Here is a 54,008-nt window from a genome sequence, read left to right as displayed (position 1 = left end):
CTTTCGTCCTATCGTCACCGGAAGATCTCTGGTTCCACGCCAAGGATACCCCCGGAGCCCACGTGGTGTTGAGGCTTCCGGGTAAAACGCCCCTTCCGGGTGACGCGCTCGAGTTTGCATCGTCCCTGGCGGCTTTTTACAGCCGATCCTCCGAGTCGCTGACCGTCGCAGTGGACTATACGAGACGGAAGAACGTGAGGCCCATCCCCGGGACTATCTCGGAGGTCGTCTATTCCAGGGCCCGTACCCTCATGATCTCTCCCCGTCTTTGGTCAAGACTTCTCCAAGAAAAGTCTTCAGCTCCCGGTGAAGAAAAGCCCTGAATAGCAGGGGTTTCCCACTCCTGGGATGGTCAAAACCAAGTACCCAAGAATGAAGAAAGATACAGACAAAGCCGAAGGGGGCTTTCATCCTGGGAGCATAAAGCTTATCCCCCACAGGGTACAGCCTATGTGTCTCATGTGAACCCTGATCTGGTGGGTCCTTCCCGTCACAAGGCTACACCTGACCAGGGAAAATCCCCTCCTGCTCCAGATCACGGAGTAGTCGGTGACAGCGCTTTTCCCCGAGGAGGATATGGCCATCCTGTAGCGGTTCCTGGGGTTTCTCCCGATAGGCAGGTCTATTCTTCCAAGGGGTATTTTGGGAACACCCCACACCAGGGCCAGGTACTCCTTTCTAACCCGCCGTTCCTGGAAAGCCCTGGCAAGTATGTCGAGGGAGCGGTCGTTACGGGCAACCACCATCAGCCCCGACGTCGACGCATCTAACCGGTGGACTATTCCAGGTCGACCGGAGGCACCCGATCCCGCTATCTCCGGGAATTTATGCAGCAGTCCATGGACCAGGGTCCCCTTCCAATGACCGGGAGAAGGGTGGACAATGAGGCCGGAAGGCTTGTCCACGACCAGGATGTCTTCATCCTCCCAGACCACCCCGAAGTTCACCGGTTCCGGTATGATTTCCTTAACAGACCGTGGTTCCAGGGATACACTGATGGCCATGCCACTACGAACTAGCAGCGAGGATCGGGCCCTCTTGCCCTGTTCGATCCGCACCTTTCCGTCCCTGATGAGAGCCTGGACCTGGGACCTCGTCCTGTCGAGTTTCCATGTCAAGAAGACATCGAGCCTTTCGCCATCCAGGTCCTCACCTACGACCAGCGAAAGGATCTCTTCTTCTCCCATGCCCCTTTCACCCTGCTCCTTTGATTAACCGGCGTCGTTCATCCGACCGAGGACACCCCGGCACCTGTCGCAGACCCCTTGTTCCGATACTTCCGGAGCCCACCTCCAGCATCTTGGGCACTTTTCTCCCGAAGCTTTTCTGATGTTAAATTCCATGCCCGTCTCGGGGTCCTTCCACGAGAAACCGCCTTCTGCGAAGGCTTCCACAACGCGCAACGAGGACACTATCGACAGGGTAGTCCACTCATCCTCCGGCAGAAGCACCATCGGATCCTCCCCGGTTTTGCCCTTTAGCACCTCCACCCGGGCATCGAGCGAATGACCAATGATACCGGACGACCTTGCCGATTCGAGGGCTCTCGATATGACCCCCCTTTGATCGAGAATCTTCTCCCAGCGGCGGTCCAGTTCTTCGTCGAGGAGTGATTCGTCCACGGCGGGCCAATGGGAAAGAAAAACACTCTCGGGGAGGGAGGGGTCCAAGTTTCTCATTTCCTGCCATACCTCCTCCGAGGTGAAGCTCAGCACCGGGGACAGCATCTCCATCAAGGCGCGAAGGATGATCCATAGGGCAGTCTGGCAGCTTCTCCGCGCCCGTCCGTCACGATCCTCCGCGTAAAGCCGGTCCTTTCGGACATCCAGGTAGAGGGCGCTCAAATCGTTGACGCAGAAATGATGGATCATATAGGCGGGGGCGTGAAATTCGAACTCGTCGAAGCCCTTCGTCGCTTTCCTTATCAGCCGCTGCGTCCCGGAAAGGATCCAGCGCTCGAGTTCAGGCATCTTCGTGAAGGGCACCCTATCCTTACCCGGATCGAAGTCATTGAGGTTGCCCAGTAGGAAGCGGGCGGTGTTCCTGATCCTTCGGTAGGACTCCACGAGGTTGGACAGTATCTGGTCCGATATCCTTATATCGTTCCTGTAATCGGTGGAAGCTACCCAAAGGCGCAGGATATCGGCGCCGTACTTATCGATTATCTCCTGGGGAGCGATGACGTTTCCCAGGGATTTGGACATCTTCCTTCCCTCGCCATCGACGATGAAACCGTGGGTGAGGACCATATCGTAGGGAGCCCTGCCTCTCGTCGCCACCGAGGTCAGGAGAGAGGTCTGGAAATAACCCCTGTGCTGGTCGCTCCCCTCGAGGTAGAGGTCGGCGGGCCACTTGAGGTCCTTACGGGTGGCCAGCACCGCCGCGTGGCTGCAGCCGGAATCAAACCAGACGTCCATTATATCCGTCTCTTTCCTGAGTTGACGGCTCTCACAATGGGGGCAAAACGCCAGTTCTCCGAGGATCTCTTCCGGGGAAAGGCGCCACCAGCTGTTGGAACCCTTGATGCGGAAAAGGTCCTGGACCTTCCTGATCCTCGTGGGATCAGCCACTACACCCTTGCATCCCTCGCAATAGAAAGCGGGTATGGGGACTCCCCAGATTCTCTGTCGACTGATGCACCAGTCGGATCGCTCCTTGACCATGTTGGCGATCCTTTCCTTGCCCCATTCGGGTATCCACTTGACCTGGTCGATCTGATCGAGGGTATTATCCTTGAAAGCATTGACCGCGACGAACCACTGATCGGTAGCCCTGAAAATGACGGGCTTCTTGCACCTCCAGCAATGAGGGTATGAGTGGGTCATCCTGCCGCTGCCGAGAAGTCGGCCCCTCTCCCGAAGGACGGCCAGGACCTTTTCGGAGCCCTCGTCAAGGGAGAGGCCTCCCACGAGTTCCGTATCGGGCAGGAAGAAGCCCTTGTCATCGACGGGGTTGAGTATGTCAAGGCCATATCGGATGCCCGTCTCGAAGTCCTCCGCTCCGTGACCGGGGGCCGTATGGACGCAGCCGGTCCCCTGGTCGAGGCCAACATAATCGGCGAGGGCGAAAATGATATCCCTGTCGTCGTAGAAGGGGTGCAGGGCGCGGGCCTTGGCGAGATCTCGCCCCTTGACGGTGATGAGCGGTTCCCCGAACTCGAGGCCGGTCACGGATGAAACCTTCTTCCTGAGCGCCTGGGCCAAGATGTAGACCTTGCCATCGGGGGCGGGCACGAGAGAGTAATCGTAATCGGGATGGATCGCCACGGCGAGGCTTGCAGGGAGTGTCCAGGGCGTAGTGGTCCAGACGATGACATAGGCCTCCCTTCCGCCTATGGCCTCCTCCACCGCGCTGTTGCCCGAGGTTACCAGCGGGTAGGCCACGTAGACCGATGGCGAGGTTTCGTCTTCGTACTCTATCTCAGCCGCGGCGAGGGCCGTCTGGCAATCTATGCACCAGAAAACGGGTTTCCGGCCCTTGTACACAAGGCCCTTTTCCACCATGTCGGCGAAGACGCCGATCTGGGCCGCCTCGTACTCCGGCTTGAAGGTGATGTAGGGATTCTCCCAGTCTCCAAGCACCCCGAGCCTCTTGAACTCCGACCTCTGGATATCGATATACTTCTCGGCGTAAGCCATGCATTGCTTCCTTAATTCAACGGGGTCGATGGTCTCCTTCGACCGGCCGATCTCCTTGAGGACCCTGAGCTCGATGGGCAGACCGTGGGTGTCCCAACCCGGAACGTAGGGAGACTGAAAACCCTTCATCCATTTGTATTTTGGGACAAGATCCTTAAGGATCTTATTGAAAGCCGTCCCGATATGGATGTCCCCGTTGGCGTAGGGGGGCCCATCGTGAAGGACGAACTTTTTTGCCCCTTCCCTCTCGGCCATCAGTTTTTTGTAAATCCCCTTCTCTTCCCAGAAAGAAATGATGCCAGGTTCCCTCTTGACCAGGTTAGCCCGCATGGGGAAAGATGTATCGGGGAGGTTCAAGGTATTCTTGTAATCGGTCGACACGCGCTGGACGCCTCCTTCTTTATTCAAAAAGGCCGCCGGCATGACCTGGCGACCTTCCTGGTTCAGGGATACTTTGGCCAGGATGGCGGGTGACCAGGCTGGCCCTAGGTTGTTTCCGTAGCCGCCGCCTCTTTTTTGAATCGAGCGGCCTGGAAGAAATGCACGAAGAGGAGCACGGCCAAGCCGATGGAGTCCGATCTCATGCCCGGTACCAGGAGACCCAGGGCTCCGGCCAGGGCCAAGATCCTGACCCACAGGGGCATCCTGGTCTTGTAAAAGCCTATGGTGCCCATCCCCAGGAGGAACACGCCCAGCAACGCCGTCCCTATGGACATAATGAACGGGAGGGCCTCAAAGTCGACCAAAACGAGCATGGGGTTGTAGACATAGATATAGGGCACCAAGAAACCCGCCAGGGCCAGCTTGATGGCGACCCAACCCGTCCTCATGGGGTCCGCCCCGGCAATGCCCGCCCCGGCGTAGGCGGCCAGGGCCACCGGTGGGCTTAAATCCGCGGCGATGCCGAAGTAAAGCACGAACATGTAGGCCGCCATGGGCGCCACACCCAACTGCAGCAAGGCGGGAGCGGCCATCGTGCTGGTGACGATGAAGTTGGCCGTCGTAGGGAGGCCGGCGCCGAGCAGAATGCAGGCCACCATGGTCAACAGCAGCGATACGATCAGGATCCCGCCGGAGAGGGTGATGATGGCGCTGGCGATGCGGAGCCCCAACCCTGTCAGGGTGGCGGTCCCCACCACTATCCCCACGGTTCCGCAGGCACAGGCCACTCCGAGGGCGCCCCTGGCCCCCGAATCCAGGGCTTCGACGAATTTTGTGAAGGTAACCCTGGTCTCCCTGTTCAGGAAGGACACGACCAGGGTGGCCAGGATGCCGTAGTAGGCCGCCTTCAAAGGAGTGTAACCGGCAAGAAGGAAGTAGATTATCGCGCCCAGGGGGATCAGGAGATGCCCTTTCTTCTTCATCAACGGAATTATCTTGGGCAGTTTTTCCCGGGGAAGCCCTCTGAGGCCCAGCCTGGTCGCTTCGATGTGCACCTGTACCATGACCGCGAAGTAATAAAGCAAGGCCGGAACAACGGCGGCGAGGGCCACCTGGATATAGGGTATACCCAGGAACTCCGCCATGATGAACGCCGCAGCGCCCATGACGGGAGGCATGATCTGACCCCCCGTGGAAGCCACTGCCTCTACGGCCCCGGCAAAATAGGGTTCATAGCCGACGCTTTTCATGAGAGGGATGGTGAACATCCCCGTGGTGCAGACATTGGCCACCGACGACCCCGAAATGGTCCCCAGCAGTCCCGAACTCAATACGGCCACCTTCGCCGGTCCCCCGGTGGAACCCCCGGCAAGGGCTATGGAAAGGTCGATGATAAAACGCCCCATACCGGTTTGTTCCAGGAAGGACCCGAAAAGGATGAACATGAAGACAAAGGTCGAGGATACCCCCAGGGGAGTTCCAAACACTCCTTCGGTCCCCATGTACATGTGATTGATGATCCTGGTTATATTGAAACCCCTGTGGGCGAAAAGCGAGGGGAAATGCCTTCCGAAGTAACAATAAAAAAGAAAAAATATGGCGATCCCGGGCAACACGGGGTTGGATACCCTCCTGGTGGCTTCCAACAAAAGGAGGATACCCAGTAATCCCGCGGTAATATCCATGGTCGTCGGAAGACCAGCCCTCATCACGATCTCATTGAAAAAGATCACATGGTAAAAGACCACGTAAGCGGCCACCCCGCCCAGGACAAAATCGTACCAGGGAACGGCATCCTTGCGTGCTTTGCCCGAAACAGGGTAGAGCATGTAGACCATGAAAAGAACCAGGGCCAGGTGAACAGCCCTTTGCTTGATGGCTAGCATGAGGCCGAACCCGGAGGTATAGAAATGGAAGAGGGAGAGGACAACGGCCGCCAAAAGGACCAGTTTCGCCTCCCATCCCGAGAGGGTCCTGGTCCTCGCCTCGGTGTCGAAACGCCTTCTTAGTTCATCAAGGTCGATCTGCTCCTGTTCCGCCTCGGTGTTGTCCGCCTTGCCGAGGTCGATTTCATCGGTCTTGTCGGTCAAAAAAAACCCTCCCTGTCCTGTCGGCTTCTGTGGAAGCCTCTTTAAGGGGTGAAATTGCTGCGAATCAGGTCGATTCTACCACACCCTCACGATACGTCACAGATGCCGTGCTTTGGAAAGGGCCTCCCAAAAAGGCCTGACACCTACGGAGAAATCCAATCTTCTGGATGGGTAAATCCTGAAAAGTTCATGGATCACCTGTAACCTCCCGGGGAGAATGAGGATGTTCCTGCCGAACTTTTCGTCGCCTACCCTGTAGTAAAATCTTTCCCAAGCGCTTCTTCCACCCCGGAATCGGAACCACTGTCCGTCCACGATCAACTTGCCGTTTCTGGGAATTACGATAGGAAGGCCGGCGTTCTGCGAGACCACTCGCTCTTCCCAGGCCCAGATCTTTCCCCCCACTACCCTGTAATCGTCTTCAACGGGGGTTCTTTCAACGGAGTGGATGTACCTCGTGGTGAAAGAATACCCCACCGGTATGGGACTTGAATGCAACACTGCTTTGCCATCGGAAATTTCCAGGATCGAGACGGGTGTACAGGTCATGAACAGAAAAAGAGAAAATATAGTCGCGGCGAATGTTCGAGGTTTGATTTTCATCGTCTGCGCCTTCTCGGGAGATCGTGGTTTTATTCAACGGTGCCCTCCAGGAGGGACACAAAACGGCAGTACTCCCCCCATTCATCCCTGTAACGACCGCCTTCCTTGACCCTGGTCAGGAGCCTTTCCGTTCCGCCGGGGACAATCACGGGAATGACGATCCTTGCGTTCCGGGCCGTTTGCTCCATCAAGGCCGAAGGCACGGAGGTGGCGACCGCCGTCACGATGACACGGTCAAAAGGGGCTTCCTCGGGCAGTCCGAGCTTCCCATCCCTGTGATAAACCTTGACCTGGTAGCCGAGTTCGTCCAGGAGAAGCGAGGCTGACCTGGCCATTGAGGCGATCCGCTCAATGGTATGAACCTCCGCGCCCATCCAGGCGAGGATGGCCGCCTGGTAGCCCGAACCAGTGCCAATTTCAAGGACCTTCATACCGGCGTCGACCTCAAGCCGGGATGTCATCAGGGCCACCATATAGGGTTGTGATATGGTCTGGCCATTTTCCAGAGGGAGGGGGTTATCATCGAAAGCCCATTTCCTGAGCCTTTCGGGAACGAAAAGGTGGCGCGGGACGTTTCTGAACGCTTCAAGGATCTTCTCGTCCCTGATACCCCTGACCTCGATCTGGGAAAGGACCATCCTTTCCGCTCTGGCTTCCCAGTCCTCCAAGGAGTCCACCTCGAGACCGATCAAGGTTTTCGAAAAAAGAGCCTTAATCCTTGCTCTTACGGGACGAAACACGGTTGGCGGGCCTGAGGCGATTCGAACGCCTGACCTACGGCTTAGGAGGCCGTTGCTCTATCCTCTGAGCTACAGGCCCGTCATTGAACGTTCGTAATATTACCATGGGATCATTACAACTTCAATGATCCCCTTGCGCCGATCAGGGGCCGCAGCAGGACATGAATCTCTTCGTCTCTTCTCCCGTTCCGTCCCATTCCGCCAAGGTGCTTCTCACGTCGGTCTTCATCTGCTCCACCAGCAGGGAAACGGCGGGAAAAGCTTTTTCCCTCCTGAGCCTCCTGAAAAAGAAAAGCGAAACCTCTTTCCCGTATAGTTCACCCCTGAAGCCGGGGATGTAAGCCTCGCACCTGAGCTCCCCCACGCCGGGGAAGGTCGGGTTCAACCCGATGTTGACCGCCGCTGGGAGAGCATCGGAACCGAAGGCAACCCCTCCAGCGTAAACGCCCCTGGCGGGCATCAATTTAATGCCGGGGAGTGAAAGATTTATCGTCGGGAAACCGATCGTCCTGCCTCTTCCATCGCCGTGAACGACGACGCCCCTGATCATGAAGGGATGGCCAAGGTCCGTTGAGGCATCGGCCAAATCTCCCTTGATAACGCGCTCCCTGATGAGCCTGCTTCCAATCTTCCTCCCGGAAGGGGTGGCAAGATGAGGAACGACCTCGACCTTCCAACCTCGCCTGGAGGCGAGTTCTCTCAGGAGTACCGCGTCGCCGCGCCGATTCCTGCCGAAACGGAAATCCTCTCCCACGACAAGTCCCCTGATGAAAAGGTTGTCCTCCAGGAATCCAAGAAAATCATCGGGCTCCATCTCCGCCAAATCTTTGGAAAAATGCAACCTGACTATTTCCGGTATGCCCAGGCATTTCCCGAGGATGTCCTTTTCCGGCTCGGTGAAAAGGGGCAAAAAAGCTTTGCGGTCCAAAACGGACTGGGGATGGGGGAAAAAGGTCACCACGCACCAGGAATCGGAAATATTTTGCGAAAGGTTTTCCGCGGTCTTGAAGAGCCTCCTGTGTCCAAGGTGAAAACCGTCAAAGGATCCAACAACGGCTATCATTTTTTTACGGTCCTTCCAACGCCAGGTTGGTGACGGGCCTGGCCAAGCCGGCGCCGCCTCCGGATTCGATCCGCGCGAAAGACACTATTTTCTTTCCAAAGATAAGGACGAACTCCCCGGTCCGATATCTTCCCCAACCGCTTCGCGTCAGCTCCCCCACCCGCAAGGGACTCCCGGAGGCGATCGCCTCTTCCTCGTCACGGGAAGCCTGGTAGGATGTAAAACTGCTTGAAAGGAATGAAAGGGGAAGGATTCTCTCCTCGAGGGAAGTGGATTCCATCGAGGCCATATCATCGCTGGACAAGGCATCGGCCGCAAAAAAGGGGCCGAGGGATTCCCTCTGGAGGCTTAAAACAGTGGCTCCGCATCCGATAAATTCTCCAAGATCCCTTACGATGCTTCTGACGTAGGTACCCTGGTGGCAGTTTATCTTCAAGGGCACATCCCGCCCTTCCATTATGGGGCCGGTCCTCCGGAGGGACGTGATCAGCACCGGCCTCGCGGCCAGCTCCACATCGTAACCCTTCCTTGCCATCAAATGAGCCCTCCTGCCTTTGACCTTGACCGCCGAAAAAGCTGGTGGAACCTGGTCCCTGTGGCCGTAAAGGGAAAACAGGGCCCTGTCGACACCCTCCTCATCAACCTCGCCAATGTCACCAGCGGAAATAACCTCGCCGGAAAGGTCATCGGTGTCAGTCCTAATTCCCAGGCGCGCCGTGGCCAGGTAGGTCTTGGGCAGCATCATCACGAAACGGGAAGTTCTCGTGGCCCTTCCGATCAGCAGGACGAGAACCCCGGAAGCCCCCGAATCCAGGGTACCCCCATGCCCCACCCGCGTCTTGCCGCCCAGGATCTTTTTTGCCAGGTTGACGCATTGGGTACTTCTTGTGCCCGGCACCTTGTCAATGATCAGAAATCCCGATCTCATCCAGATCCTCCAGCCTCCTGATGAAAGCCTCGAGTGATCTTTCAGGGTTATCCTCCATCTTGCACCCCGACGCTCGCTCGTGACCGCCTCCACCCCAGAGGGCTGCTATCTTCCTGGCGTTCATGGGCTCTTTTGTCCGGATGCTGACGCGACAGTATCCCTCGTCCTCCTGGAAAAGGGCGGCGACCTGAACGCCGCTGACGGAGAGCAGGGTGTTTACCAGGTTCTCCGTGTCGTCCCTCCTAGCTCCAAGGGCGGCCAGATCCTCCCTCGACAGGTAGGTGACGCAGACCCGACCGTCCAGGTGAAGGCTGGCCCGGGAAAGCCCTCTTCCCCAAAGATGGATCCCCTCCAGGGAACGGTTTTCGTAAACCATCCGGAAGATCCTGGAAGGTTTGCCTCCTCGGCCCACCAGGTCCGCCGCGACCCTTAACGTCCTCTCATCCGTCGAAGGAAACCGGAAAAAACCCGTATCGGTGGCGATGGCCGTGAGCAGTGATTCGGCCACTTTCGTGGAGATCTCCCACTGTGCCGCGAGGAAAAGATCATGGACCATCAAGCCCACCGAAGACGCTCCTTCGTCGACCCAGTTCAGCGACCCGAACCTGCTATTGTCGCCATGATGGTCTATATTGATGACAACGGCCTTTTCGCCGGGGGATGGAAGTCCTTTCAGGGTCCTTTCGGGGTTGCTCGTATCCAACACGATTACGGCCAGGTAGGCTGAACGCACGCTGCTTTCGAGAGATGCCGCGGCGACATACCTTTCATGGAAGGGTAAAAACCCGTACACCCTGGGGAAAGGGTCGGGGCCGTACCACGAACACTTCTTGCCCATGGACGCGCCCTGGAGGAAAAGGGCGCTCCCGCAACCCAACGTATCGCCGTCGGGTTTTTCATGGGCCACGATGATCCACTCCGGCACACTTTCAAGGAGGCTGACCATCCCGTGAAGGTCCTTCAACAGCCGGCATCCTCCGTTTCTTCCTCTACTTCGGGGAGGTCCAGGCTGTCAAGTATATCCTCTATGGCCTGGGCCCGGTCCTCGGTAGCATCGTATATGAAATGGAGTTCCGGCACTTGCCTTAGCCGCATACTTTTCCCGAGCATGGACCTCATCACTCCCGCGGTCCTGTTGAGCGATACCTCGACATTCTCGCGGCTTCCCGGGGTAAGAGCCCTGAAATAAACCTTGGCGTGTGAAAGGTCTTTGCTGCAGGAGACCTCCGAAAGCACGGCCTCCTTTAAGGTATCATCCTTGATCCTCGTCCTTATCAGGTCCGAGATCCTGCGTAACAGTTCCCTGTTTATCCTTTCAATCCTGAAAGTCGTCATATCTTTTTACCTCTTTCTTCTCGCGTACCAGAAAGAAGTCCCCCTTTTCTTCCATTGAACGGACCAGGCGCATCAACGAGTCGATCCTTTCTTCAGCCCCGGAATGGGAAGACGACAGGGCGGAAAAGGCCAGGAAACCTTCCTGGCAGGACCCATCGGGTCCGAGATCCGCGGCGGAGACGTTGAACCTGCTCCGCGCCCTTCCCAGGATGGACCTCGTCACCTGCCTCCTGTCCTTCAGGCTGGTGGCTTCAGGTATTTTAAGGTGAACAAATAACATGCCGCAGAAGGCGGCCCGTTCCCTCATCTTTCCAGGGTTCTCCTTTCCTCTACCAGTTCAAAGGCTTCAACCGTATCCCCTTCCTGGAAATCCTGCTGGTTTGAGAAGCTCATGCCGCATTCATATCCCGCGGATACTTCCCTGGCATCGTCCTTGAACCTCCTGAGCGCGGAGAGGCTGCCTTCCCAAAAGACCACGCCATCCCTGATCAGCCTTACCTTCGCTCCCCGCTTGATCACCCCGTCGGTCACATAGCAGCCGGCTACCTTCCCGGCCTTGGGAACCTTGAAGATCGCCCGGATCTCGGCCTGTCCCAGGACATGCTCCCGGAGAGTAGGCGCCAGCATGCCCTCGAGGGCAGCATGAACATCCTCGATTACATCATAAATTATCCTGTAAAGCCTGATCTGGACCCCCTCGTCTTCCGCGATCCTCCTGGCGTTGGGGTCGGGCCTGACGTTGAAGCCGATGATAATGGCGTTCGAGGCTGAAGCAAGCATAACATCCGACTCGGAAATCCTTCCGACACCCTCATGGACGAACTGGATGCCCACCTCGCTGGTCTCGATCTTCTTCAATGAGGCCTTAAGGGCTTCCAGCGACCCCTGGACATCGCACTTGAGGACCACTGAGAGGACAGGGGTCTCCTCCATCTGCATGCGGTCGTACATTTCCTCGAGGGTGATCTTCTTCGGGGGGGCCGATCCCGCCCTTTTCCTGGCGGCCTCCCTGTCGCTGATCGCCTGGCGGGCTTCCTTTTCGTTTTTGGCCAGGGAGAACAATTCTCCCGGCTGGGGGACCGCCGAGAACCCCAGTATCTCCACCGCCGTGCTGGGACCGGCCTCATCGGTCTGGTTCCCGGCATCGTCGATCATGGCCCTGATCCTTCCCCAGGCTGAATCGGTCTGGACGACATCTCCCCTTCTCAGCGTGCCCTGTTGGACCAGGACGGTGGCCACCGGACCCTTGCCTTTATCGAGCCTCGCCTCGATCACGATCCCCTCGGGTGAGACCGTGGGATCGGCCTTGAGCTCAAGCAGATCGGCCACGATGAGGACCATCTCCAGGAGTTGATCTATTCCATGACCGGTTACAGCCGAAATATCCACGGCGATGGTGTCCCCGCCCCACTCCTCGGGGACAAGCCCGTGATCCGACAATTGTTGCCGGACGCGGTCGGGTCGGGCCTCGGGTTTATCGACCTTGTTGACCGCCACCACGATCGGTACACCCGAAGCCTTGGCATGATTAAGGGCCTCGATGGTCTGGGGTTTGACGCCGTCGTCGGCCGCAACCACCAGGATCACGATGTCCGTGGCCTGGGCCCCCCTGGCCCTCATAGCCGTGAAGGCTTCGTGCCCGGGCGTGTCCAGGAAGACGATCCTTCTTCCCTTGTGGACCACCGTGGAAGCGCCTATATGCTGGGTAATGCCTCCCGCCTCGGTCTCGGTGATCCTGGTTTTCCTGATATGGTCAAGAAGGGTGGTTTTTCCGTGGTCAACGTGTCCCATTACGGTTATTATGGGGGCTCTCTCCTGGAGATTTTCTCCCTTGAAAACCGGCTTCTTGGTTAAAACCGCGTGGTCCTCCAGAGCTTCTTCGTCGTCGGCCACGATCTCAAAACCGAGTTCGGCGGAGAGGACCTCGAGAATCTCATCGGTTACCGGCGAATCGGCCGGGATCATGTGACCCGAGGAGACGAGGATCCTGACGAGTTCACCGGCTTTCTTATCCAGCAGGGTCGCTACCTCGTTTATCGGGGCTCCCCTGGGGACGACCACCCTTTTTGGCGGTTTCTCATCCCCGGCAGGCTTCTCGCTTTTTTCGAGGAGGGCGTCTTCCACCAGCTGCGCCGTTTCCGATTCTATAGAGTTCATATGATTGTTGACCTCTATACCGAGGTCCTTCAGAAGATTCATCATTTCCTTGTTTGACTTTCCCAGCATCTTTGCCAGTTCATAGACCCTGATCTTACTCATATCTATCGACCTCCCCGGCCACAAGCTTCTCTATCTTGTCCGACAGTCCCCAACCGAGGGGCAGGCCTATGATCTGGGTCCGCCCCGTCGAAATCATACTCCCCAATTCTTCTCTGCCCAGAGATGGCAAGACCGCGATACGGCAAGCTCCTCTTCTCCTGTAACCTTCGATCATGGATCTCACGTTAGGAGAATGGTCGCCGGAAAGTATCACCAGGAGCCTGTTCCCTTTTTTGAGTTCAGTCCTGACGGCATCCTGCCCCGAGAAAAGCATACCCGCTTTCCTCGCGATCCCGAAAAGGCCGGGTAATTTTTCATTCAATGCCTTCGCCCCCCGGGGAATCGGAAGCACCGTTCTCCTTCAGCAGAATCATCAGCGATGCCACAAGTTCTTCAGGCACCTTGACCTTGAGGGACCGGGAAAGCTGCTTCCTTTTCAAGGCCCGTTCGAGGCACTCGAGTCTTCGGCAGATGTAAGCCCCCCTGCCGGGAGTCTTCCCTGGAAGGTCGACCACGACCTGGCCATCGGGGCGCCTGACGATCCTCAACAAATCCCTTTTAGGGAACTCTCCTCCGCAACCCGCGCAGGTCCTGGGTCTTTTTCTTTTTTCATGGCCGGCGCCGGCTCCCGTCACAACTCAGCCTCTTCGGGGTTGACCAGTTCATCGAAAAGGTCTTGGAGGGTCGGTAACTTTTCAGGTTCCAGGACCTTGATATCGATTTTCCACTTGGTAAGGCGCGCCGCCAACCTGACATTCTGTCCGGCTTTTCCTATGGCCAGGGAGAGATGATCGGGCCTGACGAAGACCTGGACCGATCTCTCCTGCTCCAGGACCGGTTCGACCTTCAGGACCCGGGCCGGCGACAGGGCATTCCTGATGAAAGCCAGGGGGTCGCTGCTCCATACGACCACGTCGATCCTTTCACCCCCGAGTTCCTTGCTTATGGATTTGATCCTGGCCCCGCCGCTGCCGATGCAGGCACCCACGGGATCCACGTTCTGGTCCAGGGTGGAAACGGCCACCTTGGCCCTCACGCCGGATTCCCTGACGATCTCCTTGATCTCGATGGTCCCCTCCCTCACCTCGGGTATCTCCAGTTCCAGGAGCCTCCTCAGCAGCCCGGGGTGACTCCGGGAGACGATTATCTTGGGTCCCCTCGTAGTTTGCCTCACCTCTACGAGATAAAACTTCATCCTGCTTCCCAGGGCATAGGATTCTCCCACGATCCTCTCCTCCCTGGGCAGGATGGCCTCCGTCCTGTCGTTGAGCCGAACCAGGACCTGTTCGTCCTCCGATTTGAAGACCACGCCATTGATGAGATCACCGATCTTGTCGGAGAACTCCTCGTAGATGATCTGCCTCTCGGCATCCTTCAGCCTTTGTATGATGACCTGCCTGGCGGTCTGGGCCGCTATACGGCCAAACTTTTCAGGCTCGACCTCCACCCGGACAATATCCCCAACCTCAAGGTCATTAAAACCCAGCCTGGCGGCGTCCTCAAGGGTCAGCTCCGTATCGGCGTCGCTGACCTCTTCAACGATTTGCCTGACTTCGTTGATGGATATCTCCCCGTTCTCGAGGGCCACGTATACCTCAACATTCTGGTTGCCTCCCCTGTACTTGCGGTAGGCCGATACCAGGGCCGCCTCCAGTCCCGAGGATATGACCTCCAAGGGCAGGTTTCTCTCCTGCGTTATCTGCTTCAGGGCTCGAAGGAAATCGCGTCCCAGCTGCATTACTGCTGCCCCCTTTTCTTCTTTCCCTTGACATCGGTCCTGGCCTGGCCAGGCATTTCAAAGACGAGATTAGATCTTGCCATGTCAACGAAGGGGATGTTGACCTGCCCCAATTCGTCGTCATCGAAGAGAACGACCTCTCCGGAGGTCGCCACGATGGTACCGGTCAGGTTCTTGCGGTCTTTGACGCTCTCCTTCAGCTTGATCCTCGCCCTCTTCCCCGCGAAGCGCTCGAAGTCGGACATCGTTATCAAGGGCCTCTCGACGCCGGGAGAACTCACCTGGAGGAAGTACCTCTCGGGAAGCCCCGGGTCGAAGTCGTCGAGCATTCTCCCGAGTTTCCTTGAAACGATCTCACAATCCTTCACGTTGATGCCCCCCAGGCTATCGATCAATACCCTGAGCACGGGACGGCCTTCTTCCAGGGCCAGTTCCGACAGGACGTACTCGTAACCGGTGGCCTCCACCAGTTCCCTGATGGAACCGTGCATCCTGCGCATGGTTTCCTTTTCAATCTGTCTTGCCATCTTCAAAACATCACCTGCCGCGAATCCTTTGCTTGGGAAACACCTTAAAAGCGGATAAAAAACAAAGAGCAGGATTTCCCTGCTCTTCGCCCGTCCGAACCTTTAAGGCGGTTCACCTCGAATAAGTATACCACGCCTTTGAATTCTTTTACAACAAAAGGAATGAGTCCTGGAGGATTGGGATCCTTCGACTTTATTCCATCCGGTAATTCGGGGCCTCCTTCGTAATTACGACATCATGGGGGTGGCTCTCCTTGACGCCGGCCCCGGTTATCCTGACAAAGGCAGCCTTCCTTCGCAGTTCCTCGATATCGGAGGCTCCTACGTAACCCATGCCGGACCTCAGGCCCCCTACGAGTTGATAGGTGATGGCGCTCATGGGCCCCTTGTAGGGCACGAGACCCTCGATTCCTTCGGGAACGAGTTTTTCCTCCGTCTGGCCTTCCTGGAAGTAACGGTCCTTGCTCTCCCCGATGCTCATGGCCCCGAGGGAACCCATTCCCCGATAACTCTTGAAGGATCGGCCCCGGTAGATGACCACCTCGCCGGGACTCTCGTCGGTGCCTGCGAAAAGCGATCCCACCATCACCGAATCGGCCCCGGCGGCGATGGCCTTGACCACATCGCCGGAATAGCGGATCCCGCCATCGGCGATGACGGTCTTTCCTCTGGAATGGGCCACGGCAGCGACTTTTATGATCGCCGAAAGTTGGGGAATCCCTATCCCGGCGATCACCCTGGTGGTGCAAATCGATCCGGGACCCACCCCGACCTTGGCGGCGTCGGCGCCCGCGTCGATCAGGGCCTCGGCCGCCTCCCCCGTGGCGATATTGCCCCCCACCAGGGCCACGTCGGGGAAGTTCCTCCTGATATGTCTTATGGTCTCCACGACGGACTTGGAGTGTCCGTGGGCCGTATCCACGACGAGGACATCGATGCCGGCCTCCACCAGGTTCCCTGCCCTTTCCAGGGCGCCCTCTCCGACCCCCAGGGCCGCCCCGACTCGGAGCCTGCCTCGGGAATCCTTGGAGGCCTTGGGAAAGTCCCTGGCCTTCTGGATATCCTTTATGGTGATCAGGCCTTTCAATATCCCCTCACGGTCGACGATGGGCAATTTTTCGATCTTATGCTTCATCAGGATCTTGGTCGCGCCTTCAAGATCGGTCCCTACGGGCGCCGTGACCAGGTTTTCATGGGTCATCACCCTGCTGATGGGCTGCTGGTAATCGGTGATGAACCGGAGATCGCGGTTGGTTATTATCCCTACCAGTTTCCGTCGGCCATCGACTATGGGAACTCCCGATATATGGTAATGGTCCATGAGTTCCACTGCGTCCCTGACAAGATCGTCGGGGTGGAGATAAAAGGGGTCCACTATGACCCCCGACTCGGAACGTTTTACCTTGTCCACCTCGGCTACCTGCTTTTCGCAATCCATATTGCGGTGGATGATGCCTATACCGCCTTCCCTGGCAAGGGCAATGGCCATGCGGCTTTCGGTAACCGTATCCATGGCGGAGCTGCAAAAGGGGATATTGAGGCTGATATCGGAGGTCAGGCAGGAAGAGACATCGACCTGGGAAGGCATCACCTCGCTGTAGGAAGGCACCAGGAGCACATCGTCGAAGGTCAGGCCATCTCCAATTATCCTCATTTCGGGCCCGTCCATAGGGCACCTCCTCTTGTAATGAAATTTATCACACCGATCGGTCCTTGGACTCCGTTGGCAGAGAGTCTATACGAAAGACCCCTCGTTGGGCAACTGTTTTTCTTCCCTTTTACAATCCCCATCTTCCGGATCCAACAGCGACCCGGGGACTCCTTCTTTGCGGGAAATGCGGGCAAGAGCCCAGCACCTCATCGCCTCTCCCCTTCCGACATCCCCCGTCCTTTCACCCGATTTGAACTTGAGGGAGACCCTACCCTCTCTCCCCCTGAAAAGGACCCCTGAAAGGCTGTCACGGATTTGACCGTGCAGAGACGCAAGTCGCGGCACCTGGGCGTTGACGACGACATCCAACGACAAAACCCTGTAACCCGCCTGGCGAAGCATCTCCACGGCCTCTTCGAGAAGGTCAAGGCTCCGCATACCCCTGAAACGCTCTTCCGACGGGGGGAACAGGGTACCTATGTCGGGCAGCCCCGCTGCTCCGAGGATGGCGTCGGCCACGGCGTGGCAAAGAAGATCGCCGTCGGAGTGGCCCGAGAGCCCCAACGGAAAGGGAATCCTGATTCCCCCGAGCACCAGGGGTATCCCTGGAGCGAGCGGGTGGACATCGAATCCCAGGCCTGTTTTCTCGACCGTGGTGCCTCTTGCGATCCTGCGAGCCATTTCCAGGTCTTCCCTGAACGTGATCTTGAAGTTCAGGGGGTCGCCCATGACCCAGCCTAGCTCCCGCCCGGAAGCCAGCCAGGCTTCGGCTTCATCATTGATCTTGCCCCGGGTCTCTTCCAGTGCGTTTTTAATCTCATCCCGGCGGTAAACCTGGGGGGTTTGGGTTGCTACGAGACCATCGCGGGGCATGCTCCCGGTGATGACGCCTTCCTTGGTCAGTTTAAGGGCATCCGTCACCGGCAGAACCGGGATGGCTGAACCCCTCTCGACAGCCTTGACCATGAGGCGTTGGCATAACTCCACCGAGGTGAAGGGACGGGCGGCATCGTGGATCATCACCATCTCTTCTCTCGAGGCCTCGAGTCCCCTGAGGACGGAGTCCTGTCTTGTCTTTCCGCCGACTACGATGTCCAGGTCCAATTTGCCTCGAAACCCCGCGTCCACTTTTTCGAAAAGGAGTTCCATTCCGGGGGGTGCGACGAGTACCACCTGGTTCACCCCGGCGTCTTTCAACTCCAGGGCGGTCCTGGCGGACCATTCCCAGAGGGGTCTCCCCCCCAGTTCCTCGAACTGCTTTGGAGATCCTCCAAATCGTTGCCCCATGCCGGCGGCCACGATAAGGAAGGACCATCCTCTCATGGGCGCACCTCTTTCCTGATCCTGCCGAAGACCATCCTGCCCGCCGATGTCTGGAGCATCGATGTCACTACCACCTCTACCCTTTTCCCTATGTAGTCCTCGCCGTTCTCAACGACGATCATGGTCCCGTCATCGAGGTAACCCACTCCCTGCTGGGGTTCCTTGCCCTCGCGCAGGACATCGACGGTAATGGATTCCCCGGGGAGCAGCGTGGGTTTCATGGCGTTGGCCAGTTCGTTGACGTTGAGGACGCTGACACCCTGGATCTGGGCGATCTTGTTTAAATTGTAATCGGTGGTGATAACCTTGGCGTTTATTTCCTTGGCCAGGTCTACCAGGCCTTCATCGACGGAACCCACATCGAAATCCTTCAGGGTCACTTCCAGGATCTGGACGGTGACTTCGGAGAGCTGCCGCAGTTCGTTGATGATGTCGAGCCCCCTTCTTCCCTTGGTCCTCCTGGTAGGATCCGAGGAATCCGCGATGGCCTGGAGCTCGTTCAAGATGAACCTGGGAAGGATGAAGGGTCCTTCGAGGAAACCCGTCGCCGCAATCTCCAGTATCCTCCCATCGATGATGACGCTCGTGTCCAGGAGCTTGACGGCAGGTCTTTCATTACCAGGCTCGATGGCCAACTCCGTGAGGTTGTTATCCCCGCTTTCTTTCGTCCTTTTGCCCCTGATACTGAAACGCTGCTTCAAACCTCCTATCGAGCTCCACATTCCGTGGATCTCTTCCTTTCTTTTCAGGAAGAGGGTGGCTCCCAGGTAACCGAGAACGACATTGAGCAGCACCGCCATGTAACTGCCGACAACGGGCAGGTCGGCAAAGGGAAGGGCGGCCAGGTTGGCCACGATGAGGCCGGCGATCAGGCCGGCCAGGGCGACGGAGATATCGTGCCAACTGAGGGTTTCAAGGTTCTTTTCAAAGGATAATGCTATAAAGCCGAGTAATCTCACGAAAAACGGTGTTATCAGATAACCTATAAGGGCAAAAAGTAATACTCCGAAAAAAAAGGGAATAAACGAAAAGTGAAAGGCTCCCTTCGGCCACCATTCCTGCAAAACAGCTATCCTGACCACCTGGTAGCCCGCCACACCGCCAAGGAAGATGAAGATTGCCCTTGCCAGGTAAAGCATCAGTTTAACTATTCCATCGGCCATGTTCTCCCTCCTTTCTATCCTCTTATTTTTCGTACCGGCTTACATCGACCCTCGACTCTATTGAGGCGTGCAGGGTAACCCGGTCGGCGTAACCAATGGTCCCCCCGAGGGGCAAACCGAAGGCGAGCCTGGTTATCCTTGGCTCCATTGACTTCAGCAAGTCAAGGACGGCGTAAAAGGTCAGATCCCCCTCGACGCTCGGGTTCGTCGCGATAATAACCTCCCTGAAGCCTCCTTCCTGCACGTATTTTCCAAGCCTGGCCAACTTCTCCGGTGGCAGGTCCTCTCCGTCCATGGGAGAAACCCTGCCGCCGAGGATAAAATAAAGCCCTGAAAAAACTCCGGCCTGCTCCAGGGAGAGCATGTCCTCGACGCTCTCGAGGACGCAAAGGACGCCCCTGTCACGGAAGGGGTCGGAACAGACGGGGCAGGGATCCTCGGTGGTCAAGTTGCCGCAGATCGAGCAGAAAAAGGTGTTCTCCCGCATGAGGGAAATGGTGGACGCCAGTTCATCGGAGAACTCTCCGGGCTGTTGCAGGAGAAAAAGGGCAAACCTCCTGGCGGTCTTGTCCCCTACGCCGGGGAAGCGGGAAAAGAGCTTCATCAGCCTTTCGACGGGTTCTGAAATCGGCAAAACAGGCCTCCTAACCTATCCCGGGAATACCAAGGCCCGCTCCGAACCTTCCGAGCCTCGACTGGGCCAGTTCCTTGCTTTTCCGGGAAGCATCGTTTATGGCCGCGAGAAGCAGGTCCTCCAGCATTTCTTTTTCTTCGGGATCGATAACCTCCGGCTCCAGGGTGATGTCGACGACCTCCCCCTGGCCTGTGGCCACGACCTTGACCATGCCTCCCCCGGACACGCCCTCGACCCTTTCCCGGGCCAGTCCCTCCTGGATTTTACCGATCTCGGTCTGCAACTTCTGCGCCTGTTTGAGCATCTGTTCCATATTCATCGTTTTATAATCATCCTTCCATCCAGAAACGTTGTCCATCTTTTGATGTTACCCCTCAACGGGTTTTTTACAAAGGGCCCGGTCGATTTCCGCCGGAGAAGGTATGGCGGCCTGTTCAGTCCTGGACGGTTCTTTCGCGCCGACGGGCCGCGGAGGCGCCGCCCCTGGTCGAGGTCTTTCTTTTTTTGAGCATCACCTTGACGGAGTGGGCCTCGTCCCTTTCCCTTTCAGCCAGGGCCAGCCTTATGCGCTTTTCCTGCGCCTCCAGCCCGGGAAGCAGTTCCTGCTCGAGGTTGTTGACCTTCCTCCTGGTCCTCTCGAACTCCAGTTCCAGCGCATCCAGCTTGGACTTGAGGTTGATATACCTCCACAGGAGCGGTTCTATCCTGACGAGGGTCTCAAGCAACTCATCCACGTGCAGGGAAGCCAGGGCCGGGTCCATGAGCAAACCGCCCAGCAGCCTCCCCCTTTCCTCGTCCTCGGGATAAAACTGGGAATACTTGCATCCCATGAGGGCATGCCTGGCGATCCTGACCCTCCTTGGCTCGACTCCCCACAAGAGCAGGGTCTTCACCGATTCCCCCTCGAAAAGCCTGACCAGGGCATAGGCATAGGAGACAAAGGCGATCATGTCCTCCACCTCCTTGCTCATGGCCCGAAAGGTGGTCCGGTCGGCTTCTATCTCCTTGAAGATCGCTTCCTTTTTTCTTTCCAGGAGGGAGCATCCGAAACGCATATTTTCGATCTGCCGGGATATTTCGATCCTTTCGCTCCTGGAAACCGGGGCATCGTTATCCGTCAAGCCGGACCCTCCTTATCTCCTCCATGAGGTCATCGGGGATCCTGTAAAGTTCCTCGTCGGGCAGCACGGAGAGAGCTCTCATCGCCAAAGCCAGCGACTCCTCCATGGAAAGGGGGTTATTCCCCTGGTTTAGGAAAACCCTTTCAAAGGCCGAACCGAAACGGAGGTAATGGAGCTCGGTCTCCGTCAACCCCTCATCACCGACAATGAGTCTCAGCCTGGAGACCTCCTTGGACCTGGCATAGGAGGCAAAAAGCTGATCGGCCACCCGGCGATGACCCGCGAAGGTTCTTCCCTCGCCTATGCCCTTGTTCATGAGCCTGCTGAGGCTCGAAAGGACATTGATCGGAGGGTAGACGCCCCTGGCCTGCAAACCCCTGTCGAGCACGATCTGCCCCTCGGTTATGTACCCCGAGAGGTCGACGACGGGGTGAGTCATATCGTCCCCGGGCATGGAGACGATGGGGATCTGGGTTATGCTGCCCTTCAACCCCTTTACGCACCCGGCTCTTTCATAGAGGCTGGCGAGGTCCGAGTAAAGATAACCAGGAAAACCTCTTCTCCCTGGAGCCTCCTCCCTGGCGGCGCTCACTTCCCTAAGGGCTTCGCCGTAATGGAGCATATCCGTCATTACCACGAGGACGTCGTAACCGCGGTCAAAGGCGAAGTATTCCGCTATCGTCAGGGCGGTCCGGGGTGCCAGGAGCCTTTCCACGGCGGAATCGCTCGCCAGGTTGACGACGAAGACGCCGTTGAAGAGGGCCCCCGATTCTTCGAAGGAATCCCTGAAGAAACGCGCTTCTCTTTCGGTTATTCCTAGGGCGGCGAAGACGACCAGGAACTGTTCCGGGTTTCCCGGGACATGGGCTTGCTTCACCACCTGGGCGGCGATCTCGTTGGCGGGCAGCCCCGACCCTGAGAATAGGGGCAACTTCTGACCTCTCACAATCGTATTGAGAAGGTCTATCGAAGCGATGCCGGTTTCTACGTATTCGTTGGGGCCGGCTCTCATTGCGGGATTGAGAGGAGAACCCGTGATGGGAGTCTCCTTTTCAAAGCAGGGGAGGGCCTTCCCACCCCTGGGGTTGCCGCGGCCATCGAGGGTCTGCCCCACCAGGACCTGGCCCAGGCGGACCTTGACCACGTCTTTCTCGAACCATACGATGCAGTCACCGGTGTTGAGCCCCAAGGTTCCCTCGAAGACCTGGACGGCGCAGATATCACCGTCGATCTGCAGAACCTGGCCGGTCCGGCGCCCCCGGTTGGTCTCGATGGCGACCAGTTCACCCAGGGCCGCCTTCCTCGCGTTGGAGACGAAGAGCAAGGGACCCGATATTCCGCTTATGGACCTCGTTCCCTCCCTGTAAAGGGCCATTTCAGGAGCCCTCCGGCCCGGTGAAGGACTGGGCTATCTCTTCCAGCCACGGCAGGGATACTTTTTCAAAATCCTCGACCGGCGCGCTCCTCAGCGAAAGGACCCGGCGCAAAAGCCCCAGCTCCTGGACCTGCTGGTGCAGGACCCCCTTTTCGATCTCATCCCTCACCAGGCGATGGAGATCCTTCAGGGCCTTGGTGAACCGTGCCTGTTGTTCCAGTGCGTTGAAAGCGTCATGGGGATCAAAGGCGTTTTGCTGAAGAAAGGCTATCCTCACGATCTCGCCCATCTCCAGGTCCCATTTGTCCAGTTCCGAAAGGGCATCCCTGCCCACGATCTGCACGAGGGAGAGCAGTTCCGTCTCCCGGTCGAGCAATTCCCTGAGGAAAGAGGCGCCATCCTTCCACTTCGGTCCAAGGGTTCCAAGGAAGAATGGCTCCAGGGCTCTTTCGTAGAGGGAATAACTCTGCTTCCAGTTGATCGAGGGGAAGTGCCTGCTTTCGGCGAGCCTCTTGTCAAGAGCCCAGAAAACCCCGGATAACCTCAAACTGGCCTGGGTGACGGGTTCCGAGAAGTCTCCTCCGCCGGGAGAAACGGCGTTGAATATCGTGATGGAGCCTTTCCGTTGGGGTTCACCGAGGGCCCTCACCCTCCCGGCCCTCTCGTAGTATTGCGCGAGCCTGGACCCGAGATAGGCGGGGTAGCCTTCTTCACCGGGCATTTCACCCAGGCGGCCGGAGATCTCCCTCAGGGCTTCGGCCCAGCGGGAGGTGGAATCAGCCATCAAGGCCACGTCAAGTCCCATGTCACGGAAATACTCCGCTATGCTCATCCCGAGGTAGATGCTGGCTTCCCTCGCGGCCACGGGCATGTTGGAAGTGTTGGCGATGAGGACCATCCTCTCCATGAGGGACCTGCCGGTGTGAGGGTCTTTGAGGTGAGGGAATTCCTCCAGTACCTCCGTCATCTCGTTGCCCCTCTCGCCGCACCCGATATAAACGACAACTTCGGCATTGCACCCTTTGGCCAGGGATTGCTGGATGACCGTCTTGCCGGTGCCGAAACCCCCGGGTATGACGGCTGCCCCGCCAAGGGCAACGGGGAACAGGGTATCCAGCACCCTCTGCCCCGTAATAAGTGGTTCCGAGAAGGGAAGCCGCTCAACACAGGGGCGGGGTGTCCTGACGTACCAGCGTTGGCAGAGGTTGATCTCCTCCCCGTTTTCGAGGATACAGACGGCCTCATCGACGGTGGTTTCCCTTTTGGAGGCGGTTATTTCCCTGATCCTTGAACCACCCGACCCCAGGGGAACCATCACGAGGTGTTTAAAATCCTTGCCCTCCTCGACGAAGCCTAGGGCATCACCGGGAGAGACGGGGTCTCCAACCTCCTTCAGGGGAGAAAAAACCCACTTGGCTTCAGGATCGAGGCTTCTCGAGAAAAAACCTCTTTTGACGAAAAAGTCATCGGCCTCCCCGGAAGAAAGGCCCCTGAGCGGTCGGCCAATACCATCGAGGACGCTGCCAAGGAGCCCTGGGCCCAGGTCTATACCCAGCGGCTCCCCGGTGAATTCGACGGGTTCGCCGACGCGGACGCCGTCGATCTCTTCGTAGACCTGGATATCCACTTCTTTTCCGTCAATCCTGATCACTTCTCCCAGGAGCCGCTCCGATCCCACCCTCGCGACCTCGAAGTTGGAGACCGGCGCGGTCGAATCCGCACGGATCACCGTTCCCGCCAGGCACTTGATTCTTCCCATGTTGGACATGACGCTCACTCCCGCCCTTTAAGACTGCCCTTCAGGGAGGGCATTTCCACCCAGACCGGGTCCGATATCTTCGCCTTCCTCTTGTAAAACTCCGGGATGCTCTCGGCCCAGTCCGATTCGACGAGGACAAAAGCGACCTCTTTTCCCTGGAGCCTCTGGAAACAGGCGGGAAAATCACCGGGTCCTTCGCAAACCACGGCTTCGAGGCCCAGGAGGGACCAAAGTTCCACGAAGGGTTGTCTTCCAAGCACGTATCCGTTGCCGTAATTCTCTTTTGCCACCGAGGGTCACCCCGCAAGGATCAACTTGTTCAGGATAGCGTCCCCTTCGAAACCCATGGACACCCCGACTACCAGCGAGTCCAGGTTTTGCCATTCCACCAGTTGGTGGGCGATGAAAGCCAGGGCCACTTCGATGCCCAGTGGATCCTTTCTTCTCTGGGAGATCTGCCATCGCCAGAGCTCCCCCATGACCCCTCCCGGAGCCATGACCAGGGGACCACCACCTTGGGAACGTTCCAGGGCTTTCTCCCAGGGGGTTGAAGCGAGCAATTCGGCCGGCTCGGAGGATCGCAGGAGTTTCTCGATGGGAAGGGAAAAGCCTCCTTCCAGGTAGAACTCCGCGGCCTTTTCCTTTTGCAGGACACCGGCGAAAACCCGGGACCAGATGTTCAAGTTCCACACGTCCACGGTCCTCGCGAGCAATTCCCTGACCAGGGCCGCATCCTTCGTCCTGTAACGGCCCAGGACTTCCTCCTGGTATCCGAGCATCTCCGACAGGAGAACCCTTTCGCATGCCGGTAGGCTCGACCCCTTCGCTACCTGGTCGAGGGCCCTGGCCAAGGCCTTTGAAAGGGGATGATCGAAGGCAAGGCAACGGTCGATCCCATGGGCAATGGATCGGCTCGTCCATAACCGGGCAAGAAATTTCACGGGAAGGGTTCCGTAGGCATGCCAGCGGGGCTGCATTTCGTAATGGATGCCGATAAAGAAGTACCGCACAAGAAGCCGTCCGTTCTGAAGGTCAGCCCTGGAGAGGATCACCCCTATCAGTTCCTCGGGTTCACCCATGGCCATCTTCCTGGCGTGGTTCAGTATGTCTGCCGAGGTCTCCGCCAAGGCCATCTCGCTCCTTCGATGGGTGGACAGGGGCTGTTCGACCAGGCTCTTCCTGAAACTCCTGCCGTACCTGGTCTCCAGGAGGAAGATCTCGATGTCCTCGAGTTGCCGTGACGCCAGCCTCCGGTAATCTTCTTTAACCAGGAAGTCCGTGAAGCGGGCACGGAGCCTGGCGTTAAGATAACCGAAATTCTCTGGAAAATCTTTCGAACTCTTCAAGGACATGTCGATAACGCTCCGAAAAGAGGCGAAGAAGGTCCTTCTGGTAAAGGTCCCACCTGGTCTTTATCGTGTTATCAATGAAAACGGAACGGGTCCGGGCATCGGCCGCCAGGCAGCCTCCCCAGGATGGGATGGCTTCGCTTTCCTCCACGGCCTTGATCCTTCCATGCCCCGGAACAAGCTCTCCCTCTCCCGGAAGGACGAGGATCACGGCCTCATCTCCCAGGGCATCGAGGGCCTCCATGACAAGCCGGGAAAGAATGCCACCGTAAATGTTCCGGTCGCCCCGCAGCGCGGCGATGCGAAGCCCAACCCTCGCCGTGGTCTCCTCCAGGAAGGAGGTGATCCTGTCCAAAGCCTCTTCCCTGACCTGGAGCAGGCCCCGCCGCTTTTCCCTCTCCAAAAGGAGGCCGAAGCGTTTTTCATGCCCTGCCCTTATGGCATGGACCTTTCTTTCGGTCTCTCTCCTCGCAAGGAAGATCTTATCGGAAATGAACCGATCAGAGTCGGCGCGGAGGGCTGCTGATCTTTTGAAAAATTCCTCCTCCAGGGCCCTCTTGAATTGCTCGATCTCTGTCATAGCGTCATGTGCCCCCTCGTTACCACGGGGTTTTCAGGTCGCGAAAGGATCAAGCGAACTGGAGAATGAGCATGACGGCTACGACAAAACCCAGGATCACCATTGTCTCGGGAAGGGCTTCGAGTATGATGATAATTCCGCTTGTCTCGGGTTTTTCGGCGATAGTCCCGGCGCCGACGCTCCCGATCCTCGCCTGGGCATAGGCGGTAGCCATGGCCGGGATGGCCACGGCCAGGGCTGCCGCAAGAGCGATCAATGCTTTTTCCATAATCCTGGCTCCCTCCTTGAAAAGGGTTTGTACATGGTTCCACCCCCGGAATGGAACTTACCGAGGAATTCTACGTACTGGAGTCGCGCTGAATGGAGGCTGGAACCTCCAACGGCGAGAGCGAAGTTCAACAGGTGTATCGCCAAGGCCATGAATAGGCCGAAAAGGGTGACCCCCAGGGAATCCACGAAACTGTTGGCCACCATGGCCAGGATCGCGGACGAGAGCCCAATGGCCGCGATACGGACATAACTGAGCACATTACCCACCGATCCCAGGGCTTCGACGAGTCCTCCCATGCCCCCTCCCGCGAGGAGAAGGACGAACCCCGGCACCAGGAGGGTAACGGGAAGGGTGAAAAATTTTCCGGGAAGCCACCCCTTTATCTGCACCATGGCCGAAAGAAGGGCCAGGAAAACAAGCACATTGCCAAGCCTTTCAAGCCAGATGTGTCTTTGTCCCATCCTAAACCCCTGGACGATCCCCATCATAAAACCCAGGAAAACATGGGCGAAACCCAGGCCGACGGTGAAGGCCATCACCGGCAGGACTACCTGGGACCTCTCCACCCAGAGGGGCTCCAGGTGGAAGAATCGGTGCCCGAAGTCGCCGAAAAACTCTCCATAGGCAGCGCCCCAAAAGAGGGACCACGCTGCTAGGTAAAGCAGGATGGAACCCACATCTTTAATGACAGGGCGGGCCGCTTTCTTCCTGAGCCAGAAACCCAGTATGGCGATGACGAACCCGTACCCCATATCACCTATCATGCACCCACCGAAAAGGGGGAAGAACAGACCGATTAAAATGGTGGGGTCGAGCCCCTTGTAGGAAATGACGGGCATGAGCCTCAGGAAAAGCTCAAAGGGCTTGAAATAGCCGGGGTTTTTGAGAGAGGTGGGCACCTCGGGCCATTCGTCCGGCAGGGGGTGCCTCCAGCGGAGAAGCAACCTCTCCTTGAACTCGGCCTTCAGTCGCGCCGCCAGTTCGTCCTTCTCGTCGGCCGGAACCCACCCGGAAAGCCGGAAAACCTCCCCCCCGGTCTTGCTGCCGGACTCCACGAGCGCTTCCTCGATCTTCTCATCGAGGATGATATAGACGGCCCCTATCTTGGGTCCCCACTCCTCCCCCGCGGCCTGGAGGTTGCGATCGATTTCTTCTACCCTCCGGGGGAGGTCATCAAGGGCGACCTCCATGAGCGGAAGGGCTTCATGAAAGGGCATGCCTTCGTACTCTCCGGGGAGCATCCACGGGACGCACTGTTCAAAGGTCAGTATCTTCAAAACTTCATGGGCGAATTCAGGGGGGTAAGCTATTGCGAGGATCCTCTCCCCCCCGGGGGTGACTCGCAGGAGGTAGGCAAAACCGTCATCCTTCTCCAGGGGATCTTTTTCCCTTATAATCCTCCGAATCCTGGCTGTCGCCTCGGGAATACTGGCCTTCTGGGCCCACCAGGCCGAGACCTCGAGGCCTGAACGAGCTTTTTCCTGGAGGAAGGTATCGAAATGCGAAATGTTCCTGAGGGCGCTCCTTGTTGAATTAAGCCTCATCTCGAGGTCGGTCTTCATGCTCCTTTTCTCGGAGAGCCTGGCGCTGAAGGAGTCGAGGCTCTCCTCGATGCCCTCGATTATCGCTGCGTCGCAGGAGGAGAGGACCGATTTTTTCTCCTCGAGGATCTCCCCGGGGATCGAATCCCATTCGCTCCACCCGAGACTTTCGAGAAGCCCAAGGGCTTTGCCCCTGAGGATCTTCAGTTCCGCGGCGCTTTCGGCCGAGACATACTCCGGCGACTCCTCGTGAAGATGGAGCACTCCCAGGTCATGGAGCTTCTCGACGACCCGGGGCCTGTCTCCGACGAGGCCCCAAAGTCCGAAAAAGAGCATATCCCTTATCAAAAGGCCTGACCTCCTCTTGAATCCCGGACCTCGGAGGGGAGGATCGCATTGACAGATCTCTCGACAAACATTTCAGTCGCCATTTTTTCCAGGAGGGGATCGAGGAGGGAAGTCATCTTGCATCTGAGGTCTTCCATGAAGGAACCGCTGGACGACAGGAGCGTTTCTTCGTAGTCCGTCCACTCCTTTTCGGCCTGGGCGATGGATTGCTCCTCCAGTTCTCCTATCCTTCCCAGGGCTTCCTCCTGCTCTTCCCGGAGGAGTGCTTTCTCCTCCTCCAGCCTGGCCTCGAGGATCTTCCTGAAGGATTCGATCTCGGCGTCGGGATCTTCAAAGGCCTGGGGTTCACCTGGCTTCATCGAATTTATTGCCTTCCATCATGAATTCGCAAAAACCTCCCCGCTCGATCACTCCGACCAGTTTGCGACCTTCCACCACGGGCAGCCTCTTCAGGCCCTTCCTGAGCATCAGGTCCACGACGGTCATGAGGCTCTCCGTTGGCCTGACGAAGATGGGGTCGGGGTTCATCACGTCCTTGACCTTCATGTCCCCTATCTGCTTCAACCTTTCGAAAAGGTCGCCCTCGGAGTCATCGAGGAAGGAACTCTGGGCCAACACTTCGAGAAAGGTGGGCGTGGCCCTTCGAAGGATGTCCCTTTCCGAGAGGTATCCCTGGAGTACCCAGTCGTCCCTGATCACGGGGACGCCGGAGAGTCGCTGGCTGTAAAGCAGGTGTACAGCATCAAGGACATGATCCTCCTCGGAAACGGAGGAAAGGTCCCTGTGCATGAGCTGTCCGGCGTTGATCGTCAAAACATCATTCCCCTTTCTGATGGGAGAATCCTAGTTTTGTGAGGATCACGTGGTACACGAAAAGAGGAAGACGGCGCACCCGGCTCCACCTCCAGGGTTCCTGGATGAGCCTGAATAACCATTCGAGACCCGCCTTCTGCAGGAAAAGGGGCGCCCTTCTCAGGTTGCCCGAAATAACGTCGAAGCTGCCTCCCACGCCTATCGATATAGTGCCCGGCAGTTGGCGATGATATTCGTGTATCCAGGTTTCTTGCCTGGGAACTCCCATTCCGACGAAGATGAATCGGGAACCCGAATTTTTGATCTCATCGAGCAAACGCGGCATTTCCGCGGCTTCTATATAGCCATGCCTGGCGCCGCCGATCACAAGACCCGGGTAAAGGGTTTTCAGGTTTTGAGCGGCCTTTTCGGCCACGCCCGGGGCGCTCCCAAGCAGGAAAACGGGCCACCCCTCCATCGAGGCGAGCCTGCACAACCGCTCAACGAATTCAACGCCGGGGATTCTTTGAAGGGCGTGAATCCCCAGGAAACCGAGAGCCCAGGTCAAACCCTTGCCATCGGGAAGGACCAGGTCGGCACCGGCCACTATCTCCCTGAAATGTTTGTCTTCCTTCACTCTAAGTGCCGAGAGGGCGTCCAGGGTTACGAAATAACGGCCGGATCCCCCCTTGATAATCAGTGACCGGGTGCGGCCCAGGGCGTAATCGGCCGATATGCTGTCGATGGGCGCCCCCCACAGGGTGGAGCGTGTCGATACGGACTTCCTCTTTCCCGAGGAAACGACGAAAAGGAGGCCGCCCAGCAGGATCGTCGATGACAGGAGGGCCGCCAGGGCCATGTTCTCGTCCCTCAGTTGGAAGCTGGCCACCGCCGCTCCCATGACCGCGCAAAGGGAGCCCACCGATCGGACGGCCGGCGTATGGTCCATACCCCTGCTCACAAGCCTCCTGTAGAGGAAAAGGGAGCCCTGGGAACGGGAGGAGAAGGCTCGGCTGACGATGTGGACGGAGGCCTCGACCATGGGTATGGCAAAAAGTCCAAGGGGGATGAGCATGAGGGTGGAAAAAGTCACGCCTTTGCTGACACCCATGATGGAAGTGCCGGCTATCAGGGTTCCCCAGAGGGCGGCCATAGGTTCCCCGAGGCGTTGGTAGGAGTGACCGTGGCGGCTCCAGAATACGGCAAGGATGGACACCCCCACGAGGGTTATATAAAAGGCGCCCTGGATATGCTGCTTCGAAAGGCCCGTGACGATGAGCATGACAATCCATGTCACGGCGGAGAGGAATCCCGCCAGGCCGGGCACCTGGTCCATCTCCTGCAGGAGGAGGGGAAACAGTCCGACCCAAAGCGCCGTGACCAACATGGAAGAGTACCGGTTGAGGAAGAGGTAGCTCCCGCCGGGGAAACCGATGAAGGATATTCCCAGCCCCAAGGTGGCGAAGACAATGCCGATGCCGAAGAAACCCAGGGACCAGGGCATCCTCGGCCTGGCTCTCTGGCCGACGCCGAAGATGGTCGACAGGAGGCCCATGGCCACCACGAGCCGGACCGTGGAATCAGGGGACCAGACCCCGCATATACCCCACGCAGCCACAAGGCAGATATCCTTGAGGAATTGGTATTGGTCCCTTTCCAGGGTCACCTTCGATATCCTCTGGATTGCGAAAAAGAAGACGAAAATCGAAAGCGAAAGGAGGACCATCTCCTGGAGCTCATGGACACCCGAGGTCATAAGGCGCTCTCCCCCGATAGAATTGCTCTCTTCGCCATCGCAAACTTCTCCTCCGGCGAGGAATGGTGCACCGTCATGATTTTAGCATGAAAAGGGTCCGATGACATCGACCCCGTCCATGTAGGGGACGAGGTTCCGCGGAATCGAAACCGAACCGTCCCGGTTCTGGCAGTTCTCCAGGATTGCGATGAGGCATCTCCCAACGGCTATTCCCGAGCCGTTCAGGCTGTGGATGAACCGCACCTTGCCTCCACCCTTGGGTCGAAACCTCGTGTTCATCCTGCGAGCCTGGAAATCCTCGCAATTGCTGCAAGAACTGATCTCCCTGTATTTTTCCTGCGAAGGGAGCCATACCTCCAGGTCATAGGTCTTGCTGGCGGCAAAACCCATGTCCCCCGTGGACAGGAGCACCGTCCGGAAGGGAAGTTCAAGCCTCTTCAGGATCTCCTCGGCGGAGGCCGTCAGGGACTCCAGTTCACCGTAACTGCTATCGGGCGAACAGATCTTGACCAGTTCCACCTTATCGAACTGGTGTTGGCGAAGCATGCCCCTGACATCACGACCATGGCTTCCCGCCTCCCGCCGGAAGCAGGGGGTATAGGCCGTGTAGCGCAGGGGAAGGTCATCCTCGTAAAGGATCTCCCCTCGGTGGAGGTTCGTCAGCGGCACCTCGGCGGTGGGGATCATCCAGAGGTCGTCGGAGGAACAGGAGTAGAGGTCCTCGGCGAATTTCGGCAATTGTCCCGTTCCCTTCATGGTCTCGCTGTTCACCATAAAGGGCGGCTGGATCTCCTGGTAGCCGTGTTCCTTCGTGTGGATATCGAGCATGAAGTTTATCAAGGCCCTCTCTAGCCTCGCCCCCAAACCCTTGAGCACCGTGAACCGGCTTTCGGCGAGGCGCACTCCCCTTTCGAAATCCATTATCCCCAGGGCCTCTCCCAGGTCCCAATGGGGCAAGGGCTCGAAATCGAAGGACCGGGGTTCGCCCCAGGAACGGACCACCTTGTTGAAGTTTTCGTCTTCCCCGACGGGGACGGATTCGTGGGGGATATTCGGTATTTCGAGGAGCAAGGTCTGGATTCGGTTCTCCATGTCGGCGATTATTTCTTCATTACTTCTTATCTCCTCGCCGACAAGGCGCATTCTTTCGGTCAGTTCCGCAGCGTCCTCGCCCTTCCTTCTCAACTCGGCGATCTCCCTGGAGCCCTGGTTCCTTTCGGACCTGAGGTCATCGGCGAGGGTGAGCACTTCCCTGCGGCGGGCATCCAGTTCGACGACCTCGCCTACGGGGTATTCTCCATACCTCGTTTCCAGGGCTTTCTTTAACTCCTCCGGCTTTTCCCGGAAGATCCTGATGTCAAGCATAAAGGGCTTCCTCCTCTTACGATTTTCTCATCTGCCTCAAAAGGTCAGCCATCTCGATGGCGGCGGCCGCGGCGTCGGCTCCCTTGTTCCCCGACTTGCTCCCGGCTCTGAGGAGCGCCTGTTCTAGAGTATCGCAGGTCAGGACGCCGAACGCCACGGGAATCCTCTGTTCAAGTTCCACCATGGCGAGACCCTTGCACACTTCGGAAGCCACGAAATCGAAGTGGGGCGTATCACCCCTGATGACCGCACCCAGGGCGATTATAGCGTCGTATTTGCCGGTGAGGGCGCTCTCCCTGGCGACCAGCGAAAGCTCCCAGGCCCCGGGAACCCAGGCGACCTCGATATCCTGGGCCTGCACATCGTGCCTCAAAAGAAAATCCTTGGCTCCTTCCAGGAGCCTCGAGGAAATAAGTTCGTTGAACCGGGAGACCGCAAGGAAGAAACGCAGGCCGGTACCCACGAGTTTGCCCTGGATCGTCTTCATAGCGCATCACTCCCCCTTCTGTTTTTTGCCCGACAGGCTGCCTAACCGATAACGTCCTTCAGGTGGAGCATATGTCCCAGTTTATTTTCCTTCGTGGCCAGGTACTTCTCGTTGAAGGCGTTGGGAGAGATGATGAGGGGAATCCTGTCCACCACCTCCAGGCCATGGCCTTCAAGGCCAATGATCTTCCGGGGATTGTTCGTGATAAGCCTGATCCTTTTCAGGCCCAGGTCGGCGAGGATCTGGGCGCCGATACCGTAATCCCTTAGGTCGGGCCTGTAGCCAAGCGCCTCGTTGGCCTCCACGGTGTCCAGGCCCTTCTCCTGCAATTCGTAGGCATGCAGTTTTTCCAGCAGCCCTATCCCTCGACCCTCCTGCCTCATGTACAGCAAAACCCCGTTCCCCTCGGCCTCGATCATGCTCATGGCGGTTCTCAGCTGCGGACCGCAGTCGCACCTCAGGGAGCCCAGGGCATCGCCCGTCAGGCACTCGGAATGAACCCTGACCAGGGTATCCCTTTCCGGGGAAATATTTCCCTTCACCAGCGCGAGATGCACCTTGTCCCCGGTATCATCCAGCACGGATAGGTAAGCATGGGCGATGAACTCGCCGTACTCCGTCGGAAGGTTTACCACCGCGACCTTTTCCACCAGTTTTTCCTTCTTGTTCCTATACCGGATGAGATCCTCGATGGTGATGATTTTGAGCCCATGGACCTTTGCGAATTCCACCAGGTCGGGGAACCGGGCCATGGTCCCGTCGTCCTTCATAATTTCGCAGATGGTGCCCACCGGCGATTTTCCCGCGAGCCTGGCGAGATCCACGGCGGCCTCGGTATGGCCGGACCTTTTAAGGACCCCTCCTGCCCTCGCTATGAGGGGGAACATGTGCCCCGGCCTTCGGAACATCTCCGGGGAAGCCTCGGGGGAAGCCAGGAGCCTTGCCGTGAGGGCCCTTTCCGCGGCCGATATCCCCGTGGTGACGCCCTCCCGGGCGTCGACGCTCACGGTGAAGGCCGTGGAGTACAAATCGGTGTTCTCCTTGACCATGGGCTCCAAGCTCAACCTCTTCGCGACCCCTTCATCCAGGGGGACGCAGACAAGCCCCCTTCCCCGGGAGACCATGAAGTTTATGCTCTCCGCGTCGACCGATTCCGCGGCCATTACCAGGTCGCCCTCGTTCTCACGGGACTCATCGTCCACGACGATGACCATCCCACCGCGGCGAATTATCTCTATCGCTTCCTCCACCGTCGCGGAGGTCTTTTCAAATTCGTCCAATTTCCCTTCGCCTTCCATTTTTTTCATTTATGACCATCCCATTTCAGCCAGTCTGTCCAGGGTCAGTCCGCCTTCCTCGTGGGAAGCTCGTTTCTCGAGAAGATTCACCAAGTATTTCGATAGTATATCGTACTCCACGTTCACCGGGTCGCCAATCCGGAGATCGCCCAGCGTGGTGTCGGTCAGCGTCTCCGGAATGAGCCCGACCCCGAAACGCCCCCCTTCGCTCCCTATGACCGTCAGGCTGACCCCCTGAACGGCAATGGAGCCTTTTCTCGCCACGAAGCCGGTGGCGGCGGCGGGAAGGTAGAAGTCAAGTTCCCGGCTCTGTCCCAGGTTTTTGAGACCCACCACTCTCGAAACCAGGTCCACGTGGCCAGTGACGATATGCCCCTCGAATCGTCCCGAGGCCGGCATGGCCCTCTCGAGGTTGACCCGGTAACCGGGTTTGACGCTTCCCAGGATGGTATTCTCCGAAGTTTCCGGCATCATTTGTGCCGTGAAACTCCCTCTTTTACTCACCACCACAGAAAGGCACACGCCCGATACGGAGATTGAATCCCCTCTTTTCAGCTCCCAGTCGAAGGGGACATCTCCTATTTCCAGTTCGAAGATCCCGCCGGACCTCACAAGTCCGGTTACCTTCGCAGTGCGTTCAACCAGTCCAGTGAACATGGATTGACCCCCTCCAGCCACAGGTCGCCCTCCAGGTTCCTGGTGCTCACGACCATAACCCCTATGGAATCGGCGAGCCTTTCGAGGGCGAACCCTTCGCCGATGCCATGGCCTTTTCCCGAAAACCTCGGAGACACAAAGAGCGTGACGTCGTCAAAAAGCCTCCGGGCCAGGAATGAACCCAGTATACCGGGCCCCCCCTCGACCAGTAGCCGGTTGACTCCCCTTTCGGCAAGTTTTTCCAGGACGCTTTCCAAAAGGGGCCTTCCCTCGGGGTCGGCCGCGACCATGTAAAGTATACAACCTTTTTCCTCCAGGTGCCTCATTTTTTCCCCCGGGGCCTTCCGGGAGTAAAAAATGAGGGTCCCCGACCTGGCGAGCCTGGCCGACGGGGATATCCGAAGGGAGGGGTCGAGAACGACGGAAAGAGGATCGCTTCCGGTGGTGTCCCTGACGGTCAGCAAGGGATCGTCGGCCGCTACGGTGCCGATTCCCACCATGACCGCATCGCAGGCGTCCCGCAACAGGTGGGACCTCACCCGGGAAGAGGAGTTGCTGATCCAGCGGCTCTCCCCGGAAGGCATGGCCATGTTCCCGTCAAGCGTCATGGCTCCTTTGAGGGTGACCCAGGGGCGGCCCCGCTCCAACCTGGAAAGGAAGCCTCGGTTTACCCCTCTGCATCTCTCCTCCAAAACGCCCTGGATGACCTCGATCCCCGCTTCCCTCATCATGGAGAAACTCCCGCCGGACATCCTCGGGTCCGGGTCGGCCATGCCGGCGACGACCCTGGCGGCGCCCGCCTCGATGATCCTGGGGGCACAGGGAGGGGTCCTGCCGTGATGACGGCATGGTTCGAGGTTGACGTACAACGTCGCCCCCCGTGCCCTTTCGGCGGCCCGGCCCAGGGCGACGGCCTCGGCGTGGGCTCCGCCGACCTCGGCGTGATACCCCCAACCCACGATTCCGCGGGGGGCGGCTATCACGCACCCCACCAGGGGGTTGGGGCTTACCCTGCCCGTTCCCCTGAGGGCAAGGCTCAGGACCGTCCTCATATGAAAGGCATCCCTCTTCGGGTCATTCATCTCCATCATCCGATTCCCGACCCCCCAGGTGGTGAATTATCCTTTTCGCCGCTTCGGCGCCGACACCCCTTACGGAGGCAATCTCTTCCGGGGCCAGGGTGGATATCCTGGCGACGCTGCCGAACCTCGAAAGGAGCCTTGAGGCGAGGATCTTCCCTATGCCGGGCACATCCTCCAGCGACGAGCGGGACATCCTTTTTCTTCCGGCTCTCCTGTTGGCCGCCAGGGCGAAACGGTGCGATTCATCCCGAACCCTCTGGAGGAGCATCAAAGCCTCGCTCTCCCGGGGAAGCGCGATGGGCTCCTCCCTGTCGGGCACGAAGATCAGTTCCTCCCTTTCCGCGATGGCGGCCACCGGGATATCGGCAAGCCCCAGGCTCTTTAGCACGTCCACGGCAAAGGAGAGCTGCCCTCGCCCCCCGTCGATGAGGATGAGTTGCGGGAAAACCCCCGACTCATCCAGGAGCCGTTTGTACCTTCTCTCCAGGATCTCCGCCATGGACCGGAAGTCATCGACCCCCTCCACGGTGCGGATCTTGTACCTCCTGTAAAGGGAGGGGTTGGGCAGGCCCTGTTCGAAGACAACGCAGACGCCGTAGGCCTCCCCCCCGGCGAAATGGGAGACGTCAAACCCCTCGATCCTCCACGGAAGGTCCGGCAGGGACAACTCCTCCTGGAGTTTGGTCAGGCTCTTCCAGGTCCTGCCGTCGAGGGGATCGGAGAAGACCAGGGATACATGCCTCCTGGATAGCCTCCAAATGGCCCTTATAGTGTCCCTCAACCTTCCGGCGGTCTCGAAATCCAGCGAGGCGGACGCCTTGTCCATCCTCTCCCTCAGCCTTCCCACGAGGGAGGCGGACTGCCCCCGCAGGAGGAGCACAATGTCGGCAACCCTCTCCCGGTATTCCGACGGGTCGGCGAGGCCGGCACAAGGGCCCAGGCATCTCCCCAGGTCGTACCTTACGCAGGGCCTCGCGGCCCATTTGCCGTCCCGGGAGTCGGTCCTGCAGATCCTCAGAGGGAAAAACCTCTCCACCAGCCTGAGCATCTGGCGCAGTTCGCCGGCGCTCACGAAGGGCCCGATGTAATCCGCGCCGTCCCCCTCCTCGCGGTGCCTGGTGATCACGATGCGGGGGAAGGGTTCATTGGTGATCTTCACATAGGGATACCGCTCCCCCATCTTGAGATCGATGTTGAAAAAGGGCTGGTACTGTTTTATCAGCCTGGCTTCGGTTATGAGGGCCTCCGCTTCCGTCTCGGTCCTGATGAAGGAGATATCCCTTATGGAAGATACCAGCTTCCTGAGACGGGGCGAGGCGAACCCGCCATGCCTGAAATAGGACTGGACCCTTTTCCTGAGCGACTTGGCCTTGCCCACGTATATAACATTTCTTTTCTCGTCGAGGAAGAGGTAAACGCCGGGTCGCAAGGGCAGGGACGCCACTTTCTTCTCAATACCCGTTTTCTCCAGGTCCATCTCCCTTTCTGCTTCCTCCAAAGGTGACTGTCGACGGCACGCGATCGCCGGCCTCAAAGAGCTGAACCAGTTGTCCGCGGTGCCTCGTTGGTATAGGATACCTCTTGAAGAGGTCTTTTCCCGTCTTTGGAGGTGCAGCCATGGCTCTGTGCTTTTACAACGACCTCACCCGGAAGAAGGAGGCCTTTGTCCCCATCGAACCGGGAAAGGTCCGTTTCTATTCCTGCGGCCCTACGGTATACGATTTCTTCCATATCGGCAACGCTCGTCCCTTCATAATATTCGATGTCCTTCGCCGTTACCTCGAGGCACGGGGTTACGAGGTGACCTACGTCCAGAATTTCACCGACATCGACGACAAGATGATAAACAGGGCGGTCCAGCTGGGCGTCTCCGTGCGGGAACTGGCCGACCGGTTCATCGAAGCCTACTTCGAGGACGCCGACGCCCTCGGCGTAAGGCGCCCCACCTTTTCGCCAAGGGCCACCGAATTCATCCCCGAAATCATCGACCTGGTGGCCCGCCTCGTCCAAAAGGGGCACGGCTACGTGGTTGACGGTGACGTATACTTTGACGTCCTGTCCTTTCCGGGCTATGGCAAGTTGGCGAAGCAGTCCCTGGACGACCTCCTTTCCGGGGCCCGCATCGAGGTAGATCCCAGGAAACGACACCCCCTGGACTTTGCTCTCTGGAAGGGCAAAAAGGAGGGTGAACCTTCCTGGAAGAGCCCTTGGGGGGAGGGCCGGCCGGGATGGCACATCGAGTGCAGCGCCATGTCCATGGCCCTGCTCGGCGAGACCATCGATATCCATGCCGGCGGAAGCGACCTGGTCTTTCCCCACCACGATAACGAGATAGCCCAGGCCGAGGGCGCGACGGGCAAACCCTTCGTGAGATACTGGATCCACAATGGCTACATCCTCCTCGACCAGGAAAAGATGTCAAAATCCCTCGGCAACATCCTCACCGCCCGGGAGGCTCGTGAGCGGTTTTCTCCCTCGGCCATCAGGCTTTTCATGCTCAGCGCCCACTACAGGTCCCCCATCAGTTTTTCCGATGAAAGCCTGGGGCAGGCCGAAAGCGCCGCCGCCAGGATAAGGAACTCCTACCTTGAACTCGTCAGCGCCCCCGTGGAAGAGAAAGGGTCGCCTCAAGGGGAGGAGACCCTCCCCTTCGATGAGGCCCAAGAGCGCTTCAACGCGGCCCTCGACGACGATTTCAACACCGCCGGAGCCATCGGAACCCTCTTCGAGGCCATAAGGACCATCAACCAGGCCACGTCGGGCGGCAAAAGCCTCACGCCGGCCTTCAAGGAGAGGGCGCTCTCGTTTTTCGATTACGTCAACGGCATACTGGGGATCATCGAAAGGACGGAAAGAGGGGACGAAAACCTCGAAGAAGAGGTGGAGGCCCTGCTGGCGGAAAGGGAGAAGGCCCGTAGGGACAGGGACTTCAAAAGGGCCGATTCGATCAGGGACGAACTGGCTTCCAGGGGCATCATCCTCGAGGATACGCCCCACGGGACCCGCTGGAAACGTTCCTGAGGTCCGGCGCTATCGCGTCGCCCGAGGAAGGACAACCATGAAAGAAACTGACAGCCGCTACAAGAAAACCTACCCCGTTTCCTGGAGCCAGCTCCACAACGACTGCAGGGCCCTGGCGTGGAGGCTGCTGGAAAAACGCTCCGACTGGGAGAGGATCATCGCCATAGCCAGGGGCGGACTTGTCCCGGCCGCCATAATCGCCAGGGAACTCGACATCCATTTTATCGACACCATCTGCGTCTCCAGCTACACCGTCAGGGCCCAGGGAGGCTTCAAGGTCCTGAAGAATGTCGACGGCGACGGCGAGAGGTCCCTGATAATCGATGACCTGGTCGATACGGGCAAGACGGCAAAAATCGTCAGGGAGATGCTCCCCCTGAGCCACTTCGCCACGGTCTACGCCAAGCCCGACGGGAGACCCCTCACCGACACCTATATCACCGAGGTCAGCCAGGAAACCTGGATACTCTTCCCCTGGGATTCCGAACCCCAGTACCAGTACATCGAGCCCATCGCCGACCTCTCGAGGAACGGTCAAAAGGGTTGAACCCGCCCTTCGCGCTCAGGTCCTGTCCTCCCGCGAGTAGGGTACCCCGAGAGCCCCGGGGGATCCAAGGAAGACCCCCTTGCCCTTTTTCACCGACAGGACGAGCAGGACGAGGATGGTGAAAATATAGGGCATCATCATCAGGATCGGCGCCGGGAAGCTCGTGCCCGCCGCCTGGATCCTCAGCTGCATGGCTCCCACGCCTCCGAAAAGGTAGGCGCCCAGGACCGCCCTGGCGGGGTTCCAAAGGGCGAAGATCACCAGCGCCACGGCGATCCATCCCCGGCCGGCGCTCATCCCCTCGCTCCACATTTTCGTGTAGGCCAGGGAGAGGTAACTCCCCCCTACGGCGGCCAGTCCTCCTCCGACCAGGGTATAGGCGTAACGCAACCTCGCGGCGCTGAGCCCCATGGCATCCACGACGATGGGAGACTCCCCCACGGCCCTCAGGTTCAGCCCCGGCCTGGTATGAAAGATGAACCAGTAAAGAAAGGCTGCCAGGCCGTAGGAAAGGTAGACCAAGGGGTCATGGTAGAAGAAAACCGGCCCCAGGACCGGGATCTCCGAGAGCACCGGCAGGGCGATCTTTCCGAAACCGGTCACGGTGAGGCCCACCATTTTCCTGCCCAGGAGTGCACTGGCGCCGGTCCCGAACATGGCGACGGCCAATCCGCTCACCACCTGGTTGGCGCCCACCGAGATGGAGAGAAAGGCATGTACCGCCGAGATGACCACTCCCGCCAGGAAGGCCGCCACGACGCCCAGCCACGGATTCCCCGTGGCATGGGTCACGGAGAACCCCATGAAAGCGCCCATGAGCATCAGGCCCTCGAGACCCAGGTTCTGCACGCCCGATCTTTCGGTGAGGATCTCTCCCAGCGTCGCATAGAGGATGGGCGTCCCACTCCTCACCGCGGCGGCCATGATGGGGATGAGGACTTCCATCCTAACCGCTCTCCTTTCTCACCAGGAATACCTTGTAGTTGCGGAAGAATTCAAAACCCAGGACCGAGAAAAGGATGCAGCCCTGTATGACCTGCACGCTGGCGAGGGGTAGCCTCATGATAACCTGGATGGCCTCGCCGCCGACGAGGAGGACCCCCATAAAGAAGGAGACAATCATTATCGCCCACGGGTTGAGCCTGGCCAGCCAGGCCACGATTATCGCCGTATAACCATAACCCGGCGAGAAACCCGGCTGCAGGCGGCCCTGGAGTCCCGCGATCTCGGTCATCCCGGCCAAGCCCGCGATGGCTCCGGAGATGAATAACACCAGTTCCACATTTCTGCCGTAGTGTATTCCGGAATAGACCGCCGCCCTGGGATTGTCCCCGATGGCCCGTATCTCGAAACCCCAGCGGGTCCATCGGATCACCAGTCTGAACACCAGCACCAGGAGCACCGCGATCACTATCCCCAGGTGGACCCGGGTGCCGAAAAATTGCGGCAGCCGCGCAGAAGGAGGAAAGGAGGGCGTCATGGGAAATCCGAGGCTGGAGGGATCCCGCCAGGATCCGTAGATGAAGAAATCGGCCAGGTGAATGCCGATATAGTTGAGCATGAGGGTGGTGATCACCTCGTTCACGTTCCACCGGGACTTCAGGAACCCGGCCGCGAACCCCCAGGCCCCGCCGGCCAGGGCTGCCGCCGCCGTCATGGTCAGAAGCATGGCGGCGTGGTTTCCCGACGGGAGAAAGCGAACCGCGGCGGCCGAGGCCAAGGCCCCAAGGTATATCTGCCCCTCGGCTCCGATATTCCAGGCCTTCATCCTGAAGGCAAGGGCCACGGCTACTCCCGAGATGACCAGGGGAATGGTCTTGACCATCACCTCGCTCAAACCGTAGCCGCTCCCGAGGGCGCCCCGGAACATGGCCTTGTAGGTCGCCACGGGCGATATCCCGAAGATCGACAGGGCGCCCCCGGCAAAAATCAGGGCGGCCACGACCGAAAGGACGGGAAGGATCCCTTCGAAGAGCAATCCCGTCTTGAACCTTCTCCTCAGAACTATCCGGTACCTCATTTGAAAGGTCAGACCACCTTTCCCGAAGCAGATGGGGTTTCCGTGCCGTGGGGGCAAAACTCTTCGAGGCACGTGCCGGCCATCATGAGCCCCAGTTGTTCCTCGGTGACGCTGTCGGGATCCTCCACGAGGCCCATCAGTCTCCCGTTGTGCATCACCGCGATACGATCGCTGAGGGAGAAGATCTCCTCCAGGTCGTCGGAAACCAGGAGGACGCCCGCTCCCCGGTCCCTCTGCTCCAGGAGGGTTTCCCTCACGAAGTGGGTGGCGCTTACATCGAGCCCCCAGGTGGGTTGAACGGCAATGACCACCTTGGGGTCGTCGGACAATTCCCTGGCCAGCATGAGTTTCTGCAGGTTCCCGCCGGATAGCAGCCGGGCCGGGTAGCCCAGCCCGGGGTGGACGACGCCGAATCTCTCCACCAGTTGGCCCGTGCGGCCGGCGATATTTTCCCAGTGGATGAAAAAGCGGAACCGCGTGAACTCTTTTCTCCAGTATTTCCTCAGGGCGATATTCTCCCTGAGGTTCATTCCCCTGACGAGGCCGGTCCCGATCCTGTCGGCCGGTATATAGCTTACGCCTCTTTTCTGAAACTCCCTTATGGGCCGCCCCGCCAACTCGTACCCGTCGACCACGATGCTTCCTCTTTCGATCTTCCTGATTCCCGACAGGGCGTCGCAAAGCTCTTCCTGTCCGTTACCCGAGACGCCGGCCAGCCCGAGGACCTCCCTTTGCTTGACGTTGAAGGAAAAGTGGTCCACCCGCGTCCTCCCGCGATCCCCTATCACTACCAGGTCCCTGGCCTCCAGCACCACCCTGCCGGGGTTCTGCAGGGTCCTGCCTACCTGGAAGACCACCTTCCTCCCGACCATCTTGTCGGCCAGCGATTCCTTGGTGACTTCCGCGACGGGAACGGTGGCCACCTTCCTGCCCCTGCGGAGCACGGTGATGCGGTCCGATATGTCCATGACCTCATCGAGTTTGTGGGAGATGAACACGACTCCGTGCCCTTCGGCGGTGATCTGCCGGATGGTCCCGAAAAGGGCCCGCGCTTCCTGGGGCGTCAGCACCGAGGTGGGCTCGTCGAGGATCAATATATCGGCGCTGCGGTAGAGGGCCTTGATTATGGCCACCCTCTGCTGTTCGCCGATGGAAAGCTGCCACACGGGCGTCATGGGGTCGACGTGGATCCCGTACCTGTCCTGGATGCCCCTTATCCTTTCGACAATGGGGGCCTTGTCCATCAGAAAGGGGTTGTCCTCGAGGCCCAGGGCCACGTTCTCCCAGACGGAGAGGGTCGGCACGAGCATGAAGTGCTGGTGGACCATGCCAATGCCCGCCCGGAGGGCATCCCGGGGGCTTCTGAAGGCCTGGGCTCTCCCCTTGACGGTTATGGTACCGGCGTCGGGGGTGTAAAGGCCGCTGAGGATGTTCATAAGGGTACTCTTGCCCGCGCCGTTCTCGCCGAGAAGGGTATGGACCTCTCCCCTGTCGAGGTCGAAATCCACCCCGGCGTTGGCCTTGACGCCGACGAAAATTTTATCTATCCCCCGCATCGCGACAAGAGGTTCAGATTGAACCGGTGACAATCGCATCCCTCCGAGGCTTTATCCTGCGCAGCGGCCCTGATCTTCGGGAAAGAAAAGGGGGCGCGCTCTCCGCGCCCCCCGTAAAGAAAGGGTCTATTTCGGGATCTCGCCTTCTACTCCTTCCACGAACCAGTTCATGGCGAGCATTTCCTCGTCGGTCATCTTTTCGCCGCTCCTGATGACCTCCTCGCCCTTCTGGTTCCTGACGGGGCCATAAAAAACATCCCAGCCGCCTTCTATTATCTTTGCCTTTTCCGATTCGACGGCGGCGACGACCTCGGCGGGGACGACGTCGGAGATCGGCGAAAGGCCGACGAAGCCTTCCTTGAGACCCCACCAAATGTCGCTCGATTCCCAGGTCCCGTCAATGACCTTGCCCACGAAGTACTTGTAGGCCATGCCCCACTCCCATACGGGGGCGGTGAGGTGCATCGTGGGAGCGTAGTGGCTCATATCGTTGTTGTACCCGACCACATAGACGCCGGCCTCCTCGGCGGTCTGGGGAGCCGCACCCGAATCGGCGTGCATGGCTATGACGTCGGCGCCGGCGTCGATAAGGGCGAGGGTGGCCTCCTTTTCCCTGGCCGGGTCGAGCCAGGAGAAGAGCCAGACCACCTTGACCTTGACATCGGGGTTGACCTTCCTGGCGCCCACCGTGAAGGCATTGATGGCCCTGATGACCTCGGGGATGGGGTTGGCGGCCACGAAGCCGATGACATTCTTCTTGGTCATATTGCCCGCGACGAGCCCCGACAGGTACCTCGCCTGGTACATTCTCCCGAAGTAGTTGCCCACGTTCGGCGCCCTTTTATATCCTGAGCAGTGCATGAAGACCACGTCGGGGTTTTTCGCCGCCACTTCCTGGACAAAATCCATATACCCGAAGGAGGTGGCGAAAACCAGCTTGGCGCCGTTCCTGACAAAGGTCTCCATGACCCTCACCGAATCGGGACCCTCAGCGACGGACTCCACAAAAAAGCTCTCCACTCCCGGAAAGGCTTTCTCCATCTCCAGCCTGCCCAGGTCGTGCATGTAGGTCCACCCGCCGTCGCCGACAGGCCCCACGTAGACGAAACCGATCTTCAGGTCTTTTGCCGCCACGGGCTCAAAAGCCGAGGCTGCTGACACTCCCAGGACCACCAACAGACAGACCATCACCAGGACGAGCTTCTTCATTCGCTTCATACCTCCCCGGAATTATATGTTTCCCCTTCGGTTGACGCCTATATTTTGAACAAAAGGAAGCCGGACTTCAACTCCTTTCGGCGTTGTTCATGCCCGGCCATGGAAAGGGGTCGACGATGGAGGCCTTGTCCTCCCATGCTGAGGGGGTAGGAAAAGCCCTTGAGTTTGAAAGAAGCCTCTTTCATCGCGAAAACCTCCCTCGTTACGTCCGCGGCAAAATACAAAAAAATGGCGGAGACGTGTGGGAATCGAACCCACCGAAGCCGGCCATACCGACCCCCACCGGGTTTGAAGCCCGGGGCACTCACCAGAGCACACTCGCCTCCGACGGCCATAATATTCTAGATCCTTGGCGTCCTTCCGTCCACCGGGAAAAACGCGCCTCGACCTCACCCGCCCAGGCGCTCCCTGTCCAGGTTGTCCCTGAGCTTTCTCCGGGCGCGCTGGAGGGCGTTGTCCGCCTTCTTCCTCGGCCAACCGAGCAACCCCGCCGAGGCTGACACCGACCCGGTATGGATAAAGGCGTCCAGCGCGGCGACCTCCATGACGGAAAGCCCCTCCAGGAGTTCCTCGTCCAGGGCGGGGACGGTCCGGGCGATACCCGGATCCACCTCGGCGGGATCCAGGACCTGGACGTACCGGCGTACTTTTTCTCTCCTGAGGAAGGTCACCATGCCGTTCCTGGCGCAGGAAAAGGCGAAGGACGTGAACTTCCCCCTGCTGACGTCGTACTTCGGGAGGGCCTTGAGTATGGAGATGAACCCTTCCTGCAGCAGGTCATCGAAAAAGGGACTGCCTCCCCGGGAGAGCCTCCCCGCTACTCCCCTCACCAGGGGGGTGATCAGGACCAGCAGTTCTTCCAGGGCCTCCCCGTCGCCGGCCTTGCAACTTTGAAGCAGGGCTTCCGAGGGCTCCTCCCCCATCGGTCCGTCCTCATCCCGTCTTTTCAAGGTCCGACCGACCCGATGACAAGAGCCGGGGCGGCGGTTTCCTCGCCGATCTCAAAGGCACCCTCCAGGAGAGGGCGTGCCTCGTCCCACCGGCTTTCATGGCAGGAAAAGAAAACCCTGGCCAGCGGTTCATCCCTGGACACCCGGTCCCCCCTTTTCTTGAGGACCTCGAGAGCCGCGCCATGGTCAACGGCATCCTTCCTGGTGAGCCGGCCTCCACCCAGGATCCTCAGGGTTTCCCCCGCCGCCCTCGCGTCGCACCGGGTGACGAAGCCGCTCTTCCCGGCTTTTATCACCCGGGCTTTCCCGGCGAGGTGGCCTCCGCCGGCCGCCCTGCTGATGAACCCATCGAGGTCGCCGCCCTGGGCCCGGACCATCTCCCGGAACTTGTCGTAGGCCCGGCCTGTCTCGAGGGCGCTCTCGACAAGGCGGTAGCCCTCATCCAGGGAGCCGGCCCGGTCGCCCAGGCGGACCATGGAGGCGGCGAGCCTGAGGGAAAGCTCCCTGACGTCGACCGGTCCCTTCTGAAGGAGGACCTCCACGGCCTCGGCCACCTCGGCGGCGTTTCCCACCCATCTTCCCAGGGGTTGGCTCATGTCGGTCACAAGGGCCATGGCGCTCCTGCCCAGGGAAGCCGAAAGGCCGACGAGGTTTTCCGAAAGTTCAAGGGCCGACGCTTCGTCCGTCATGAAGGCCCCCGAGCCGCACTTCACGTCAAATACGAAGGCCCTGGACCCTCCTGCCATCTTTTTGCTGACGATGCTGCTGGTGATGAGCGGTATGGAAGGGATCGTGCCGGTCACGTCCCTCAATTCATAAAAAAGGGCTTCCGCCGGCGCCAGGTCCCCCGAGTGGCCGCTAATGGCGCAGCCGACGCTCCTCACCTGGTCGATGAACCGTTCCAGTTCGAGGTGGGCGGAAAAGCCCGGTATCGACTCGAGTTTGTCGACGGTCCCCCCGGTGAAACCCAGGCCCCTCCCACTGAGCTTTGCCACTGGGACGCCGCAGGCGGCGGCCAGGGGCACCACGACGAGGCTCGTCTTGTCTCCCACGCCGCCCGTGCTGTGCTTGTCCACGGGGAAGATATCCGGGGGAAACCGGACCACTCTCCCCGAAGTCGACAGCGCTTCGGTGAAGGCTTTTACCTCGCGGCGGGTCATCCCGCGGAAAAAAACCGCCATCAGCCAGGCAGCCAACTGGTAGTCGGCTACCTCGCCCTTTTGAGCGAGCCGGACGAACTCGCCGATCTCCGAAGGGGTCGATTCCCTGCCGTCGCGCTTGTCCTCGATGAAGGCTACGGGGTTCATGGGACCTTCAGCCCCAGTAACGCCACCATGGCCTTCAGGAGGCGCTCCAGTCTCCCGGCGGCTTTGTTCATCTCCTCGAGGACTTTCTCGTGGGTCATGGGAGTTTCCGTCATTCCCGCGGCACGGTTCGCCACGCAGGAGATGACGCAGACCCTCATGCCCCTATGCCTCGCGGCGATGACTTCCGGAACGGTGGACATGCCGACCAGGTCGGCCCCCAGCGTCCTCAGCATCCTTATCTCGGCGGGGGTCTCGAAGGAGGGACCGGGGAAAGCGGCGTAGACGCCCCGCTTGACCTGTATCCCGATGGATGAGGCGGCTTCTTCGGCTATCCTGATCATTTCGCGATCGTAGGTGAAGGTCATGTCGGGAAATCGCGGGCCCCAGTCGTCTTCGTTCTCTCCTCTAAGGGGGTTGAAACCCTGGAAGTTCATATGGTCATGGAGGACCACCAGGTCTCCGGGCGCCAAATCGTAACTGATGCCGCCCGAGGCGTTGGTGGCAAAATAAAAGGGTATGCCCATCTCGCCGAAAACCCGCACGGGGAATATGATATCGGCCGGGGAGTGCCCCTCGTAAAAGTGGACCCTTCCCTGCATGGCCAGCACGGGGACATCACCCAGGCGGCCCGAGACCAGCCTGCCGGCGTGCCCCGGGGCGGTAGAAAGGGGCCAACGGTCTATCTCGGCGTAGGGGATCTTCACGGCGTCCTCTATCGAGTCCGCCAGGGATCCCAGGCCGGAGCCCAACACCAGGGCCACCCGGGGTACCGTGCCGATCCTGCCCCTTATCATTTTCGCGGCGTTGATGACATCTTCCCTGTAGGACATGAAATGACCTCCTCGGACACCCCTTCGTCGACAGGACTCAGGCCCTGGGGTGGCTTTTATCGTAGACATCTCGAAGTTCCACGTCAAAGTGCGTATATTTCTCCGTGGTCATTATCGACGAGTGGCCCAGGAGTTCCTGGAGGACCCTGAGGTCCATGCCCCGCCGCAGCAGGTGGGTCGCGAAGGAATGCCTGAGTATGTGCGGGTGCAGCCTTGACCGCGAGATACCGGCTTTTTCGCCTCTTCTCTGGACGACGCGCCAGACATCTTCCCTCCTCAGGGGCCTGCCGTTCCTGGAGAGGAAGAATTTACCGGCGCGGGAACCTCCAAGCCGTTCTCTGCCCGAGGCCAGGTACCTCTCGACCCTGGCCTTGACCTTGCCGACCAGGGGGACGACCCTCTCCTTGCCTCCCTTTCCGCGCAGCCTGATCAGCCCCGAGTCGAGCCCCATGTCGGAGAGTTCCAGCGAGGCGATCTCTCCTGCCCTGAGGCCGCATCCGTAACCAACCTCGACGATGGCCCTGTCCCTGAGCGAGATAGGGTCGTCGCCTTCGCAGGCTTCCAGCAGCCTGTCCACCTCTCCTTCCGTCAGGACCTTCGGTAATTTCCTCTCCCTGGCGGGAAGCCGGAGAAGGTCGAGGGACCCCCCGGAAACGCCTTCGGAGGCTAAAAACCTCGTCCATGACCGGAGCGTGGCCGCAGCCCTCTGGATGGACGATTTGCTGCGCCCCGCCCTTGAGAGAAAACCCAGGTATTCCGCGATCCTCCCCGGCGAGGGCGGCGAAGGGGCGACGTCTCTTTCCGCGCAAAAGGAGAACCAGCCGCGAAGGTCGCTGCGATAGGCGTTGACGGTGTTCTCCGAGCATCCCCTCTCGTAGCGGAGGTAATTGAAAAATGTTTCAAGGTGGGGAAGATCCCTTTTCATGTTCCGCCGGCCTTCCCGGGGAGGGGCGCTCGAACCCCTCCCCTGTTTTGGCTTTTACCTCGAAAGAAACCAGTAGAGGGCGGTCAGTGTCTTCGAATCCTTGATCTCCCCGGAAAAAGCCATGCTCTTGAGCCGTTCCCGGTCGAACCTGGCCACATCCAGAAATTCATCGCTGTCGCATTCCTTCGGCGATGGAGAAAGCTCACTGGCGTGAAAGAGTATGATCAATTCGTCGCTGAAACCCGGCGAGGTATAAAACCGGGTCACCTCCGTCAGAACCCCGGGCATGAACCCGATCTCCTCTCTCAGCTCCCTGGCGGCGGTATCGACGGGATTCTCGCCCTCTTCGACGATCCCCGCCGGGATCTCCAGAAGGTACTCGCCGGTGGGGTACCTGTATTGCCTCACCAGGTAGAGGCCGCCCTCTTCCGTTTCGGCGACCACCCCCACGGCTGGGGCATGCTCCACCACCTCGCGGGCGGTCATGCCCCCGTCGGGAAGCCTGACCCTGTCAACTCGCAGGTTCAGGATCCGTCCCCTGTATACCAATTCGCCGGAAACCTTCTCCTCCTTGGGGAGCATGGCTTCAGGCTTTCTTGAGCAGTTCCCGGGCTATTTCCCTCCCCTTTTCGAAGGCCTCCAGGTTCATGGGAAGGAACTGGGGTTTCCTTTTGCCCAGTTTATCCTTGATGGTCTCGACGCAGGCCTCGACGCCCACCAGGTCGGTCGCCTCGACTATGGCCCCGAGCACGACGATGTTGGCGACCCTGTCGCTGCCAAGGGCAAGGGCGACGCTGTAGGCTGGTATCGGAAAAAGGGTGACATCCTTCCTGGGGTTGGGATAATTTACCAGGTCCGAGTTATACACCAGGAGTCCGCCGGGCTTCACCGATCCCTCGAACCTTTCCAGCGAGGGGTTGTTCATTATGACGGTGACATCCGCCTCCGCGACGACCGGCGAGGCGATCTCCTCGTCGCTGATGGCCACACCGCAGTTCGCGGTCCCGCCGCGCATCTCCGGCCCGTAGGAGGGGATCCACGTGACGTGGCGGCCCTCGTTTATGGCCGTGTAGGCCACCAATTGGCCCAGGACCATTATACCCTGCCCCCCGAAACCGGCGGCAATCATCCCTCTGAAAAATCCGGACATATCATTCCCCTCCCCTATTCGAAGTCCTTGAAGACGCCCAAGGGGTAGTGCGGCGTCATCGAGCTCTCGGTCCACTCGAAAGCCTGGACGGGTGTCATCCCCCAGTTGGTCGGGCAGTTGGAAAGAACCTCCACGAAGGAGTAACCCTTGCCCTCGATCTGGTTCAGGAAGGCTCTCTTGATGGCCTTCTTGGCCTCGATGATGTGCTTCGGCTTGGCCACGGAGACCCTTGTTATGAAACCGGGGGTCTCGAGGGTGGCGAGGAGTTCGCACATCCTCATGGGATAACCGGCCAGTTCGGGATCCCTTCCGAAGGGGCTGGTGGTGGTCTTCTGGCCGATGAGCGTCGTCGGGGCCATCTGGCCGCCGGTCATCCCGTAGATGGCGTTGTTTATGAAGATGGCGGTGAGCTTTTCACCCCTGTTGGCCGCATGAATTATCTCGGCCGTCCCAATGGAGGCCAGGTCCCCGTCGCCTTGGTAGGTGAAGACTATCTTGTCCGGCCTGGTCCGCTTTATCCCCGTGGCCAGCGCCGGCGCCCTCCCGTGGGCAGCCTCGCAGAAGTCGACGTCGATATAGTCGTACATCAGGGCCGCGCAGCCGACCGGCGCGGTCCCTATCGTATCGTCCTGTATGCCCAGTTCATCGATGATCTCGCAGATGAGCCTGTGGGTAATGCCATGCCCACACCCAGGGCAGTAATGGGTGTGCACGCCATCGAGCCATGCCTTCGGTCTTTCGTAGATCTTGGTCTCTTTCATTGGTCGGACACCTCCCCGTACTAAAGAACGGCCCTGAGTTGTTCCTCGATCTCCTTGACCGAGGGAGCTATGCCGCCCGCGCGCCCGAAAAAGGACACGGGAGCCTTCCCGCAAAGGGCAGCCTCGACATCCTCGACCATCTGCCCCATGTTCATCTCGACCACCAGGACGTGCTTGATCCCGGAGGCAAGTTCCCTGATCTTTTCCTTCGGGAAGGGGTAAAGCGTGATGGGCCGGAGCATGCCGATCTTTTTGCCTTCGTTCCTCAGGTTGTTTATGGCCGATCTCGCGATCCTGGCCGTCGTCCCAAAGGCGCAAAGCAGGACCTCGGCGTCGTCACAGTGGTAAGCCTCGAACCTGACCTCTTTTGCCATCTCGCGGTACTTTTTCTGCAGCATGATGTTGTGGTGTTCCAGGTCTTCGGGGTTGAGATAGAGGCTCCTGAGGAGGGACCTTTTGCCCCCGCGCTCCCCCATGCACCCCAACGCCCAGGTCTCCCTGGGTGGGAGGTCGGTCGAAAGGTGCTCCTTGATCTCGACGGCTTCCATCATCTGGCCCATGAACCCGTCGGCGAGGACCATGACGGGGTTGCGGTACTTCAGGGCCAGGTCGAAGGACATCTGGACGAGCTCCACGGCTTCCTGCAGCGTGCTGGGGGCGAGGACCAGCAGGCGGTAGTCCCCGTTTCCCCCGCCCTTGGTGGCCTGCATGTAGTCGGCCTGGGACGGAAGTATCCCTCCGAGGCCGGGCCCCCCTCTCATGACGTTGACGATGACGGCGGGTATCTCGCACCCGGCCAAGTAGCTGATCCCCTCGGACATGAGAGATATTCCCGGGCTCGACGAGGTGGTCATGATCTTCGTACCCGTCGACCCCCCCCCCATGACCATGTTGATAGCGGCGACCTCGCTTTCGGCCTGCACGTAGGCGCCGCCTATCTTCGGCAGTTTCGCCGACATGTACTCCGGGATCTCGTTCTGGGGCGTAATGGGGTAACCGAAAAAGTACTTGCAACCCGCCTGGATGGCGGCCTCCGCTATAGCTTCAGTGCCCTTCATGAGTTCTCGTGCCATGGATACCACCTCCGGCCTTATTGATCCTCTTCGAACCTGAACACTTCGATCGCCGCGTCAGGGCAGGTTGTGGCGCACAGTTTACAGGCTATGCATCCTTCCTTGAACTGCTCCACGGGTCGGTAACCCTTGCTGTTGATATGTTCCGAAATCCTCAAAACTTTGACTGGACAGGCTTCGACGCAAAGACCGCAGCTCTTGCAATATTCCTCGAGCACATTGATACGTCCTTTCGCCATTTACCCGCGCACCCTCTTCCTTCTTTTGGTTATTTACAGGCCGGTTCGAGGTGCCGGCCTCGTATCCCTTATGACCGGTCGTCAATCCTGGTCCACATATAGCCTTCCTCCCAGGGAAGCATCATGCGCCTGACCAGGGGCCATAGTTCGACGGGGGAGTCCTTTTGGAGCGTTTCGATTTGCGAAGCCAATAGCGGCGTGACCGTTCCGTAAAGGACCTCCAGACCCAGTGCCTCTCCAGCCGTGCAGACCTGCCGGTATCCCCAAAGGAGTTCTTCGGCGGTGGTCTGGTCCATGAGATGGGGATTCGCGACGAGGGCCCCGACCTTGAGTTCCGAGACCCCCTCGATGCCCTTCACCAGTTCGAGGACGCCCTCCGTATCCCTGGTGCTTGGCCTGAAAGGGTTCACCACCAGCACCAGCAGGAAACCCGCTTCCCTCATCAGGGCCGAAAACTGCTTCAGGGCCCTTCCACCGGCGGCGTCGCCGCCCACGTCGATGAGGAGCCTTCCTCCGGGAGCCTTAAGCGCCCAGGAAACCTCGGGGGTGATGATCGGCATATCGGACCACCGGGTGCTCTCGGGCGGGGTAAGGATGCGGAAACCCTCCTTCCTGAGGGTGTCGGCCACTTGCCTGACGCAGAAGTAGGGGTTGATGATATCCACGTCGGCTACGGTCACCTCGTCGCCACAGGCGCGAAAACCCAGGGCCATGTTCAGCACCCATTCCGTCTTGCCCGAACCCAGCGCCCCGGTGACGGCCAAGGTCTTCGGCCATTTCCTTTCGCAGAGGGAGGCCGGGAAGGAGCGCTCTCCCGTGGAAAAATTCACTTCAGCCTATCCCCTTTCCTGAAGTTCCGGCCCCGGGACCAACTGGCGCCGTCGGTCCGGCGGCGGCCTTCGGCCTGTACCTCCACGAGTTCGACGGAACCCTTGCCGCAAGCGACCAGGGGGTTTCCATCCACGAAGTCGACGACCTCTCCTGGAACACCCTCCTTGGATCCCCTTCGAGTCCTCCATAATTTTGTGCGTTTTCCCCGGAATATGAAGTGAGAACCCGGATAGGGGTTCAGGGACCTGACGAGATCGTGGACTTCCCTGGAAGAAATATCCCACCTGATCTCGATTTCCCGTTTTGATATCTTCGGGGCGAAGGTGGCCTTCTCCTGCGGCTGCTCCCTGAAGAATATCCTTCCCTTTCGGAATAATTCTAAACCCTCGAGAGCGATGTCGCTACCTTCCACGGCAAGGGTTTCCGCCATGTCGCCGAAGGTGTCCTCGTCGCCTATTTTTGCCTTTGAGGATAGCAGGATGGGGCCGGCGTCCATCTCGCTCACGAGCCTGAAGACGGTCACGCCGGTCTCCTTTTCTCCGTTCATTATCGCTCTCTGGATGGGAGCCGCGCCGCGATAGGCCGGCAGCAGGGAGGGGTGAATGTTGAGACACCCCGGTTCAGGCATCGAAAGGAAGGGTTCGCCTATCAGCTGGGAGAAATCGATGACAAAAAAGCAAAAGGGCTTCTCCTGCAGGAAGGAAGCCAGGATCGTCTCGTCACGATTGATATCGCTGGTCCTAAAGACCGGGATGCCCAGCTTCGAGGCCGTCCCGTCGACGGGGGTCTCTCTCTCGGCGAGGCCCCTGCCGGCGGGCCTGGGGCGGGCCGTGATGACCCTGCTGAAGGTCCGTTTCTCTGCGAGCGCCACCAGGCAGCGGGCGGCGAACCACCCGGAACCGGCGAACCACAGGGGACCCTCCAGGGTCATTTTTCCACCCTTTTCTGGAGCTTTTTCTTCAAAAATTGTCGTTTCAACGGGGAAAGGCGGTCGAGGAAAAGTTTGCCCTCCAGGTGGTCGATCTCGTGGGACAGCACCCTGGCGAGGAATCCCTCCTCCTCCAGCCTGAAAGGTTGACCATGCTCGTCCTGGGCTTCGACAACGACCCTGGCGGGCCGGGTGACCATCTCGAAAAAGCCGGGGGCGCTCAGGCAGCCCTCTTCCTGCACATCTTCCCCTTCCTGTTCGATCACGACGGGGTTGACCAGGACGATCCTCCGATCCCTCCAACCGACGACGGCGACCCTCAGGCTGACGCCGACCTGGGGCGCCGCGAGGCCCACGCCGTCGTTCGTCTCCATCGTCTCCCACATGTCCCGCAGAAGCGATTGGAGTTCCTCCCCGAAGTCGGTCACGTCCCTCGCCTTTTCTCTCAGGACTTGCTCGGGATACTCCCGGATATCTCTCACTGGCATCTCGCCGTCCCCTCCGGTTCCTGGCCTTAAAAAGCGGCCCCTCCAGGAAGGGCCGCCCAGTTTATCGATACTATTCTTCCAGGGACTCCTTGAGAATATCTCCTATGGTCACGTTGGTCTCCCCGTCGATAAACTGGGAGGGATCGTTGCGCTGCTCCCCCCTTCTCCGCCTCTTCACCGGCTCCCTTTCTTCCTGGGGTTCCGGCTCCTCGAGGGCGCTCATGCTGAGCCTTATCCTTCGCTCTGCGGTTTTTATCTCGATGACCTGGGCCTGGACCTCCTGCCCCTCGCTTATTACGTCGCCGGGCCT

General features: G+C 59.0%; 56 protein-coding genes, 2 tRNA genes and 1 pseudogene. 3 read left to right on the top strand and 56 right to left on the bottom strand.

Annotation, left to right across the window (positions count from 1 at the left end):
• Positions 1–323, top strand: a 323-nt coding sequence (locus GX108_06100; GenBank protein ID NLO56608.1) for a DUF814 domain-containing protein, incomplete at its 5' end; no start/stop codon positions are given.
• Here GX108_06100 and GX108_06095 read toward each other — a convergent pair.
• The 38 genes and pseudogenes from GX108_06095 to GX108_05910 form a co-directional block, all read right to left on the bottom strand.
• Positions 250–1,187: pseudogene (locus GX108_06095) on the bottom strand (RluA family pseudouridine synthase). The gene GX108_06100 and the pseudogene GX108_06095 overlap by 74 nt on opposite strands.
• A 24-nt stretch (positions 1,188–1,211) precedes the next feature.
• Positions 1,212–4,019: an isoleucine--tRNA ligase gene (gene ileS, locus GX108_06090; GenBank protein ID NLO56607.1), complete on the bottom strand. Its 2,808-nt coding sequence runs from the start codon at positions 4,017–4,019 to the stop codon at positions 1,212–1,214.
• Positions 4,020–4,123: 104 nt separating this feature from the next.
• A complete protein-coding gene (locus GX108_06085) occupies positions 4,124–6,088 on the bottom strand; it encodes a TRAP transporter permease (protein NLO56606.1) in 1,965 nt (654 codons plus the stop codon).
• Positions 6,089–6,205: 117 nt separating this feature from the next.
• Positions 6,206–6,712, bottom strand: coding sequence for a DUF1850 domain-containing protein (locus GX108_06080; GenBank protein ID NLO56605.1), 507 nt, complete (start codon positions 6,710–6,712; stop codon positions 6,206–6,208).
• Positions 6,713–6,741: 29 nt separating this feature from the next.
• Positions 6,742–7,350, bottom strand: a complete 609-nt coding sequence (locus GX108_06075; GenBank protein ID NLO56604.1) for a protein-L-isoaspartate(D-aspartate) O-methyltransferase — start codon at positions 7,348–7,350, stop codon at positions 6,742–6,744.
• A gap of 105 nt (positions 7,351–7,455) precedes the next feature.
• Positions 7,456–7,531 (bottom strand) — tRNA-Arg (locus GX108_06070).
• Between the two features lie 63 nt (positions 7,532–7,594).
• Positions 7,595–8,515: a riboflavin biosynthesis protein RibF gene (ribF, locus tag GX108_06065; GenBank protein ID NLO56603.1), complete on the bottom strand. Its 921-nt coding sequence runs from the start codon at positions 8,513–8,515 to the stop codon at positions 7,595–7,597.
• A gap of 4 nt (positions 8,516–8,519) precedes the next feature.
• Positions 8,520–9,443: a tRNA pseudouridine(55) synthase TruB gene (gene truB, locus GX108_06060; protein ID NLO56602.1), complete on the bottom strand. Its 924-nt coding sequence runs from the start codon at positions 9,441–9,443 to the stop codon at positions 8,520–8,522.
• On the bottom strand, positions 9,418–10,407 hold the full coding sequence (locus GX108_06055; protein ID NLO56601.1) for a bifunctional oligoribonuclease/PAP phosphatase NrnA: 990 nt from the start codon (positions 10,405–10,407) through the stop codon (positions 9,418–9,420). The genes truB and GX108_06055 overlap by 26 nt, the downstream gene beginning before the upstream one ends.
• The gene (gene rbfA, locus GX108_06050; GenBank protein ID NLO56600.1) at positions 10,404–10,778 is read right to left on the bottom strand and encodes a 30S ribosome-binding factor RbfA; all 375 of its coding nucleotides are present in this window, start codon (positions 10,776–10,778) and stop codon (positions 10,404–10,406) included. Before rbfA ends, GX108_06055 begins: the two co-directional genes overlap by 4 nt.
• Positions 10,759–11,085 carry a DUF503 domain-containing protein gene (locus tag GX108_06045; GenBank protein NLO56599.1) on the bottom strand — a complete coding sequence of 109 codons (327 nt, stop codon included), beginning with the start codon at positions 11,083–11,085 and terminating at the stop codon, positions 10,759–10,761. Before GX108_06045 ends, rbfA begins: the two co-directional genes overlap by 20 nt.
• Positions 11,082–13,037 carry a translation initiation factor IF-2 gene (infB, locus tag GX108_06040; GenBank protein ID NLO56598.1) on the bottom strand — a complete coding sequence of 652 codons (1,956 nt, stop codon included), beginning with the start codon at positions 13,035–13,037 and terminating at the stop codon, positions 11,082–11,084. Before infB ends, GX108_06045 begins: the two co-directional genes overlap by 4 nt.
• Complete coding sequence (locus GX108_06035; GenBank protein ID NLO56597.1) at positions 13,030–13,359, bottom strand: hypothetical protein; 330 nt, start codon at positions 13,357–13,359, stop codon at positions 13,030–13,032. The genes infB and GX108_06035 overlap by 8 nt, the downstream gene beginning before the upstream one ends.
• Positions 13,352–13,672 carry a YlxR family protein gene (locus GX108_06030; GenBank protein NLO56596.1) on the bottom strand — a complete coding sequence of 107 codons (321 nt, stop codon included), beginning with the start codon at positions 13,670–13,672 and terminating at the stop codon, positions 13,352–13,354. Before GX108_06030 ends, GX108_06035 begins: the two co-directional genes overlap by 8 nt.
• Positions 13,669–14,775 carry a transcription termination/antitermination protein NusA gene (gene nusA / locus GX108_06025; protein ID NLO56595.1) on the bottom strand — a complete coding sequence of 369 codons (1,107 nt, stop codon included), beginning with the start codon at positions 14,773–14,775 and terminating at the stop codon, positions 13,669–13,671. Before nusA ends, GX108_06030 begins: the two co-directional genes overlap by 4 nt.
• On the bottom strand, positions 14,775–15,302 hold the full coding sequence (locus GX108_06020) for a ribosome maturation factor RimP (GenBank protein NLO56594.1): 528 nt from the start codon (positions 15,300–15,302) through the stop codon (positions 14,775–14,777). The genes nusA and GX108_06020 overlap by 1 nt, the downstream gene beginning before the upstream one ends.
• Before the next feature lie 193 nt (positions 15,303–15,495).
• Positions 15,496–16,971 carry an IMP dehydrogenase gene (gene guaB / locus GX108_06015; GenBank protein ID NLO56593.1) on the bottom strand — a complete coding sequence of 492 codons (1,476 nt, stop codon included), beginning with the start codon at positions 16,969–16,971 and terminating at the stop codon, positions 15,496–15,498.
• A gap of 66 nt (positions 16,972–17,037) precedes the next feature.
• On the bottom strand, positions 17,038–18,276 hold the full coding sequence (gene ispF, locus GX108_06010) for a 2-C-methyl-D-erythritol 2,4-cyclodiphosphate synthase (GenBank protein NLO56592.1): 1,239 nt from the start codon (positions 18,274–18,276) through the stop codon (positions 17,038–17,040).
• The gene (locus GX108_06005; GenBank protein ID NLO56591.1) at positions 18,273–19,439 is read right to left on the bottom strand and encodes a TRAM domain-containing protein; all 1,167 of its coding nucleotides are present in this window, start codon (positions 19,437–19,439) and stop codon (positions 18,273–18,275) included. Before GX108_06005 ends, ispF begins: the two co-directional genes overlap by 4 nt.
• 22 nt (positions 19,440–19,461) lie before the next feature.
• The gene (gene recR, locus GX108_06000; GenBank protein ID NLO56590.1) at positions 19,462–20,073 is read right to left on the bottom strand and encodes a recombination protein RecR; all 612 of its coding nucleotides are present in this window, start codon (positions 20,071–20,073) and stop codon (positions 19,462–19,464) included.
• Positions 20,074–20,083: 10 nt separating this feature from the next.
• Positions 20,084–20,431: a YbaB/EbfC family nucleoid-associated protein gene (locus GX108_05995; protein ID NLO56589.1), complete on the bottom strand. Its 348-nt coding sequence runs from the start codon at positions 20,429–20,431 to the stop codon at positions 20,084–20,086.
• 76 nt (positions 20,432–20,507) lie between these two features.
• The gene (locus GX108_05990; GenBank protein ID NLO56588.1) at positions 20,508–21,194 is read right to left on the bottom strand and encodes an ATPase; all 687 of its coding nucleotides are present in this window, start codon (positions 21,192–21,194) and stop codon (positions 20,508–20,510) included.
• The gene (locus GX108_05985) at positions 21,184–22,569 is read right to left on the bottom strand and encodes a V-type ATP synthase subunit B (protein NLO56587.1); all 1,386 of its coding nucleotides are present in this window, start codon (positions 22,567–22,569) and stop codon (positions 21,184–21,186) included. The genes GX108_05990 and GX108_05985 overlap by 11 nt, the downstream gene beginning before the upstream one ends.
• A gap of 1 nt (position 22,570) precedes the next feature.
• The gene (locus tag GX108_05980) at positions 22,571–24,337 is read right to left on the bottom strand and encodes a V-type ATP synthase subunit A (protein NLO56586.1); all 1,767 of its coding nucleotides are present in this window, start codon (positions 24,335–24,337) and stop codon (positions 22,571–22,573) included.
• Positions 24,338–24,342: 5 nt separating this feature from the next.
• Positions 24,343–24,618: a hypothetical protein gene (locus GX108_05975; GenBank protein NLO56585.1), complete on the bottom strand. Its 276-nt coding sequence runs from the start codon at positions 24,616–24,618 to the stop codon at positions 24,343–24,345.
• 6 nt (positions 24,619–24,624) lie between these two features.
• Positions 24,625–25,680, bottom strand: coding sequence for a V-type ATPase subunit (locus GX108_05970; protein NLO56584.1), 1,056 nt, complete (start codon positions 25,678–25,680; stop codon positions 24,625–24,627).
• Positions 25,631–26,257, bottom strand: a complete 627-nt coding sequence (locus GX108_05965; GenBank protein ID NLO56583.1) for a hypothetical protein — start codon at positions 26,255–26,257, stop codon at positions 25,631–25,633. Before GX108_05965 ends, GX108_05970 begins: the two co-directional genes overlap by 50 nt.
• 49 nt (positions 26,258–26,306) lie before the next feature.
• On the bottom strand, positions 26,307–26,525 hold the full coding sequence (locus tag GX108_05960; GenBank protein ID NLO56582.1) for an ATPase: 219 nt from the start codon (positions 26,523–26,525) through the stop codon (positions 26,307–26,309).
• Complete coding sequence (locus GX108_05955) at positions 26,510–28,417, bottom strand: ATPase (protein ID NLO56581.1); 1,908 nt, start codon at positions 28,415–28,417, stop codon at positions 26,510–26,512. Before GX108_05955 ends, GX108_05960 begins: the two co-directional genes overlap by 16 nt.
• On the bottom strand, positions 28,414–28,776 hold the full coding sequence (locus tag GX108_05950; GenBank protein NLO56580.1) for a hypothetical protein: 363 nt from the start codon (positions 28,774–28,776) through the stop codon (positions 28,414–28,416). The genes GX108_05955 and GX108_05950 overlap by 4 nt, the downstream gene beginning before the upstream one ends.
• Complete coding sequence (locus GX108_05945) at positions 28,763–29,206, bottom strand: CBS domain-containing protein (GenBank protein NLO56579.1); 444 nt, start codon at positions 29,204–29,206, stop codon at positions 28,763–28,765. The genes GX108_05950 and GX108_05945 overlap by 14 nt, the downstream gene beginning before the upstream one ends.
• 28 nt (positions 29,207–29,234) lie before the next feature.
• Entirely contained in the window at positions 29,235–30,965 is a 1,731-nt protein-coding gene (locus GX108_05940) for a WecB/TagA/CpsF family glycosyltransferase (GenBank protein NLO56578.1), read from the bottom strand.
• An 81-nt stretch (positions 30,966–31,046) separates the two neighbouring features.
• Positions 31,047–32,330: a serine--tRNA ligase gene (gene serS, locus GX108_05935; protein NLO56577.1), complete on the bottom strand. Its 1,284-nt coding sequence runs from the start codon at positions 32,328–32,330 to the stop codon at positions 31,047–31,049.
• A gap of 16 nt (positions 32,331–32,346) precedes the next feature.
• Entirely contained in the window at positions 32,347–32,817 is a 471-nt protein-coding gene (locus tag GX108_05930; protein NLO56576.1) for a 6,7-dimethyl-8-ribityllumazine synthase, read from the bottom strand.
• A gap of 41 nt (positions 32,818–32,858) precedes the next feature.
• Entirely contained in the window at positions 32,859–34,124 is a 1,266-nt protein-coding gene (locus GX108_05925) for a bifunctional 3,4-dihydroxy-2-butanone-4-phosphate synthase/GTP cyclohydrolase II (GenBank protein NLO56575.1), read from the bottom strand.
• On the bottom strand, positions 34,125–34,772 hold the full coding sequence (locus tag GX108_05920) for a riboflavin synthase (GenBank protein ID NLO56574.1): 648 nt from the start codon (positions 34,770–34,772) through the stop codon (positions 34,125–34,127).
• Positions 34,736–35,824 (bottom strand): bifunctional diaminohydroxyphosphoribosylaminopyrimidine deaminase/5-amino-6-(5-phosphoribosylamino)uracil reductase RibD, encoded by a 1,089-nt coding sequence (ribD, locus tag GX108_05915; protein NLO56573.1) that lies wholly within the window; start codon positions 35,822–35,824, stop codon positions 34,736–34,738. Before ribD ends, GX108_05920 begins: the two co-directional genes overlap by 37 nt.
• A 22-nt stretch (positions 35,825–35,846) precedes the next feature.
• Positions 35,847–37,331 carry an excinuclease ABC subunit UvrC gene (locus GX108_05910; GenBank protein ID NLO56572.1) on the bottom strand — a complete coding sequence of 495 codons (1,485 nt, stop codon included), beginning with the start codon at positions 37,329–37,331 and terminating at the stop codon, positions 35,847–35,849.
• 140 nt (positions 37,332–37,471) lie between these two features.
• On the opposite strand from GX108_05910, the gene GX108_05905 reads away from it, so the two are divergent.
• Both GX108_05905 and gpt read left to right on the top strand, forming a co-directional pair.
• On the top strand, positions 37,472–38,875 hold the full coding sequence (locus tag GX108_05905) for a cysteine--tRNA ligase (GenBank protein ID NLO56571.1): 1,404 nt from the start codon (positions 37,472–37,474) through the stop codon (positions 38,873–38,875).
• 37 nt (positions 38,876–38,912) lie between these two features.
• Positions 38,913–39,422, top strand: coding sequence for a xanthine phosphoribosyltransferase (gene gpt / locus GX108_05900; GenBank protein NLO56570.1), 510 nt, complete (start codon positions 38,913–38,915; stop codon positions 39,420–39,422).
• 15 nt (positions 39,423–39,437) lie between these two features.
• Here gpt and GX108_05895 read toward each other — a convergent pair whose 3' ends face one another.
• The 18 genes from GX108_05895 to GX108_05810 form a co-directional block, all read right to left on the bottom strand.
• Positions 39,438–40,367, bottom strand: a complete 930-nt coding sequence (locus GX108_05895; protein NLO56569.1) for an ABC transporter permease — start codon at positions 40,365–40,367, stop codon at positions 39,438–39,440.
• Between the two features lies 1 nt (position 40,368).
• Complete coding sequence (locus GX108_05890; GenBank protein NLO56568.1) at positions 40,369–41,442, bottom strand: ABC transporter permease; 1,074 nt, start codon at positions 41,440–41,442, stop codon at positions 40,369–40,371.
• Positions 41,443–41,450: 8 nt separating this feature from the next.
• Positions 41,451–43,037 carry an ABC transporter ATP-binding protein gene (locus GX108_05885; GenBank protein ID NLO56567.1) on the bottom strand — a complete coding sequence of 529 codons (1,587 nt, stop codon included), beginning with the start codon at positions 43,035–43,037 and terminating at the stop codon, positions 41,451–41,453.
• A gap of 87 nt (positions 43,038–43,124) precedes the next feature.
• A complete protein-coding gene (locus GX108_05880) occupies positions 43,125–44,207 on the bottom strand; it encodes a BMP family ABC transporter substrate-binding protein (protein NLO56566.1) in 1,083 nt (360 codons plus the stop codon).
• Positions 44,208–44,445: 238 nt separating this feature from the next.
• Positions 44,446–44,542: transfer RNA gene (locus GX108_05875), tRNA-Sec, on the bottom strand.
• 63 nt (positions 44,543–44,605) lie between these two features.
• Positions 44,606–45,139 (bottom strand): sigma-70 family RNA polymerase sigma factor, encoded by a 534-nt coding sequence (locus GX108_05870; protein NLO56565.1) that lies wholly within the window; start codon positions 45,137–45,139, stop codon positions 44,606–44,608.
• Positions 45,140–45,162: 23 nt separating this feature from the next.
• Positions 45,163–46,473 (bottom strand): thymidine phosphorylase, encoded by a 1,311-nt coding sequence (locus GX108_05865; protein ID NLO56564.1) that lies wholly within the window; start codon positions 46,471–46,473, stop codon positions 45,163–45,165.
• Positions 46,470–47,303, bottom strand: coding sequence for a purine-nucleoside phosphorylase (locus GX108_05860; protein ID NLO56563.1), 834 nt, complete (start codon positions 47,301–47,303; stop codon positions 46,470–46,472). Before GX108_05860 ends, GX108_05865 begins: the two co-directional genes overlap by 4 nt.
• 37 nt (positions 47,304–47,340) lie before the next feature.
• Positions 47,341–48,228 carry a tyrosine recombinase XerC gene (locus tag GX108_05855; GenBank protein NLO56562.1) on the bottom strand — a complete coding sequence of 296 codons (888 nt, stop codon included), beginning with the start codon at positions 48,226–48,228 and terminating at the stop codon, positions 47,341–47,343.
• 54 nt (positions 48,229–48,282) lie between these two features.
• A complete protein-coding gene (locus GX108_05850) occupies positions 48,283–48,810 on the bottom strand; it encodes an NUDIX hydrolase (GenBank protein ID NLO56561.1) in 528 nt (175 codons plus the stop codon).
• 4 nt (positions 48,811–48,814) lie between these two features.
• Entirely contained in the window at positions 48,815–49,378 is a 564-nt protein-coding gene (locus GX108_05845; protein ID NLO56560.1) for a 2-oxoacid:ferredoxin oxidoreductase subunit gamma, read from the bottom strand.
• 14 nt (positions 49,379–49,392) lie between these two features.
• Entirely contained in the window at positions 49,393–50,139 is a 747-nt protein-coding gene (locus GX108_05840) for a 2-oxoglutarate oxidoreductase (GenBank protein NLO56559.1), read from the bottom strand.
• A gap of 20 nt (positions 50,140–50,159) precedes the next feature.
• Positions 50,160–51,212, bottom strand: coding sequence for a 3-methyl-2-oxobutanoate dehydrogenase subunit VorB (vorB, locus tag GX108_05835; GenBank protein ID NLO56558.1), 1,053 nt, complete (start codon positions 51,210–51,212; stop codon positions 50,160–50,162).
• A 17-nt stretch (positions 51,213–51,229) separates the two neighbouring features.
• Positions 51,230–51,451 (bottom strand): ferredoxin family protein, encoded by a 222-nt coding sequence (locus GX108_05830; protein NLO56557.1) that lies wholly within the window; start codon positions 51,449–51,451, stop codon positions 51,230–51,232.
• A 68-nt stretch (positions 51,452–51,519) separates the two neighbouring features.
• Positions 51,520–52,281 carry a hypothetical protein gene (locus tag GX108_05825; protein NLO56556.1) on the bottom strand — a complete coding sequence of 254 codons (762 nt, stop codon included), beginning with the start codon at positions 52,279–52,281 and terminating at the stop codon, positions 51,520–51,522.
• Positions 52,278–53,213, bottom strand: coding sequence for a methionyl-tRNA formyltransferase (gene fmt, locus GX108_05820; GenBank protein ID NLO56555.1), 936 nt, complete (start codon positions 53,211–53,213; stop codon positions 52,278–52,280). Before fmt ends, GX108_05825 begins: the two co-directional genes overlap by 4 nt.
• Positions 53,210–53,698, bottom strand: coding sequence for a peptide deformylase (gene def / locus GX108_05815; GenBank protein NLO56554.1), 489 nt, complete (start codon positions 53,696–53,698; stop codon positions 53,210–53,212). The genes fmt and def overlap by 4 nt, the downstream gene beginning before the upstream one ends.
• A 70-nt stretch (positions 53,699–53,768) precedes the next feature.
• Positions 53,769–54,008: 30S ribosomal protein S1 (locus GX108_05810; GenBank protein ID NLO56553.1), on the bottom strand; the 240-nt coding region annotated here is incomplete at its 5' end.

It is taken from the genome of Thermovirga sp. (assembly GCA_012523215.1).
GTDB lineage: Bacteria > Synergistota > Synergistia > Synergistales > Thermovirgaceae > 58-81.
Note: the sequence above shows the minus strand (reverse complement) of the source record. Positions and strands in the feature narration are given on the sequence as shown.

Coding starts and splice junctions, on each gene's coding strand:
- ribF (NLO56603.1), bottom strand. CDS start 8,515: ATGATAGCCGTTGTTGGATCCTTTGACGGTTTTCACCTTGGACACAGG.
- GX108_05845 (NLO56560.1), bottom strand. CDS start 49,378: ATGTCCGGATTTTTCAGAGGGATGATTGCCGCCGGTTTCGGGGGGCAG.
- gpt (NLO56570.1), top strand. CDS start 38,913: ATGAAAGAAACTGACAGCCGCTACAAGAAAACCTACCCCGTTTCCTGG.
- GX108_05985 (NLO56587.1), bottom strand. CDS start 22,569: ATGGCCCTTTACAGGGAGGGAACGAGGTCCATAAGCGGAATATCGGGT.
- ribD (NLO56573.1), bottom strand. CDS start 35,824: ATGAGGACGGTCCTGAGCCTTGCCCTCAGGGGAACGGGCAGGGTAAGC.
- infB (NLO56598.1), bottom strand. CDS start 13,037: ATGAGTAAGATCAGGGTCTATGAACTGGCAAAGATGCTGGGAAAGTCA.
- GX108_05940 (NLO56578.1), bottom strand. CDS start 30,965: ATGACCTCGGGTGTCCATGAGCTCCAGGAGATGGTCCTCCTTTCGCTT.
- GX108_05950 (NLO56580.1), bottom strand. CDS start 28,776: ATGAAGCCAGGTGAACCCCAGGCCTTTGAAGATCCCGACGCCGAGATC.
- GX108_05930 (NLO56576.1), bottom strand. CDS start 32,817: ATGAAGACGATCCAGGGCAAACTCGTGGGTACCGGCCTGCGTTTCTTC.
- rbfA (NLO56600.1), bottom strand. CDS start 10,778: ATGACGACTTTCAGGATTGAAAGGATAAACAGGGAACTGTTACGCAGG.
- GX108_05995 (NLO56589.1), bottom strand. CDS start 20,431: ATGGACAACGTTTCTGGATGGAAGGATGATTATAAAACGATGAATATG.
- GX108_05830 (NLO56557.1), bottom strand. CDS start 51,451: ATGGCGAAAGGACGTATCAATGTGCTCGAGGAATATTGCAAGAGCTGC.
- GX108_05850 (NLO56561.1), bottom strand. CDS start 48,810: ATGCTCCCCAAGGAGGAGAAGGTTTCCGGCGAATTGGTATACAGGGGA.
- GX108_06075 (NLO56604.1), bottom strand. CDS start 7,350: ATGGTCCTTTCCCAGATCGAGGTCAGGGGTATCAGGGACGAGAAGATC.
- GX108_05855 (NLO56562.1), bottom strand. CDS start 48,228: ATGAAAAGGGATCTTCCCCACCTTGAAACATTTTTCAATTACCTCCGC.
- GX108_05960 (NLO56582.1), bottom strand. CDS start 26,525: ATGGAAAAAGCATTGATCGCTCTTGCGGCAGCCCTGGCCGTGGCCATC.
- def (NLO56554.1), bottom strand. CDS start 53,698: ATGCCAGTGAGAGATATCCGGGAGTATCCCGAGCAAGTCCTGAGAGAA.
- guaB (NLO56593.1), bottom strand. CDS start 16,971: ATGGACGGGCCCGAAATGAGGATAATTGGAGATGGCCTGACCTTCGAC.
- GX108_05970 (NLO56584.1), bottom strand. CDS start 25,680: ATGTCCTTGAAGAGTTCGAAAGATTTTCCAGAGAATTTCGGTTATCTT.
- truB (NLO56602.1), bottom strand. CDS start 9,443: ATGAGATCGGGATTTCTGATCATTGACAAGGTGCCGGGCACAAGAAGT.
- GX108_06045 (NLO56599.1), bottom strand. CDS start 11,085: ATGAGGGAACGGGCCGCCTTCTGCGGCATGTTATTTGTTCACCTTAAA.
- GX108_06080 (NLO56605.1), bottom strand. CDS start 6,712: ATGAAAATCAAACCTCGAACATTCGCCGCGACTATATTTTCTCTTTTT.
- GX108_05890 (NLO56568.1), bottom strand. CDS start 41,442: ATGAGGTACCGGATAGTTCTGAGGAGAAGGTTCAAGACGGGATTGCTC.
- GX108_05870 (NLO56565.1), bottom strand. CDS start 45,139: ATGGGGGAGGAGCCCTCGGAAGCCCTGCTTCAAAGTTGCAAGGCCGGC.
- GX108_05860 (NLO56563.1), bottom strand. CDS start 47,303: ATGTCCTACAGGGAAGATGTCATCAACGCCGCGAAAATGATAAGGGGC.
- GX108_06005 (NLO56591.1), bottom strand. CDS start 19,439: ATGGCCGATGGAATAGTTAAACTGATGCTTTACCTGGCAAGGGCAATC.
- fmt (NLO56555.1), bottom strand. CDS start 53,213: ATGACCCTGGAGGGTCCCCTGTGGTTCGCCGGTTCCGGGTGGTTCGCC.
- GX108_05910 (NLO56572.1), bottom strand. CDS start 37,331: ATGGACCTGGAGAAAACGGGTATTGAGAAGAAAGTGGCGTCCCTGCCC.
- GX108_05865 (NLO56564.1), bottom strand. CDS start 46,473: ATGAACCCCGTAGCCTTCATCGAGGACAAGCGCGACGGCAGGGAATCG.
- GX108_05905 (NLO56571.1), top strand. CDS start 37,472: ATGGCTCTGTGCTTTTACAACGACCTCACCCGGAAGAAGGAGGCCTTT.
- GX108_05880 (NLO56566.1), bottom strand. CDS start 44,207: ATGAAGAAGCTCGTCCTGGTGATGGTCTGTCTGTTGGTGGTCCTGGGA.
- GX108_05980 (NLO56586.1), bottom strand. CDS start 24,337: ATGTCCAACATGGGAAGAATCAAGTGCCTGGCGGGAACGGTGATCCGT.
- nusA (NLO56595.1), bottom strand. CDS start 14,775: ATGCAGCTGGGACGCGATTTCCTTCGAGCCCTGAAGCAGATAACGCAG.
- GX108_05965 (NLO56583.1), bottom strand. CDS start 26,257: ATGACAGAGATCGAGCAATTCAAGAGGGCCCTGGAGGAGGAATTTTTC.
- GX108_06020 (NLO56594.1), bottom strand. CDS start 15,302: ATGGCAAGACAGATTGAAAAGGAAACCATGCGCAGGATGCACGGTTCC.
- GX108_05945 (NLO56579.1), bottom strand. CDS start 29,206: ATGCACAGGGACCTTTCCTCCGTTTCCGAGGAGGATCATGTCCTTGAT.
- serS (NLO56577.1), bottom strand. CDS start 32,330: ATGCTTGACATCAGGATCTTCCGGGAAAAGCCGGAGGAGTTAAAGAAA.
- GX108_05840 (NLO56559.1), bottom strand. CDS start 50,139: ATGAAAGAGACCAAGATCTACGAAAGACCGAAGGCATGGCTCGATGGC.
- vorB (NLO56558.1), bottom strand. CDS start 51,212: ATGGCACGAGAACTCATGAAGGGCACTGAAGCTATAGCGGAGGCCGCC.
- ispF (NLO56592.1), bottom strand. CDS start 18,276: ATGAGAGGATGGTCCTTCCTTATCGTGGCCGCCGGCATGGGGCAACGA.
- GX108_05925 (NLO56575.1), bottom strand. CDS start 34,124: ATGAAAAAAATGGAAGGCGAAGGGAAATTGGACGAATTTGAAAAGACC.
- GX108_05895 (NLO56569.1), bottom strand. CDS start 40,367: ATGGAAGTCCTCATCCCCATCATGGCCGCCGCGGTGAGGAGTGGGACG.
- GX108_05885 (NLO56567.1), bottom strand. CDS start 43,037: ATGCGATTGTCACCGGTTCAATCTGAACCTCTTGTCGCGATGCGGGGG.
- GX108_05920 (NLO56574.1), bottom strand. CDS start 34,772: ATGTTCACTGGACTGGTTGAACGCACTGCGAAGGTAACCGGACTTGTG.